Source organism: Dokdonia sp. Asnod1-B02 (genome assembly GCF_045063955.1).
Taxonomy (GTDB): domain Bacteria; phylum Bacteroidota; class Bacteroidia; order Flavobacteriales; family Flavobacteriaceae; genus Dokdonia.
Window position 1 is genome coordinate 346,029 of record NZ_JBEFNW010000002.1, and the last position, 57,671, is coordinate 403,699.

The 57,671-nt window shown below is 37.1% G+C and carries 51 protein-coding genes and 2 tRNA genes (2 of these 53 cut by a window edge); 27 read left to right on the top strand and 26 right to left on the bottom strand.

The annotated features are described in order from the left end of the window. Positions 1 to 189, top strand: partial view of a lipoprotein signal peptidase gene (locus tag ACJJVU_RS01520; protein WP_405221539.1) — the 3' end only. It extends 447 nt beyond the left edge of the window; the window shows 189 of its 636 coding nt (coding positions 448-636); its start codon lies off the left edge, out of view; it ends in the stop codon at positions 187 to 189. On the opposite strand, the gene ACJJVU_RS01525 is transcribed toward ACJJVU_RS01520, so the two are convergent. Genes ACJJVU_RS01525 through ACJJVU_RS01550 form a run of 6 tightly spaced genes read right to left on the bottom strand, consistent with a single transcriptional unit; the run spans position 186 to position 4,664 of the window. Further along, a complete protein-coding gene (locus tag ACJJVU_RS01525; RefSeq protein ID WP_035335035.1) occupies positions 186 to 602 on the bottom strand; it encodes a response regulator in 417 nt (138 codons plus the stop codon). The genes ACJJVU_RS01520 and ACJJVU_RS01525 overlap by 4 nt on opposite strands. A gap of 23 nt (positions 603 to 625) precedes the next feature. Beyond that, positions 626 to 1,774, bottom strand: a complete 1,149-nt coding sequence (locus tag ACJJVU_RS01530) for an ATP-binding protein (protein ID WP_405221542.1) — start codon at positions 1,772 to 1,774, stop codon at positions 626 to 628. Between the two features lie 47 nt (positions 1,775 to 1,821). Further along, positions 1,822 to 2,385, bottom strand: a complete 564-nt coding sequence (locus tag ACJJVU_RS01535) for a 5-formyltetrahydrofolate cyclo-ligase (protein WP_405227415.1) — start codon at positions 2,383 to 2,385, stop codon at positions 1,822 to 1,824. Then, positions 2,366 to 3,364, bottom strand: a complete 999-nt coding sequence (locus tag ACJJVU_RS01540; protein ID WP_405221545.1) for a succinylglutamate desuccinylase/aspartoacylase family protein — start codon at positions 3,362 to 3,364, stop codon at positions 2,366 to 2,368. The genes ACJJVU_RS01535 and ACJJVU_RS01540 overlap by 20 nt, the downstream gene beginning before the upstream one ends. Before the next feature lie 6 nt (positions 3,365 to 3,370). Continuing rightward, positions 3,371 to 4,243, bottom strand: a complete 873-nt coding sequence (gene rimK / locus ACJJVU_RS01545; protein WP_298323259.1) for a 30S ribosomal protein S6--L-glutamate ligase — start codon at positions 4,241 to 4,243, stop codon at positions 3,371 to 3,373. Continuing rightward, positions 4,218 to 4,664 (bottom strand): RimK/LysX family protein, encoded by a 447-nt coding sequence (locus tag ACJJVU_RS01550; RefSeq protein ID WP_339845992.1) that lies wholly within the window; start codon positions 4,662 to 4,664, stop codon positions 4,218 to 4,220. The genes rimK and ACJJVU_RS01550 overlap by 26 nt, the downstream gene beginning before the upstream one ends. Before the next feature lie 102 nt (positions 4,665 to 4,766). Between ACJJVU_RS01550 and uvrC the strand changes: the two genes are divergently transcribed. From uvrC to ACJJVU_RS01565, 3 genes are all read left to right on the top strand, one after another. Beyond that, the gene (gene uvrC / locus ACJJVU_RS01555; protein ID WP_405227418.1) at positions 4,767 to 6,563 is read left to right on the top strand and encodes an excinuclease ABC subunit UvrC; all 1,797 of its coding nucleotides are present in this window, start codon (positions 4,767 to 4,769) and stop codon (positions 6,561 to 6,563) included. Continuing rightward, complete coding sequence (locus ACJJVU_RS01560) at positions 6,560 to 8,791, top strand: patatin-like phospholipase family protein (protein WP_405221550.1); 2,232 nt, start codon at positions 6,560 to 6,562, stop codon at positions 8,789 to 8,791. Before uvrC ends, ACJJVU_RS01560 begins: the two co-directional genes overlap by 4 nt. A gap of 132 nt (positions 8,792 to 8,923) precedes the next feature. Continuing rightward, positions 8,924 to 9,694, top strand: a complete 771-nt coding sequence (locus tag ACJJVU_RS01565) for a hypothetical protein (RefSeq protein WP_405221553.1) — start codon at positions 8,924 to 8,926, stop codon at positions 9,692 to 9,694. 62 nt (positions 9,695 to 9,756) lie between these two features. Here ACJJVU_RS01565 and pyk read toward each other — a convergent pair whose 3' ends face one another. The 6 genes from pyk to ACJJVU_RS01595 form a co-directional block, all read right to left on the bottom strand. Next, positions 9,757 to 11,184 (bottom strand): pyruvate kinase, encoded by a 1,428-nt coding sequence (gene pyk / locus ACJJVU_RS01570; RefSeq protein WP_298323267.1) that lies wholly within the window; start codon positions 11,182 to 11,184, stop codon positions 9,757 to 9,759. Continuing rightward, positions 11,184 to 11,660 (bottom strand): IPExxxVDY family protein, encoded by a 477-nt coding sequence (locus ACJJVU_RS01575; RefSeq protein ID WP_013750591.1) that lies wholly within the window; start codon positions 11,658 to 11,660, stop codon positions 11,184 to 11,186. Before ACJJVU_RS01575 ends, pyk begins: the two co-directional genes overlap by 1 nt. 105 nt (positions 11,661 to 11,765) lie before the next feature. Then, positions 11,766 to 13,400, bottom strand: coding sequence for a sensor histidine kinase (locus ACJJVU_RS01580; protein ID WP_405221558.1), 1,635 nt, complete (start codon positions 13,398 to 13,400; stop codon positions 11,766 to 11,768). Between the two features lie 93 nt (positions 13,401 to 13,493). After that, the gene (gene rnc / locus ACJJVU_RS01585) at positions 13,494 to 14,231 is read right to left on the bottom strand and encodes a ribonuclease III (protein ID WP_405221561.1); all 738 of its coding nucleotides are present in this window, start codon (positions 14,229 to 14,231) and stop codon (positions 13,494 to 13,496) included. A 6-nt stretch (positions 14,232 to 14,237) separates the two neighbouring features. Further along, the gene (gene fabF / locus ACJJVU_RS01590) at positions 14,238 to 15,491 is read right to left on the bottom strand and encodes a beta-ketoacyl-ACP synthase II (protein WP_108877517.1); all 1,254 of its coding nucleotides are present in this window, start codon (positions 15,489 to 15,491) and stop codon (positions 14,238 to 14,240) included. A 10-nt stretch (positions 15,492 to 15,501) separates the two neighbouring features. Continuing rightward, the gene (locus ACJJVU_RS01595; protein ID WP_013750595.1) at positions 15,502 to 15,735 is read right to left on the bottom strand and encodes an acyl carrier protein; all 234 of its coding nucleotides are present in this window, start codon (positions 15,733 to 15,735) and stop codon (positions 15,502 to 15,504) included. Between the two features lie 177 nt (positions 15,736 to 15,912). On the opposite strand from ACJJVU_RS01595, the gene ACJJVU_RS01600 reads away from it, so the two are divergent. From ACJJVU_RS01600 to ACJJVU_RS01620, 5 genes are all read left to right on the top strand, one after another. Continuing rightward, positions 15,913 to 16,506: a phosphoribosylglycinamide formyltransferase gene (locus tag ACJJVU_RS01600; protein WP_405221564.1), complete on the top strand. Its 594-nt coding sequence runs from the start codon at positions 15,913 to 15,915 to the stop codon at positions 16,504 to 16,506. After that, positions 16,503 to 16,898 (top strand): hypothetical protein, encoded by a 396-nt coding sequence (locus ACJJVU_RS01605; RefSeq protein WP_298323278.1) that lies wholly within the window; start codon positions 16,503 to 16,505, stop codon positions 16,896 to 16,898. Before ACJJVU_RS01600 ends, ACJJVU_RS01605 begins: the two co-directional genes overlap by 4 nt. 160 nt (positions 16,899 to 17,058) lie before the next feature. Next, a complete protein-coding gene (locus ACJJVU_RS01610) occupies positions 17,059 to 17,694 on the top strand; it encodes a viroplasmin family protein (protein ID WP_405221568.1) in 636 nt (211 codons plus the stop codon). A gap of 208 nt (positions 17,695 to 17,902) precedes the next feature. Further along, on the top strand, positions 17,903 to 18,835 hold the full coding sequence (locus ACJJVU_RS01615; protein ID WP_405221571.1) for a PfkB family carbohydrate kinase: 933 nt from the start codon (positions 17,903 to 17,905) through the stop codon (positions 18,833 to 18,835). A gap of 42 nt (positions 18,836 to 18,877) precedes the next feature. Continuing rightward, a complete protein-coding gene (locus tag ACJJVU_RS01620; RefSeq protein WP_405221574.1) occupies positions 18,878 to 20,776 on the top strand; it encodes an amidophosphoribosyltransferase in 1,899 nt (632 codons plus the stop codon). Between the two features lie 524 nt (positions 20,777 to 21,300). Here the strand turns inward: ACJJVU_RS01620 and ACJJVU_RS01625 are convergent. Further along, positions 21,301 to 21,909, bottom strand: a complete 609-nt coding sequence (locus ACJJVU_RS01625) for a superoxide dismutase (protein WP_405221577.1) — start codon at positions 21,907 to 21,909, stop codon at positions 21,301 to 21,303. 266 nt (positions 21,910 to 22,175) lie between these two features. Between ACJJVU_RS01625 and ACJJVU_RS01630 the strand changes: the two genes are divergently transcribed. From ACJJVU_RS01630 to ACJJVU_RS01645, 4 genes are all read left to right on the top strand, one after another. Further along, positions 22,176 to 25,316, top strand: coding sequence for a UvrD-helicase domain-containing protein (locus tag ACJJVU_RS01630; RefSeq protein WP_405221580.1), 3,141 nt, complete (start codon positions 22,176 to 22,178; stop codon positions 25,314 to 25,316). A gap of 23 nt (positions 25,317 to 25,339) precedes the next feature. Next, positions 25,340 to 26,533 carry a glycine C-acetyltransferase gene (gene kbl / locus ACJJVU_RS01635; protein WP_405221583.1) on the top strand — a complete coding sequence of 398 codons (1,194 nt, stop codon included), beginning with the start codon at positions 25,340 to 25,342 and terminating at the stop codon, positions 26,531 to 26,533. A gap of 119 nt (positions 26,534 to 26,652) precedes the next feature. Next, positions 26,653 to 28,065, top strand: coding sequence for an OmpA family protein (locus tag ACJJVU_RS01640; protein ID WP_405221586.1), 1,413 nt, complete (start codon positions 26,653 to 26,655; stop codon positions 28,063 to 28,065). Positions 28,066 to 28,128: 63 nt separating this feature from the next. After that, on the top strand, positions 28,129 to 30,825 hold the full coding sequence (locus ACJJVU_RS01645) for a PD-(D/E)XK nuclease family protein (protein ID WP_405221589.1): 2,697 nt from the start codon (positions 28,129 to 28,131) through the stop codon (positions 30,823 to 30,825). A 77-nt stretch (positions 30,826 to 30,902) separates the two neighbouring features. Here ACJJVU_RS01645 and ACJJVU_RS01650 read toward each other — a convergent pair. Both ACJJVU_RS01650 and ACJJVU_RS01655 read right to left on the bottom strand, forming a co-directional pair. Next, positions 30,903 to 30,979 (bottom strand) — tRNA-Ala (locus tag ACJJVU_RS01650). 13 nt (positions 30,980 to 30,992) lie between these two features. Next, entirely contained in the window at positions 30,993 to 31,784 is a 792-nt protein-coding gene (locus ACJJVU_RS01655) for a universal stress protein (protein WP_035335057.1), read from the bottom strand. A gap of 48 nt (positions 31,785 to 31,832) precedes the next feature. Here ACJJVU_RS01655 and ACJJVU_RS01660 point away from each other — a divergent pair, with 48 nt between their 5' ends. Next, on the top strand, positions 31,833 to 32,333 hold the full coding sequence (locus ACJJVU_RS01660) for a GNAT family N-acetyltransferase (protein WP_405221592.1): 501 nt from the start codon (positions 31,833 to 31,835) through the stop codon (positions 32,331 to 32,333). A 69-nt stretch (positions 32,334 to 32,402) separates the two neighbouring features. Beyond that, positions 32,403 to 33,746, top strand: coding sequence for an MATE family efflux transporter (locus ACJJVU_RS01665; protein WP_405227421.1), 1,344 nt, complete (start codon positions 32,403 to 32,405; stop codon positions 33,744 to 33,746). A gap of 8 nt (positions 33,747 to 33,754) precedes the next feature. Here ACJJVU_RS01665 and ACJJVU_RS01670 read toward each other — a convergent pair whose 3' ends face one another. Further along, complete coding sequence (locus tag ACJJVU_RS01670; protein ID WP_298323336.1) at positions 33,755 to 35,659, bottom strand: sodium:proton antiporter; 1,905 nt, start codon at positions 35,657 to 35,659, stop codon at positions 33,755 to 33,757. Between the two features lie 218 nt (positions 35,660 to 35,877). On the opposite strand from ACJJVU_RS01670, the gene ACJJVU_RS01675 reads away from it, so the two are divergent. The 3 genes from ACJJVU_RS01675 to ACJJVU_RS01685 all read left to right on the top strand — a co-directional run bounded on the left by ACJJVU_RS01675 (position 35,878) and on the right by ACJJVU_RS01685 (position 40,336). Then, positions 35,878 to 36,738 (top strand): MBL fold metallo-hydrolase, encoded by an 861-nt coding sequence (locus ACJJVU_RS01675; RefSeq protein WP_405221596.1) that lies wholly within the window; start codon positions 35,878 to 35,880, stop codon positions 36,736 to 36,738. 4 nt (positions 36,739 to 36,742) lie between these two features. Beyond that, positions 36,743 to 38,416: a S8 family peptidase gene (locus ACJJVU_RS01680; protein ID WP_405227424.1), complete on the top strand. Its 1,674-nt coding sequence runs from the start codon at positions 36,743 to 36,745 to the stop codon at positions 38,414 to 38,416. Between the two features lie 72 nt (positions 38,417 to 38,488). Continuing rightward, positions 38,489 to 40,336, top strand: a complete 1,848-nt coding sequence (locus ACJJVU_RS01685; RefSeq protein ID WP_405221599.1) for a M1 family metallopeptidase — start codon at positions 38,489 to 38,491, stop codon at positions 40,334 to 40,336. Positions 40,337 to 40,390: 54 nt separating this feature from the next. Here the strand turns inward: ACJJVU_RS01685 and ACJJVU_RS01690 are convergent, their stop codons facing one another. From ACJJVU_RS01690 to ACJJVU_RS01700, 3 genes are all read right to left on the bottom strand, one after another. Then, on the bottom strand, positions 40,391 to 41,662 hold the full coding sequence (locus ACJJVU_RS01690; RefSeq protein WP_405221602.1) for a Y-family DNA polymerase: 1,272 nt from the start codon (positions 41,660 to 41,662) through the stop codon (positions 40,391 to 40,393). Next, complete coding sequence (locus tag ACJJVU_RS01695; protein ID WP_405221605.1) at positions 41,659 to 42,018, bottom strand: S24 family peptidase; 360 nt, start codon at positions 42,016 to 42,018, stop codon at positions 41,659 to 41,661. The genes ACJJVU_RS01690 and ACJJVU_RS01695 overlap by 4 nt, the downstream gene beginning before the upstream one ends. A gap of 93 nt (positions 42,019 to 42,111) precedes the next feature. Continuing rightward, complete coding sequence (locus ACJJVU_RS01700) at positions 42,112 to 43,782, bottom strand: tail fiber domain-containing protein (RefSeq protein WP_405221608.1); 1,671 nt, start codon at positions 43,780 to 43,782, stop codon at positions 42,112 to 42,114. Positions 43,783 to 43,949: 167 nt separating this feature from the next. Between ACJJVU_RS01700 and rnpA the strand changes: the two genes are divergently transcribed. From rnpA to ACJJVU_RS01720, 4 genes are all read left to right on the top strand, one after another. Beyond that, positions 43,950 to 44,333 carry a ribonuclease P protein component gene (gene rnpA, locus ACJJVU_RS01705; protein ID WP_013750643.1) on the top strand — a complete coding sequence of 128 codons (384 nt, stop codon included), beginning with the start codon at positions 43,950 to 43,952 and terminating at the stop codon, positions 44,331 to 44,333. Continuing rightward, positions 44,308 to 45,129 carry a DUF4349 domain-containing protein gene (locus ACJJVU_RS01710; RefSeq protein ID WP_405221611.1) on the top strand — a complete coding sequence of 274 codons (822 nt, stop codon included), beginning with the start codon at positions 44,308 to 44,310 and terminating at the stop codon, positions 45,127 to 45,129. The genes rnpA and ACJJVU_RS01710 overlap by 26 nt, the downstream gene beginning before the upstream one ends. 64 nt (positions 45,130 to 45,193) lie before the next feature. Further along, positions 45,194 to 46,819 (top strand): S41 family peptidase, encoded by a 1,626-nt coding sequence (locus ACJJVU_RS01715; protein WP_405221614.1) that lies wholly within the window; start codon positions 45,194 to 45,196, stop codon positions 46,817 to 46,819. A gap of 16 nt (positions 46,820 to 46,835) precedes the next feature. Further along, positions 46,836 to 47,690, top strand: coding sequence for an OmpA family protein (locus tag ACJJVU_RS01720; RefSeq protein ID WP_405227426.1), 855 nt, complete (start codon positions 46,836 to 46,838; stop codon positions 47,688 to 47,690). Between the two features lie 3 nt (positions 47,691 to 47,693). On the opposite strand, the gene ACJJVU_RS01725 is transcribed toward ACJJVU_RS01720, so the two are convergent. From ACJJVU_RS01725 to ACJJVU_RS01740, 4 genes are all read right to left on the bottom strand, one after another. Next, complete coding sequence (locus tag ACJJVU_RS01725) at positions 47,694 to 48,215, bottom strand: GNAT family N-acetyltransferase (RefSeq protein WP_405221617.1); 522 nt, start codon at positions 48,213 to 48,215, stop codon at positions 47,694 to 47,696. 81 nt (positions 48,216 to 48,296) lie between these two features. Beyond that, positions 48,297 to 48,752 carry a GNAT family N-acetyltransferase gene (locus ACJJVU_RS01730; RefSeq protein WP_405221620.1) on the bottom strand — a complete coding sequence of 152 codons (456 nt, stop codon included), beginning with the start codon at positions 48,750 to 48,752 and terminating at the stop codon, positions 48,297 to 48,299. Positions 48,753 to 48,782: 30 nt separating this feature from the next. After that, the gene (rpiB, locus tag ACJJVU_RS01735) at positions 48,783 to 49,214 is read right to left on the bottom strand and encodes a ribose 5-phosphate isomerase B (RefSeq protein ID WP_298323356.1); all 432 of its coding nucleotides are present in this window, start codon (positions 49,212 to 49,214) and stop codon (positions 48,783 to 48,785) included. 907 nt (positions 49,215 to 50,121) lie between these two features. Beyond that, the gene (locus ACJJVU_RS01740) at positions 50,122 to 50,289 is read right to left on the bottom strand and encodes a hypothetical protein (protein ID WP_298323358.1); all 168 of its coding nucleotides are present in this window, start codon (positions 50,287 to 50,289) and stop codon (positions 50,122 to 50,124) included. 305 nt (positions 50,290 to 50,594) lie between these two features. Here ACJJVU_RS01740 and rnr point away from each other — a divergent pair, with 305 nt between their 5' ends. The 4 genes from rnr to ACJJVU_RS01760 all read left to right on the top strand — a co-directional run bounded on the left by rnr (position 50,595) and on the right by ACJJVU_RS01760 (position 56,311). Beyond that, a complete protein-coding gene (gene rnr / locus ACJJVU_RS01745; protein WP_405221623.1) occupies positions 50,595 to 52,799 on the top strand; it encodes a ribonuclease R in 2,205 nt (734 codons plus the stop codon). Positions 52,800 to 52,966: 167 nt separating this feature from the next. After that, entirely contained in the window at positions 52,967 to 54,490 is a 1,524-nt protein-coding gene (locus tag ACJJVU_RS01750) for a GNAT family N-acetyltransferase (RefSeq protein WP_405221626.1), read from the top strand. A 295-nt stretch (positions 54,491 to 54,785) separates the two neighbouring features. Continuing rightward, on the top strand, positions 54,786 to 55,457 hold the full coding sequence (locus ACJJVU_RS01755; protein WP_041295636.1) for a head GIN domain-containing protein: 672 nt from the start codon (positions 54,786 to 54,788) through the stop codon (positions 55,455 to 55,457). A gap of 152 nt (positions 55,458 to 55,609) precedes the next feature. Beyond that, entirely contained in the window at positions 55,610 to 56,311 is a 702-nt protein-coding gene (locus ACJJVU_RS01760) for a LysE family translocator (RefSeq protein WP_298323368.1), read from the top strand. A 57-nt stretch (positions 56,312 to 56,368) separates the two neighbouring features. Here the strand turns inward: ACJJVU_RS01760 and ACJJVU_RS01765 are convergent. The 3 genes from ACJJVU_RS01765 to ACJJVU_RS01775 all read right to left on the bottom strand — a co-directional run bounded on the left by ACJJVU_RS01765 (position 56,369) and on the right by ACJJVU_RS01775 (position 57,215). Beyond that, positions 56,369 to 56,439, bottom strand: a tRNA-Cys gene (locus ACJJVU_RS01765). Positions 56,440 to 56,566: 127 nt separating this feature from the next. Then, a complete protein-coding gene (gene folB / locus ACJJVU_RS01770) occupies positions 56,567 to 56,923 on the bottom strand; it encodes a dihydroneopterin aldolase (protein ID WP_108877472.1) in 357 nt (118 codons plus the stop codon). Between the two features lie 82 nt (positions 56,924 to 57,005). Beyond that, positions 57,006 to 57,215, bottom strand: a complete 210-nt coding sequence (locus tag ACJJVU_RS01775; protein ID WP_013750656.1) for a zinc ribbon domain-containing protein — start codon at positions 57,213 to 57,215, stop codon at positions 57,006 to 57,008. 254 nt (positions 57,216 to 57,469) lie between these two features. Between ACJJVU_RS01775 and ACJJVU_RS01780 the strand changes: the two genes are divergently transcribed. Beyond that, positions 57,470 to 57,671, top strand: the 5' portion of a protein-coding gene (locus ACJJVU_RS01780) for a glutamine--tRNA ligase/YqeY domain fusion protein (protein ID WP_405221630.1). It continues 1,835 nt past the right edge of the window; the window shows 202 of its 2,037 coding nt (coding positions 1-202); it begins with the start codon at positions 57,470 to 57,472; the stop codon falls past the right edge of the window.

The following is a 57,671-nucleotide window of genomic DNA, read 5'->3' on the forward strand; positions in this document are numbered from 1 at the left end:
TATTTCCCGTTTATTCAAGATGCAATGTGGCCAGAATGGGTTCCATTTTTAGGTGGTAAAACATTTACTTTCTTTAATGCTATCTTCAACATAGCAGATATGGCAATAAGCACTGGAGTAGGAATACTGCTTGTATTTAATAAAAGAGTATTTCCTCAGGACGAGAAAGATAATAAGATTGAAGCTTAGGCCACTTCCTTTTTAAAGACCGCTGCTAGGTCGTCAAGGCCAATAGGTTTTACTAAGAAGTCTTTTACTAGATTAAATTCTTGAGATCGCTTTATATCAACCGGATTTATAGAGGAGCTTACAATATATAGCGTGCTATTTTTAAGTGCTGGAAAGTTGTACTTGCTGAGCTCTTCTAGAAACTTCCAACCATCCATTACCGGCATGTTGAGATCCAGCAGGATTATTTGCGGGATAGCTTGTTCCTCCTTATGTAAGAATGTTTTGACGAAGTAATCAAGAGCTTGTTCGCCATTTTTAAAAACGATAAGATTTTTTGCAAGTTTACGTATGTCTATCACCTTTGTGATTAAACTAACGTACATCTCATCGTCGTCAATTATACATGCTATTTCTATCGGATATTCCGCCATTGTTAATGGTGTGTGCTGGTTTATTATAACGTTACTATAAATTTTGATCCCTTACCTACTTTACTCTCTACGTTGATTTCTCCGCCCATTGCCTCTACTTCATTACGAGTGAGAAACAAGCCTAGACCCAAGGCATCATCATTACCGTGAAAAGTTTTATAGATTTTAAAAAGCTCTTCTCCATGCTTCTCTAAGTCTATGCCTAATCCGTTGTCTTTTACAAGAAGGTGTACTTTTCCATTTTCTTCATAGGTATATAAAGAGATTTCTGGATCACGCTCTGGATGCTTATATCGTATTGCGTTTGTAATTAAGTTTTGCAAAATACTTTCTAGATACGCTTCGATGTATGGGATCTCCTCTACTTCTGAGAAATCTGTATACATTACGACCTTATTTTCTCTTATTGTTTGCGATAATCCGGCGACTACGCGCTTGTATACCTCATCAATTACAACGCTATCTCTAGTTTTACTAGCTACGCTATGTACGCTTACTATCTTATTGAGATGTTTTAAGGTGATATCTAGACTCTTTCCAATTTTTGTAAAATTCTGAAGTAATTCGTTTTGGTCTGCACTTAGGTTTGAGGTGTCAAATAGCGCCGCAGACATTTGTAAGTTTCCAACTTGGGATCTCAAATTATGAGAAATAATATGAGCAAAATCGTATAGCCTTGAGTTGTGTCCTTGTATTAACCTAAAAGACTGCTCTAACTGTTCTTCACGAAGCTTCTCCTCATGAATATTTTGAAAAACCCCACGTATACCTATAATCTCCCTATCATTATCCCTAAGAGGACGTCCACTTGCTTTTGCCCAGAATATTTCTCCATCATAGGTTCTCATCTTTACATGAGTAGAAAAAGATTTTCCTTGAGCACAATCAAAAAAGAGTGCTGTGGCTTTATCCATATGCTCCTCTGCATAAAAATTAAAACCAGTATTTAATGTGGGCTTATAGTCTTTAGGTACGTTAAGAATATTTCTTGCTTGCTCATCAAAGAAGCTCTTTTTATTCTTAAAATCGACACTCCATCCTCCTGCTCCCGTAAGTTCAGAAATCTGTCTATAGTAGAAATTATCCATCGAAAAATAATCGGAAGTGCTCGCTATATTTTTTTCTACGGCAGCATTCTTTTTTCCCTTTAAAGACAATCTAGATAAATTCATCACTATAAGTTATATAGTGATGAATATACCATAATATTCATAATTTTTTAAAAACTATATATCTTTTTCGGTGAAATACAGCGATTTATGCCGATGTCTTGTGTGTTTATGTCGATTAAATGCTCTTCTGGCTCAAAATAGCTAAGACCAATTTTTATAACATCTGGCTTGCATTGAGCAAGAAAACGGTCATAAAAACCTTTACCGTATCCTATACGATTGCCCTGCTCATCATAAGCAAGAAGTGGGATAAATACAACGTCAAGTTTAGATGCAGATATTTCTATTCCATCTTCGGGTTCTGGTATTCCATACTCGTTAACTACTATTTTAGTATTGTCTGTGAGTAAATAATGAGATAGCGTGTTTTCTTGAAAATTTGACTTTGAGATTATAACATTCTTATCTTTCCCTCCTAGAATGGAGAGAAGATACTGAGTGTCTATTTCGCGCAATCGGTCTATTGGTAGGAAAATATGATAGTAATCATGATTCCATATATTCATAGAGAGCGCTTGATTTGCGATTTCTAAACTTCGCTCGTCGCGCTCATCTTGTGTAAGTGCAGCTCTTAAGTCTTTATACTTTTTTCTAAGCTCCTGCTTGGTCATCATTAGGTATGCGGTCTATAGATATATTGAAAATTGCGTCTCCTTGATAGACTAGCGATGCCTCGTTTACATTAATCACGTATCCTTCGTTTTTTGCCTTAACAACATGACGAAACTTACCGTACGGATCTGTGATTGTAGCTATATGCTGGCCTACAGATAGCCGCTCACCACAACTCACTTTAGTATGTAATAGTCCAGAATATTGTGCTCTAAGCCACGTAGTAGCATCTACCGTTACCGATTCTTTTAGAACTTCTGGCACTTCAAAATTAGCACCAAGCATTTCTAGATGGTCTAATATTCTCATGGTTCCAAAAACTCCTAGTCGTGCAATTTCCTTGTCACTTACTTTAGACTTCCCACCTTCAAAAAGAATCACTGGTTTTCCCATTCTCGCACAAGTGGCTCTATATGATTTTGGTATCATTTTAGAATGAAGCGTAAATGGTGCGTTAAAGATAGAACCATACTTCAAGGACGTCTCATCTGAGGGTTCTATGCGTACTTGAGCAACATTAAATCTAGATGCTCCACCAGTGTGAAAATCCAAACATATATCGGCTACTGGTAATATTTTCTTTACAAATTGGTAAGCAAATCTACTCGCAAGAGATCCTCGTGGATTACCTGGGAATACACGATTGAGATCTCTTCCATCTGGAAACGTGCGTTTCATATCTAAAAATCCAAAGATATTTACCACCGGCACACAGATGATGGTTCCTAGCTTAGGCTTATTTATCTTTTTTGCGATGAGCTGGCGTACGATTTCAACTCCATTAATTTCATCCCCGTGAATTCCAGAAGTAATTAAAATTACTGGACCCGGCTTTTTTGCTCGCTCTATAATAATGGGAACCTCTACAGAGGTGGCCGTATAAAGCTTTGCAATATTAAAATTTATAGTAGCGCTCTCACCAGGTAATACTTGCTCGCCTAGTAATGTGAGGATGTTATTGTCGTCTATTTTTGGCACAATCTCTTATATATTACGTTCAATATAGCGAATAATCGTTTTGGCGATATCTTTTCCAGTAGCCTTTTCGATCCCTTCTAAACCTGGAGATGAGTTCACTTCTAGAATAAGTGGGCCGCGATCACTTTGCAGCATATCTACACCCGCTACACCTAGACCCATGGCTTTTGCTGCTTTTATAGCTGCATTTTCCTCTTCGTCTGTTAAGGTTATAATTTCTGCAGTTCCTCCTCTATGCAAATTAGAACGAAACTCTCCTTCTTTACCTTGGCGCTTCATAGCTCCTACAATCTGACCATCTACTACAAATGCTCTAATGTCTGCTCCTTTTGCTTCCTTGATATATTCTTGTACGATCACTCGGGCTTCTAGTCCATTAAAAGCTTCAATTACAGATTCTGCTGCATTTTTGGTCTCTGCGAGTACTACACCTAACCCTTGAGTTCCCTCAAGAAGTTTTATAATAAGAGGTGCCCCTCCTACATGAGCAATCATCTCCTCCACATCTCTCGAGTAGTTTGTAAAAATAGTCTTAGGCAGCCCTAGTTTTGATCTAGATAACACTTGTAAACTACGCAGTTTATCTCTACTTCTCACAAGTGCCTGAGACGTAGTGGTCGTAAAAGCATCCATCATCTCAAACTGTCTTACCACAGCAGTACCATAAAAAGTAATAGAAGCACCTATACGAGGTATAATTGCATCTGCTGTTTCTAGCGTGCGTCCTTTATAAAAGACCGTAGGCTTTTTCTTTTCTATGATAAGGTCACATTTAAGGGGATCAATCACCTCAACGCTATGCCCTCTCTTTAATCCTACTTCTACAAGTCTAGATGTACTGTATAAATGTGGGTTACGAGATAATATCTTTAGATTCATTGTTTTTAAGATTATAGGATACGTCTGTAAACTCTGTATCCACGATGAATTTTTTTGTTAGAAATTTCCTTCCTATGAGAACAGGAAACCTCATATCTTCTCTTGACGAGAGCGTTAATGATATCTTGTAAGTCTTACTAAAGATAGTAATACTACTCTGAACTTGATATCTATATTGAGTTTCTCCATTGCTGCTGCGCACAACGGCAATATCATACTCCTCAAAAATCATTTCTTGACCATTATAGAGTGGATGCTCTTCATCAAAGAATGTGCACACTAGTTTGTTTTCCTTTTCAACAATACTGTGACAATGTATTGAGGAGGTGTAAGCACCCGTATCGATCTTAATATCAATATCGTAAAATCCTAAAACTGGAAAATCTGCTTTGTCAGTGCGACCTATAGTGCGTTTTGGCATAGTATGGCAAGGTATAAAATATGTACTTTCTTTATAAAGATTTTAATGCGATTTTTTATGCTTTCGCGAAAGCGTAATCGGCCTCATATATTATCTTTGAGTATGCCTGCTGCTCCAATAGAACTTCAACTCAAAACACTTCCTACAAGTCCGGGAATATATCAATACTACGATAAAAACGGAAAACTGCTTTACGTAGGAAAAGCAAAGAACTTAAAAAAACGAGTACTTTCCTATTTTAATAAAACCCTAGATAACGGTCGTATTAGGACGATGGTTAAAAAGATTCACGAGATGAAGCATATCGTGGTCGAGACCGAGACAGATGCGCTTCTTCTCGAGAACAGTCTTATAAAAGAATATCAGCCACGCTACAACGTCTTACTTAAGGACGATAAAAGCTACCCGTGGATTTGTATAAAAAATGAACGCTTCCCTAGGATTTTCCCTACTCGCAGGCTCATAAAAGATGGTAGCGAGTATTATGGTCCATACACCAGCATGAAAACAGTGCGCACGCTTCTAGACTTAATTAAAAGCCTTTATAAGCTACGCACCTGTAATTACGATCTTTCTAAAGATAAGATAGATGCTGGAAAGTATAAAGTATGCCTTGAATATCATTTAGGTAACTGTGAAGGCCCTTGTGAAGACAAGCAATCAGAAAAAGAATATCACGAGCACATAGAGCATATACGGCAGATTGTAAAAGGAGATTTTAAAGACTCTCTAGCTCGCTTTCGCGAAAAAATGAAGGAGCACGCTGCTGCCATGGAGTTTGAAGATGCGCAACGCATTAAAGAAAAACTTGACATACTCGAGGGGTATCAATCTAAAAGTACGGTTGTAAATCCTAAGATAAGCGATGTAGATGTGTTCTCTATTATAAGTGACGAGGGTTATGGGTATGTAAACTTCTTACAGATATCGCACGGCGCTATTATTAAATCACATACCCTAGAACTCAAAAAGCAACTAGACGAAACCGATAAAGAATTACTAGAGCTAGGTATTATTGAGATACAGCAACGTTTTGACCATAACTCCAAGGAAATTTATGTTCCCTTTGACGTGGAGCTAGGTAATCAATACAAAATCACGGTGCCTAAACTGGGTGACAAAAAGCGCATACTAGAACTCTCTGAACGTAATGCTAAGTATTACAGGATGGAGCGTTTTAAACAAACTAAAATTGTAGATCCAGACCGCCATACTAACCGTATCATGGCACAAATGAAGGTAGATTTACGACTAAGTGAGGAGCCTAGGCATATAGAATGCTTTGATAACTCAAACATTCAAGGTTCAAACCCTGTAGCCGCCTGCGTCGTTTTTAAGAATGGAAAGGCTAGTAAAGGTGATTATCGTAAATTTAATATCAAAACAGTTGAAGGTCCAGATGATTTTGCGAGTATGGAAGAAGTAGTTTATAGACGCTATAAACGACTCCTAGCCGAAGATCAACCATTACCTCAGCTCATAATTGTAGATGGTGGTAAAGGGCAATTGTCCAGTGGTGTAAAGGCACTCGATGATCTAGGCTTGCGTGGCAAAATAGCAATCATAGGGATTGCAAAACGACTAGAAGAATTATTTTATCCTGGTGATAGTATTCCATTATATCTCGACAAAAAGAGTGAGACCCTTAAAATCATACAGCAGTTACGTAATGAGGCACACCGCTTTGGTATTACCTTTCACCGTAATCAACGTAGTAATGCAGCCCTAGGAACAGAACTAGACACAATACGTGGTATAGGTGAAAAAACAATTGTAGATTTATTAAAACATTACCGCTCTGTTTCAAAAGTAAAAGTGGCAAGTAAAAAGAGTCTCACAGAGGTAATAGGACCATCAAAAGCAGCTATCATATATAATCACTACCACATTAAAGAATGAAGTACTTCATACTGATTACAGCCTTTATATTAAGCTTCTCTGCATTTGCGCAAGAAGTGCAAAAAGAGGATGTAAAAGTAGGTCTTGTACTTAGTGGTGGTGGCGCAAAAGGCTTTGCGCACATAGGGGTTCTTAAGGTTATAGAGGAAGCTGGTGTGCGCATAGATTATATTGCAGGTACAAGTATGGGCGCTATTGTAGGAGGACTATATGCCTCTGGATATAATGCCGCAGAGATAGATTCTATTTTTACCTCTGTAAATTTTAATAATATTATTCAAGATAATTTACCCCGTAAGGCAAAGACCTCCTACGAGCGTGATGATGCAGAGCGATATGTAATCTCTCTACCGTTTGATCATCTCAAGTTATCCCTACCTAGTTCTTTAAGTAAAGGTCAAAATACCTATAATTTACTGGCTAAAAATCTCGATCACATTTCGAACATCAATGATTTTAGCAAACTCCCTATTCCTTTTTTCTGCATCGCTACAGATGTAGAAAAAGGAGAGCAAGTCATCTTAGACAAAGGTTATCTCCCTGAAGCGCTTGGCGCTAGTGGTGCATTACCTTCATTATTTAGTCCAGTACTCATAAACGGAAAACTCCTTATAGATGGAGGTGTTACAAATAACTATCCTGTAGAAGAACTGCGAGCAAAAGGGATGGACATTATTATTGGTGTGGATGTACAAGATACACTGCGCGGTAGGTCCAATCTCAAATCTGCATCTGAGGTATTATTGCAAATCAATAACTATCGCACCGCCAAGGCGATGGAGGAAAAACGCACACAAACAGATATTTACATACGACCTTCTATTGATGCCTATTCTGTGGTTTCTTTCAATGATGGCAAAGTCATTATGGGCACAGGTCGCACTAAGGCAATGGAACAGTATGATGCACTTAAACAAGTTGCAATGAGGCAAAAACCGCTTTCGCGAAAGCGTATAAAACCCACTCCACAAGATTCATTACAGATTGCCGCCGTGAGTATCACAGGAAATGAGCAATATACGAGAGCCTACATTCTCGGAAAATTAAAGCTTACCCCTCCTGTAACGGTATCTTATGATGATTTTTATAATGGCATCAATAACCTCACAGCCACCGAAAACTTTAATAGAATAGGACATAGACTTCAGAAGGTAAATGATGAGTTTGTACTCCATGTTGAGTTAAAAGAGTCTAGTAGCACGCAATCATTGCGCCTAGCATTACATTATGATGACCTTTTTCGCACTGCTGCACTTATTAATTTTACAAAAAAAGGTGTGCTTTTTAAAAATGATATTGCTTCTTTAGACTTTATTCTAGGAGACAATATTAGATACGATTTTGATTACTACATTGATAAAGGTTTTTACTGGAGTGTGGGAGTAAACTCTTCTTATACCTCTTTTGAACAAGGCGTAAGCGCTCGTCTTATTGAAGATTTACGCGACATATCTCTAGATGGCATTAACAGAGTGAGCCTTAATTATCAAGACTTAACAAACAGAATTTATATACAAACGCTACTAGCGAAACAATTTACATTTGACATAGGTATACAGCATAAGTTTTTAGATATAGAAACAGAAACTGTTGTGTCCACTAATGAGGAAGAAACAGCTGTTATTTTTGAACGAAGTAACCTAGGAGGATTATACTCTCAATTAAAATATGACTCTCTAGATAATAAGTACTTTCCTAACTCAGGAGTTCTTTTTGATGCAGACTTTGATTTATTTCTAGCCTCATCAGATTACAATAATGATTTTACAGAGTTTGGGGTTGCAAATGCACGTATTAAATATGCTGGTAGTATAGGTAGTGTATTTACCGCTACTGTTGAGGCGGCAGGAGGCTTTAAAGTAGGTGGAGCAGATAATAATTCTCTCGACTTTTTCTTAGGAGGTTATGGTGCAAAGAAAGTAAATAACATTGTTCCATTTTTAGGGTATGATTACCTCAGTATTGCTGGAGATGGCTATGTAAAAGCACTTTTTGAGGTTGACTTTGAGATTTTTCCAAAAAATCACCTCAACCTCTCGGCAAACTTTGCAAATGTAGGTTATGATATTTTTGACAATCCAGATAACTGGTTGCCACCAGCTACATTTTCTGGTTATTCTCTAGGTTATGGCTCTGAAACGTTACTTGGTCCTTTGCGACTTAAATATACCTATAGCCCAGAAGTTAAACGTAGTGAGTGGTTTATAAGTCTAGGTTACGAATTTTAAACAATTCTCAAGCAATAATTAAATAGACCGCACGTTGTTGCGATTTTATCGTTTTTTTAACCTTTTCCATTTAATATTTGGCACATATCGTGGTTTCTATTGATAAATGTTTAATCTAAAAACTCATTCATCATGAAAATCAACACCATCATCCTCTCCGTAACCTGCTTCACTATCTTTTTAAGCTGTGATTCTTCAACAGAAAATAAGAATGAACATGCTACTCAAGAAACCCTTGCCATCGCAACTCCAAAAATCCTCGCGACTCCAACTCACTTTTATGTGAATTCCTCCTCTGGTTTATCACTAAGATCTGGAACAAATCTCACCTCAAAAAAAATTCTCACACTCCCATATGGTGCACAAGTATCTCTATTGAGTAATCCTGAGTACACAGAAATGACCGTAGATGGAATTACTGGTGAGATGATAGAAGTGAACTATCAAGGTGCAACAGGCTTTGCTTTTAATGGCTATTTAACGTCGCTTGCTCCACCGCAACCAAATGAAGGTCTAGAAGCATACACAAACCGCATAAGCACTCCAGAACACCCTATTAAAGTAATTAAGAAAGCTAATAAAAAGGGCGAGGATTATGGAATGACTACAACGCTAGAGCTTCCTGCAAAAAACTGGAATGAAGCATACCGAATTTCTCAGCGTCTCTTTAATCTTCCTAAAGGGATAAATCCTGAACTATCAAATAGAAAAGAACCAGTGACTATCATAAATGGAGATAAAAGAGATCGTACACAAACTGATCAACTTACTATCAATATTACTCCTAAGGGTGATATAGCAAATGTTACTTACTCCTATGCGCTAAGAGATTATAAACGCACTGTCGTGATTAAAAAATCTGATAATGCCTTTGTAATCATAGAGGAAGAAATATCTCTGTAAATCTCATTAACAAAAAAAAGGGTAGCCGCTGGCTACCCTTTTTTTATGCACTATACAGATAATTACGCCTCAGAAACTCGAAGTGTATTAACCATTCCTTTATCTAGTAATGGCATTGCTACTAGGTTGATAAGCATATCTCCTTTATCTACTAATTCTGTATTTAAAGCCATTTGTCTTATATCTTCTACCGTCTCATCTGTACTTACAAATTTGTCATAAAACAATGCTTTTACACCCCATAATAGATTAAGCTGTGTAAGTATGCGCTTGTTTGATGTAAATACAAGAATATGAGATGACGGTCTCCATGCAGAGATTTGAAAAGCTGTGTAACCACTATTTGTTAAAGTAGTAATTGCTTTTGCATCTATCTCATCTGCCATGTGAGCCGCGTGATAACATATTGCCTTAGTAATGTAACGTTTAGTCTTAATGTGTGGTGGTGCCTGCGGAACTTTAATAAGATCTGAATCTTCTACATTACGACATATAGAAGCCATCTTTTCAATCACCTGTACCGGATATTGACCTACAGAAGTTTCTCCAGAAAGCATTACTGCATCTGCTCCGTCCATTACGGAGTTTGCAACGTCATTTACCTCAGCACGTGTAGGCGTAAGGCTAGAAATCATTGTTTCCATCATCTGTGTAGCAATGATTACTGGTATTCTTGCTTTTTTTGCGCGCAATACTAATTGCTTTTGCACTAACGGCACCTCATGTGCTGGAATTTCTACACCTAGATCTCCACGCGCCACCATTAAAGCATCACAATAAGCGACAATCTTATCAATATTTGCTACAGCCTCTGGCTTTTCAATTTTGGCAATAATTGGTACTTTATGATCAGAGTGTTTCTTAATCAACTCTTGTAATTGCTGCAAGTCTTCTGCATGTCTTACAAAAGAAAGTGCCATCCAGTCCACCTTAAGTCCTAAAGCGAAAATTGCATCTTTTACATCTTTTTTAGTAAGTGCTGGAAGTGATATGTCTGTATTAGGTAAGTTTACCCCTTTTTTAGAACGTAACGGTCCTCCTTGAATTACTGTAGCCTCAACTTCTGTTTTACCATCTGTTTTATCAACTTGAAACATCAATTTACCATCATCTAGTAAAATGCGCTCACCTGCTTTTACGTCACGAGGAAACTGCTTATAATTCATATAAACACGATCCTTTGTTCCTTCAAATTCGCTTTCTGTTGAGAAGGTAATTTTATCTCCAGGATTTACAACTACCTCTTCCTTCATTTTTCCTATACGAAGTTTTGGCCCTTGTAAATCTGCTAGTATTGACGTGTTGTATCCAGTCTCTTCGCTTAGCTCACGAATCATAGCTACGCGCTCCTTAACATCCTCATAGTCTGCATGTGAAAAGTTAATGCGGAATACATCTACTCCTGCATTCATCATGTCTAGCAATACTTGTCGCTTACTAGTTGCTGGCCCTAGCGTTGCAACTATCTTGGTTTTTTTTCTTTTCTGCATTATTCAAAAATTAAGTGTTCTTTATTTTTTAACGAGCTTACGTCTACTTCATAAGCGGTAACAATATGTGATATTTGATTGAGAATTTTTAGTGCTTTAGCTTTCGCGAAAGCGTTACCATCCTCAACCACTTTTATAAAATAATCTACTTGTGGCATCTCAGGAATAAAGTAGGTAGTCTTAAGTGTTTTCTCTGATTCAAAAAGACCTACAACAGCCTTAGCTTCTACTTCTATCTTTGTCTTATTTGATAATACATAGTAATCTACGTACTGATGCTCATCATTAAATTCAAAAAAGGGATAGCTTGCCTCTTCTTCTCGATTGCCAATAATGAGGTCTTCACGAGAACGAGATAGTCTTAATCCAAGATTCTTATTAAGTAAGTATGCCAAGTAATAAGGCTCTAATGAACCATGTATAGCTATGAGCGTAAAGTCATAACCAATGGAGTCTTCCAAAAGAATTTTATACATTCCCATAACGTTTAAGCAAGTTAGAAAGATACAAAGAAGCATCCGAAGGAATACGTGAGAGGTATTAAAGTTACGTAAACGTTTTCGCTAGAAATTGTAAAATATTTAATCTAAAGGCAATGTGAATGTAACGAGAGTTCCTTTACCATCTTCACTTTCTATATGTAATTCTCCTTTATGAGCATTGAGATACTCATTACTTAAAACTAGTCCTAAACCTGAACCTTTCTCGTTTCTAGTACCCACCCGACTTGTGATTTCAGTTAAGTCAAAGAGACGTTGCTTGTCATGTTCTGGAATCCCTATTCCGTTATCTTCAATACTAAAAACAAACTTATTATCTAGCCTTGTAAGCTCAATAACTATGATATCATTATCGTGTGAAAACTTAATTGCATTAGATAGTACATTTCTAATTATGGTCGCCACCATATTTTTATCTCCTACTACTTCACCTTTAAAGCTTGACTCTAGACGTATATTGAGCCCTTTATTTTGAAGAGCATGATTTTGTATTTTAATTTGATCTTTTGTAATAGACATGATATCTAATGCAACAGGAGTAAATTCAACTTGATCTGTTTGAAGTTTTGACCATTTCAGAAGGTTGTCAAGTAATGAAATACTATTTCGGCTAGAGTCTTCAAGAGAGTTTATTATAGTGGTGGTTTGATTGTTATTTGCGTGTTCTACTTTTAACACATCTAAAAAGTTTATTACGGATGATAGAGGACCTCTAAGATCGTTTGCTAAAATTGAAAAAAACTTATTTTTAGTAGCTACTAACTCTGACAATCGGACTTTTTGTGAGGCAATAATTTTGTTCTTACGCTCATACAAATAATACTGACTTATCAAAAAGAACATAAATCCTAATATGGCGAGATACCACAAACATGATGTAACGCCTAGCGCTAAGAAACCTTCATGAGACTTCTTATAGGCGGTGCTTAACATAAATTCCTTATTGTAAAAAGGGACTACACTAGAGATATAGGTTTCTTCTTTGACATCAAAGTTTTTAAAAAACTCTGGATCCTCATTTACAGAATATATTTTTTGTCCATTATGGGCTCTACTACGATCAAAGTAATTACCGTTACTACTCTTAAACTTAAAGACAAAATCATCTTTATTAGTATGAACATATGCTTTATCTAAAATAGGGGCAAACTCTGCAATACTAGTTATATAACCCATAGAATTACCAAGGCTGTCCAAAACACCAAATCCTAATGGAAGCCCTACTCTACCTTCTAATAAATTTGTGGGGTCTGAGGCATAAAAATCACTCTTACGCATTAAAGAGTCCATTCTTGACATTCCTTCCTTACCTATAATTTTACCTATAGAAGTACCTACTAATTGTGCATTAGGTACAGGCTGCATGGTAAAGTCAAAAATAAAAATATGGCTCGTATCAATATATGAAACACTAAAGGGACGTTCCATGATAAGTCCACCTAGCTGCCGTTCTATAAAGGAAGATATATCGTTCTCAGTAAAGCTCCCATTAGATATTTCAATATAGCTTTTTACTCCAGAAATTAGAGTTGCATAATTATTAAGAGCTTCTTGAAATTCCTTTGCAGCTTCTCTATTTGCTCTTTCTAAGTTAAGTGTACGAGCAGCTTCCTCTTGTTGTATTATGCGAGATGTACCCCAATAAACAGCAATTGCCGTTATGAGTGCAAGGAATGCAAAAACGAGATAGTATCTCTTTGGAAATTTTACTAACATAAGGGGTGGAGCCCTAAGACTCTAATCTTTAATCTTCTAGGGGAAAAAGATGATTAAAAAGCTAATGTAGTAAAATCAATTAATAAACTTACGTTATTGAGTTTCAATTTCTCGTTGAAAAGCATAGAAGGTGCGTTTGGAGGCTATTTCTTCTGCCTTTTTCTTACTTGTAGCACGAGCTTTTGCAACAACCTTACCATCTATAAAAAGTTTTACTCCAAAATGCTTTACAGTGTCTTGACCAGTATCTTCAAAAGTTTCAAATTTAAATGTGCGCTTTTCCTTCTGGCACCATTCTATTAATACACTCTTGTAACTAATGATACGGCCCTCAAGCTTCTCTATATCTACATAGGGCTCTATAACACGTTTAGCTATAAACTTCTCGCAATATTTATAACCTCGATCAAGGTATATAGCGCCTACTAAAGCTTCAAAAAGATTACCGTGAATATTAACCCCAAAGTTATCTAGGGGTATACTTGCTCTCACATATCTCACAAGATTGAGGTCTCTGCCTAGCTCATTGAGGTGCTTGCGGCTTACAACCTTAGATCTCATTTTAGTTAAATATCCTTCATTACCACCTTGTACAGCATTAAAGAGATGTGCTGCGATAACTGACCCGAGCATTGCGTCTCCTAAAAACTCTAATCGCTCATAATTAAGAGGGTTTCCATCCTCCTTTTTAAGACCTAGAGAACGATGGGTAAAAGCTTTCTCATAGTACTTTATCTCTTTCGGTTTAAAGCCTATGATGGCATGCATTCGCATAAAAAAACTCCCGTCCTTTTCAGCACGAGAGTTAAATATTTTTTTAAATGCGCTCATTATAATCTAAGCGTCAAGTTTTTTAAATAATACGCAAGCATTGTGACCTCCAAAACCGAAAGTGTTACTCATTGCTACGTTTACTTCTCTCTTTTGTGCTTTATTAAGCGTTAAATTAAAAGAGGGATCTATATTCTCATCTACTGTAGTATGATTGATTGTAGGAGGAACAAGACTATGTTGCATCGCAAGGATAGCAGCAATAGACTCTATAGCCCCAGCAGCACCTAGAAGGTGTCCAGTCATAGACTTAGTAGAATTAATATTTATTTCTTTTGCATGATCACCAAATACTTTTTTGATAGCCTTAAGCTCTGCTACATCACCTAGTGGAGTAGATGTACCGTGTGTATTAATATGATCTACATCTTCAGGTGTTAGACCTGCGTCACGTAAACAGTTAAGCATTACTCGCTCTACACCTATACCGTCTGGATGAGGTGCCGTCATGTGATAAGCATCACTAGACATACCGCCACCTAGAACCTCAGCATAAATTTTGGCACCACGTGCCTTAGCGTGTTCATACTCTTCTAAGATTAATGCACCACTACCTTCTCCTAATACAAAACCATCTCTAGTTGCGTCAAAGGGTCTTGAAGCCGTTTCAAAATCATCATTTCTAGTTGACAACGCATGCATTGCATTAAAACCACCCATACCAGCCTGCGTTACCGCAGCCTCAGATCCTCCTGTAACAATAATATCACATTGCCCTAAACGTAAATAGTTAAAGGCATCTATCATTGCATTTGCAGAAGAAGCACAAGCAGAAACCGTCGTATAGTTAGGTCCCATAAAGCCATGCTTGATAGAGATATTACCGGGAGCAATATCTGCAATCATCTTAGGTATAAAGAAAGGGTTAAATCTAGGGGTGCCATCTCCAGCACCAAAGTTGAGGACTTCATTCTGGAATGTCTCCAGACCACCTATACCGGCTCCCCAAATAACCCCAACCCTAAATTTATCAACAGAGTCAAGATCAATGCCCGCATCACTGATAGCTTCATCTGAGGCTACCAGTGCATACTGAGCAAATCTATCGAGCTTTCGAGCTTCTTTCCTATCAAAGAAGTCGAGAGCGTCAAAGTTTTTAAGTTCACAAGCAAACTTCGTTTTAAACTTTTCTGCATCAAAATAGGTGATGGGCGCGCACCCGCTTTTCCCTGTAGAAAGTCCTTCCCAGTATTCCTGAATATTATTTCCTATCGGGGTAAGTGCACCAAGTCCGGTAACTACTACTCGCTTTAACTCCATAAATAAAGACTTATTTTGCCTCTTCTATATAAGATACTGCTTGACCTACTGTCGCAATATTTTCTGCTTGATCGTCTGGAATTTGGATATCAAATTCTTTTTCAAACTCCATAATGAGTTCCACTGTGTCTAGTGAATCAGCGCCTAGGTCGTTTGTGAAGCTCGCTTCCGTTACAACTTCGTTTTCGTCTACTCCTAATTTGTCTACGATAATCGCTTTTACTCTTGATGCAATGTCTGACATAATTTTCTAATTTAAATTTTTATTTAAGTCGCAAAAATAACAAACTTTACCGTTAAACAAGTTTGCAACTCAAAAATGTGAAGGTAATTTACGGAAATATAAAATAAGTTCCTTTCCATAACCTTCAAATAGTTACTAATATTTCTTTATTTCGCACCCACAACAGCAACAAGAAAAATGAAACGAATTGTGATTTTTGCCTCGGGTAACGGTACAAATGCCCAGCGTATTATAGAGTTTTTCCAGGATCGTACGGATGCACAAGTCGTGCAAGTTCTTAGTAACAATCCGCGTGCCAAAGTACTACAAAGGGCCTCAGCCCTTGATGTTGCTGCGTTTAGTTTTAACAGAAAAGCTTTCTATAAAGGTGATGATGTACTCCATCTTCTTAAAGCTACACAACCAGATGTCATCATTTTGGCAGGTTTTTTATGGCTATTTCCAGAAAAAATAATTTCGGCGTTTCCAGAAAAGGTCATAAATATACATCCAGCATTGCTCCCAGATTTTGGAGGAAAAGGGATGTACGGCATGAATGTGCATGAGGCTGTTTACGCTTTCGCGAAAGCGCAACACAACAAAAATCCTTCTCAAAAAGTATATACAGGCATCACCATACATAAAGTAACGCCAGAATATGACAAAGGAGATTTCTTATTTCAAGCCAAGGTCGAAGTAAGCCAAGAAGACACTCCAGAAGCAATTGCCGAAAAAATACACCAACTAGAACACGCTCATTTTCCAGAGGTGATTGCGGAATTTTTGAAATGAAGAATAAAGTAGCCAAGCTTTATGTTTATCAACTTGCATTTAGTTTTATCGCAGTAGTTGTAATCACTAATACGCGTACTTTATTAGTAGATGTGGATACGTATTCTGGGGCAAGGATTGGGCTGATGTCCCTAGTATATGCATTCTTATTTACATTACTAAATGCTTTTCTCAATGCATTTAATTTTTTCTATACCAACGACAAGCGACCTCAGTATGCATTTTTAATACCTGCCGCTCTTTGGATTATTATTTTGCTTTACGTTTTACACCAAAAATCGTTTGCAAATTCTAAATTTTGGAGTCGTAATTTGGATCTTATTATTTGGGTTCTGCCTATTCTCTATAATCTTTCCGCACGATATTTTCTCAAAAAAACCAAAATCGTCTAACTATTTTACTTTTACCCTTGATTTTATATTGGTATCCGAGGACCTAGATAGACGGATTAGTATCTTCAATTTCAAAGCAAATCATCAATTTCGTTTACTTTTGATTCTACACAACGCTTTCGGGATGAATTTCCCGCCTTCGCAGGAATGATATTAAACTATGGCAAAAACAAAAAAATTCTATGTAGTCTGGGAAGGTAAAAAACCTGGAATCTATGAGTCTTGGAAGGAATGCAAGAAGATGATAGATGGTTATGCCGGCGCAAAATACAAGAGTTTTGAAACCTTTGCCAAAGCAAAAAACGCATATAATGGAAACTATAACGACTTTAAAGGCTCCTCAAAAAAGAAAAAAGTACTCACCGCCGAAGAAAAAGCCAAATATGGCTTCCCCAACCTCTACTCTATTGCTGTAGATGCCGCAAGTTCTGGTAATCCAGGCATCATGGAATATCGCGGGGTAGATACTCAAACGGTAAAACAACTCTTTCACCAAGGGCCTTTTAAGCAAGGAACTAACAATATAGGAGAGTTTCTCGCACTTGTGCATGGTCTAGCTTATTTAAAAAAGATAGGTAGTGACCGTCTTATATATAGTGACTCCCGCATAGCAATAGGCTGGGTAAAAAAGAAACATTGCAAGACCAACCTCAAGCAAAGCCCAAAAAACAAAGATGTATTTGAACTAATCGCGCGCGCAGAGCAATGGCTTAAAACAAATACCTACATTACTACGATTGTGAAGTGGGAAACCAAGGCCTGGGGAGAAATTCCAGCAGATTTTGGGAGGAAATAAGTGTCAGTATGAAAAGAGAAAAAAAGAGAATTTACACAATAGCAATTTCGGCTTTCCTTACAATGCTTGTCATCAAAAACTGGGATACTATAAAAAGTTTTATTGCTAATTTATTTACGTAGTTGAAATTACATTTTTTCGCGAAAGCGGTCTCCTTAAAGTTGAGTTGTCAAACATTCAAAACCGTATATTTGCACAAAAATTATAGATGAGTAAATTGGTTATTGTTGGTTCTTGTGCATTTGATGCAATAGAGACACCTTTTGGAAAAACAGATAAAATTATTGGAGGAGCTTCTCCTTATATAGGACTTGCTGCGGCACAGTTTGATAATGTTGATCCAGCCATTGTTGCCGTTGTAGGTGATGACTTCCCTCAAGAATATCTTGATTTTCTTGCAGAGAGAGGAATTAACACAGACGGAATAGAAGTAGTAAAAGGTGGTAAAACATTTTTCTGGAGTGGTAAGTATCACAATGATATGAACTCTAGAGATACACTAGCTACAGAACTTAATGTACTAGCAGATTTTTCTCCTAAGGTTCCTGCATCACATAAGGAAGCACCTATTGTAATGCTAGGTAACTTACAACCACAAGTACAGCTTAGTGTTATTGAGCAAATGGAAGTAAAGCCTAAGCTTGTAATACTAGACACGATGAATTTCTGGATGGATATCGCACTTGATGAGCTTAAGACTACGCTCAAAAAAGTAGATGTTATCACTATAAATGATGAGGAAGCTCGCCAGTTAAGTGGAGAGTACTCACTTGTAACTGCTGCAAAGAAAATCCACGAGATGGGACCTAAGTATGTAGTTATAAAGAAAGGAGAACATGGAGCTCTTATTTTTGAGGGAGAAAATATGTTTTTTGCCCCTGCATTACCACTTGCAGATGTTTTTGATCCTACGGGAGCTGGAGACACCTTTGCTGGAGGATTTGCTGGCTATATAGCTCAAGCAGGAGACACCTCTTTTGAAACTATGAAGACGGCTCTTATTTATGGCTCTTGCCTTGCCTCCTTTACGGTAGAAAAATTTGGAACAGAGCGTTTACAATCTGTGACGCCAGAAGAAATAAAAGAGAGACTGCATCAGTTTAAAAAACTTGTGCAATTTGACATAAACATAAACAACTAAACCCTGCGCTCCATTTTTGGAGCGCTTTTGTTTTTACAAGCTATGAGTGACGCTATCAAGCATGAATGTGGTATTGCAGTTATAAGACTAAAAAAACCACTTGAATTTTACAAAGAGAAATACGGTACTGCTTTTTACGGGGTAAACAAGATGTACTTAATGATGGAAAAGCAGCACAATCGTGGTCAAGATGGTGCAGGTTTTGCTAGTATAAAACTAGATGTCGCTCCAGGACAACGCTATATATCTAGACAGCGATCTACAGCACAACAGCCTATACAAGATATTTTTGCAGAGATTAATGGTCGTATAAACGAGCTTATGACTGCAAATCCTGATAAGAAGGATGATGTAGCCTGGCAGAAGAGTAATGTTCCTTACATAGGAGAATTGTTACTAGGTCACGTACGTTATGGAACCTTTGGAAAAAACAGCGTTGAGAGTGTACACCCATTTTTGCGTCAAAATAACTGGATGCACCGTAACCTCATCGTTGCAGGTAACTTTAATATGACTAATGTAAATCAGCTTTTTGATAAGTTGGTTTCTTTAGGACAGCACCCAAAAGAGCAGGCAGATACCATTACAGTAATGGAAAAAATAGGCCATTTTCTGGATGATGAAGTTGGAAAACTTTATAAGAAATTAAAAAAGGAAGGATTTAATAAACAACAAGCCTCTCCTCAAATAGCAGAAAGGCTTAAAGTAGGTAAAATACTTAGAAGGGCTTCAAAAGATTGGGATGGTGGTTATGCAATGGCTGGACTTTTAGGTCATGGTGATGCTTTTGTTTTAAGAGATCCTGCGGGAATAAGACCTGCATATTATTTTGAAAACGATGAAGTAGCTGTCGTAGCTAGTGAGCGCCCTGTGATTCAAACAGCGTTTAACGTGCCTTTTGATGAAGTAAAGGAATTAGATCCAGGGGCTGCCGTAATCATTAAAAAGAATGGCACACTTACCATACAGCAAATTATAGAGCCATTAGAACGTAAGGCATGTTCTTTTGAGCGCATTTACTTCTCTAGAGGTTCTGATGCAGAAATCTATAAGGAGCGCAAAATGCTTGGACGTTTATTAATGCCTCGTGTACTTGAAAGCATTAATCACGACACCAAGAACTCTGTGTTCTCCTTTATTCCTAATACCGCCGAGACCTCTTTTTACGGTCTTGTAGAGGCTGCACAAGACGAACTAAATAAGCAAAAAGGACAAAAGATTCTTGCTGCCAAGGGAAATCTAAATGAAAGTGAACTAACAGAGATTCTCTCACAGCGTTTACGCACAGAAAAGATTGCCATAAAAGATGCTAAGCTTCGTACGTTTATTACAGAAGATAGTAGTCGTGACGACCTAGTAGCGCACGTTTATGACGTTACCTACGGTGTTATTAAGCCAGAAGACAAACTCGTAATTATAGACGATAGCATTGTGCGCGGTACAACGCTTAAGAAGAGTATTATCAAAATGATGGCACGCTTAAACCCTGCCAAAATTATTGTTGTGTCCAGTGCTCCTCAAATACGATACCCAGATTGCTACGGTATTGACATGGCGCGACTAGAAGATTTTATAGCTTTTAGAGCCGCGATTGCTTTACTCAAAGAAAATGGCAAAGAAGATCTTATACAAGAAGTATATGAAAAATGTAAGGCTCAAGTAGATCTAGATGACAAAGAAGTAAAGAATCACGTTAAGGATATATATGCTCCTTTTGAACAGAGAGAAGTTTCTAAAAAGATTGCAGAATTACTTACGGATAGCTCAGTAAAAACAGAAGTAGATATCATCTATCAAACGGTAGAAAACTTGCATAAAGCGTGTCCTGATAATCTTGGAGATTGGTACTTTACTGGAGACTATCCTACAGCTGGAGGTAACCGCGTTGTAAACAAAGCATTCATTAATTATGTAGAAGGAAATAAAGAGAGAGCCTACTAAAAAATATGCATTTGGTCTTAAAGATATCACAATTTAAAAATTATTTGTGTATTTCGTCTAAAATTTATGCCTTTGGTCTAAAACATACTGCTACTGACTAAAACCCTCTTATATTAGCATTGCCATAGCATAAGTAGGTTAAGTTCATGGTAGATTTGGGGCAAAAAAAGGTGGATCTTTCCACCTTTTTTTATGCCCAATTTTTAAAGTTTTAAGACCTCATCATTAAGCTTCAAATACAATCTTTAAAGTAATTAAGTTTTGATTGAAAAATTACTCTTTTTAGCCAACTAAACATATCTAATTGATAATGAGCTATCATTGCCAAATATAGGATTCAAAACCACCTTTAAAATAAAACCATATCAGTCTATATTTTTATTCTAAACCTGCCGTTTTATGTAAGTAAAAAAGTTGAAATAGAATTTACGCAAGAAATTAAAGAAGGAATTTACCTACAAACTGACTGCATAAAAAAGCCCACTATAAAAGTGGGCTTTAAGAATTAAAATAAGAGTTGTTTCTTATTTGTTCTGAGCATATAGTGCAGACACTTTTTCCCAGTTAATCACATTAAAAAATGCGTTTACATAATCTGGACGTCTGTTTTGATAATTTAAGTAATATGCATGCTCCCATACATCAAGTCCTAAGATAGGAAAACCTCCACACCCTACTTTAGGCATTAGTGGGTTATCTTGATTAGGAGTTGAGCATACCTCAACTTTTCCACCTTCGTGTACACAAAGCCAAGCCCATCCTGAACCAAACTGTCCTCCAGCTGCAGATGAGAATTTATCTTTAAAAGATTCAAAGTTTCCGTAAGCAGCATTTATTGCCTCGGCAAGTTCTCCCGTAGGTTCGCCTCCGCCGTCTGGTGACATTATTTCCCAAAAAAGTCTGTGGTTGTAAAAACCTCCACCGTTGTTACGCACAGCGGTGTTAGACATATCTAGGTTGATAAGTATATTTTCTATTGTTTTTCCGTTAAGGTCAGTTCCTTCAATAGCAGCATTAAGCTTTGAAGTATAACCCGCATGATGCTTACCGTGGTGTATCTCCATTGTTTTAGCATCAATATTAGGCTCTAGTGCATCTTTAGCGTATGGTAATTCTGGTAACGTAAATGACATTTCTTTTTCGTTTTTGGTTAAACTTCTTTTCAAATTTTAACAAAGTTACATAAAGTAAGCTACTCTTTATGTTATAGATTTCTTATAAAAGTTAGGTTTTGCTTTCGCGAAAGCAAAAAAAACATTTCTTTCAACTGTGAAACAGTCACTAGGTAATAAACTTACCACGTCTGCTATATTTTCTATTAGTCTCTTACTGTGAATTAAATATTACTAAGATAATGACAATACTATCCCTTTTAAGTCGCTTTTGCTATCTTAGTACTATGACCGAAACAAATACGTTTATCGTACTTAATGCTTCTGCGGGATCTGGAAAAACATACAGTCTAGTAAAGCAATATATTACTACTCTTCTCAAGAGTAATGATGCCAATAAGTTTAGACATCTTCTTGCTATTACTTTTACAAATAAGGCGGTTGCAGAAATGAAAAATCGTGTGCTAGACACGCTCAAAAACTTAGGTCATTATGAGCCTGGCACTAAAAAACCAGACATGCTAGACGACCTAGTTTCATCTAGTGGGTTGCCTGAGGATGCTGTAATAAAAAAGGCTAAAGAAATACTCAATCGCATACTACATAACTATGCTGCCTTTGACATTGTAACGATAGATACTCTTACCCATAGAATCATACGCACTTTTGCAAAAGATCTAAATATCTCTGGCAGTTTTGAGGTTTCGTTAGATCAAAAAACACTCAATGCCCAGGCAGTAGATGCCCTTATAGCAAAGGTGGGCATAGATGATGAGATTACTAAAGTCCTAATAAATTTTGCTTTAGAAAAAGCAGATGATGATAAGAGCTGGGACATTGCCCGTGATTTGCTAGAAATAGCAAACTTACTGCATAATGAAAACGACCTCAAAGCGCTAGAGCTCATTAAGGATAAGTCTCTTGCAGATTTTGATACATTAACCAGCTATTTGCATACGCAGATTACGTCACTTTCCTCCGCACAAAAACAGCTAGGAGAAGATCTCATAGCATTGATACACGAACTAGGGTTAAATCAAAAAAGTTTTGCGAGTGGATATTTTTATAAATTCATGCTCCAAGTTGCAAATGGTGTACAAGGGCTTGCGTATACAGGATCGGCATATAAAGATAATATTACGTCTTACACCTTTTATACAAAGACTCAAAAAGACCATATCAAAGCTACTATTGATGGGCATAGAGATCATTTTATAGCCACCTTCCTAAAGCTTAAGGAACTTGCTTCTCAGCAAAGTATGTTACAATCTTTTAGATCTAAGATTATTCCACTCTCTGTATTGCACTTAATCAAGAAAGAGCTGGAACTTATAAAGGAAGATGAAAATGTGTTACTCATCTCAGATTTTAATGCACTTATTGCTCAGTCGCTCAAAGATCAACCAGCCGCTTTTTTATATGAAAGACTAGGCGAGCGGTATACAAACTACTTTATAGATGAGTTTCAAGATACTTCGGTAATGCAATGGGACAATTTAACCCCGCTTATAGACAACACTATAAGTAGCCAGGCAGAAGATACTGTGGCAAATTCATTATTACTCGTAGGAGATCCTAAACAAGCAATCTATAGATGGAGAGGAGGAGAAGCAGAGCAATTTATAGCGTTGAGTAATCAAACAAACCCCTTTTCTATTCCAGCAACCATAGACCGTCTAGAGACTAACTACAGAAGTAGCGCCGAAATTATAAACTTTAATAATCAGTTTTTTACACATCTCGCAACTCACTTTGATAACGAACTATATCGAGAAATTTATTATAAAGACAACTCACAACAAACTAATAGTAACACAAAGGGCTTTGTCTCTCTTGAGTTTTTAGAGTATGATAATAAAGAAGAAGCGAATGAGATATATCCTGCGCGCATTATTGAAATTATAAATGAAGCTACTAGCCAAGGCTACTTGCATAGTGACATTTGTATACTTACGAGAAATAATATAGATGGCTCATTAATAGCAACTGCCCTTCAAGAGGCAAATGTAGAAGTAGTGTCTTCTGAGAGCTTGCTTATCTCAAACTCTAGCACAGTACAGTTTATTCATGCATTTGCAACAATGCTCTCCTACCCTAGTCAAATAGAAAATAGACTGCCTGTACTCTACTTTTTGGCTACTTATTATAATGTGGAAGACACACACACATTTTATAGTAGCAATACCTCGTGTACATTTTTAGAGTTTATTGAGCATTTACAGCAATTTGATGTATTTGTTCACATTGACTACATGCAAACGCTACCGCTTTATGAATATTTAGAGTCAATCATTAGATCCTTTAATCTCACAGCAATCTCTGATGCATATGTGGTTGCTTACCTAGATCTAGCTTATAGTTATTCACAAAGTAAAACTGGCGGGATACTTGGATTTTTAGAATTTTGGGAGGAAAAGAAAGAGAAGTCGAGTATTGTTGCTCCAGAGCAGGATAGCGCTGTACAGACCATGACCATTCATAAATCTAAAGGATTAGAGTTTCCTATTGTCATCTACCCTTATGCAAGTTCAGATTTATATAGAGTGCGAGGAGAACATCAATGGTATCCTATAGACGACCCAGCATTTGGAGGATTTAAAACGTTGATGGTTCCCCATAATAGTGCTCTTAAAGATTTCGGTGAAGCTGGCACAACGCTATATGAAACGAGAAATAATGAACAGCAATTTGACACTATTAATGTCTTGTACGTTGCACTCACAAGAGCCGCAGAACGATTATATGTGTTGTCACGCTTTCGCGAAAGCAAAGAAAAAATAAATACCTACAGCGATTTGTTTATAGATTATCTTAAAACAAATAATCTATGGAATGAAGATCAGCGCACCTATACTTTTGGACGTGAGACACCTGCAAAAATAAAAGACAACAAAACAGATTACACCTCATTTGTTCCTTCCATCATCTCTACCTCAAAAGAAGAATTGGGCATTCAGATCATCACTCAGGCCACTTTTTTATGGGATGAACAAAAACAAAATGCTATTACCTATGGTAATCTCATCCATGAGCTAATGGCTCAGATTAATAGTTATACAGACGTCCAGCATGTACTAGAAGATGCCGTAAAGCAAGGTATTATCCCAGAGGAAGGATATGAAACCATTAATAATGTTCTTCACAACATTACTAGCAATAAGCAACTAACCGATTATTACCAAGATCAAAATACGGTTTACAACGAGCGAATGATTTTATCTAGTGACGGCTCATTTTACATACCTGATAGAGTTGTTGTATTACCTAATGGTGATACCACCATTATAGATTATAAAACAGGAATGCATAATCCATCACACAGTAAACAAATCGCTATGTATGGAGCACTTTATGAAGAAATGGGTTTTAAAGTAGCTAATAAATTTCTAGTATATATAGACGCCACTGTAGATGTGATAACTGTTTAATACCTTTGTAAAAAATCAAACACATGTACGGTAATATTCAACAATATTTACAAAAGGAACTTGCTGAAATTAAAGAGGCAGGACTATATAAGAAAGAACGCATCATTACATCTGCGCAAGATGCTGTGATTACTATTTCTACAGGAGAAAAGGTGATTAACTTTTGTGCAAATAATTACTTAGGACTTTCTTCACATCCAGAGGTAATACAAGCAGCCAAAGACACTATGGATACGCATGGTTTTGGTATGAGTTCTGTGCGCTTTATTTGCGGTACTCAAGATATTCACAAAGAACTAGAACATCGTATTGCTAAGTTTTATGGTACAGAAGATACCATTTTATACGCTGCAGCATTTGATGCAAATGGTGGAGTTTTTGAGCCACTATTAGGCGCAGAAGATGCTATAATATCTGACTCTCTAAACCATGCATCTATTATAGATGGTGTTAGATTGTGTAAAGCCGCAAGATATCGCTATGCAAATAATGATATGGCAGATCTAGAAGAGCAACTTAAAAAAGCAAATGAAAATGGTGCTCGTCATAAAATCATTGTAACAGATGGTGTATTCTCCATGGACGGACTTGTTGCACCATTAGACCAGATTTGTGATCTAGCTGATAAGTATGATGCACTAGTAATGATAGATGAATGTCACGCAACTGGATTTATAGGCGATCGCGGTATAGGTACTCTTGAAGAAAAGGGTGTGTTAGGGAGAGTAGATATTATCACTGGAACATTAGGAAAAGCACTGGGAGGTGCCATGGGTGGATATACTACAGCAAAGAAAGAAGTTATAGAGATACTGCGCCAGCGTAGTCGTCCTTATTTATTTTCAAACTCTCTTGCCCCGGCAATTGTAGGTGCTTCTATCAAGGTCTTTGACATGCTAGAAAAAGACACCTCGCTCAGAGATAAGCTTGCTCACAATACTGCATATTTCAAAAAAGGAATGAAAGATGCTGGTTTTGATATAATAGATGGTGAATCTGCTATTGTACCCGTTATGCTTTATGACGCGCAGCTTTCTCAAAACATGGCTGATGCATTATTAGAAGAGGGAATTTATGTAATAGGGTTTTTCTTCCCTGTTGTTCCTAAGGGAAAAGCTAGAATCAGAGTGCAATTAAGTGCTGCTCATACCATAGAACATTTAGATACGGCTATCAACGCATTTACTAAGGTTGGTAAAGCATTAAAGGTGGTTTAATGTCGCCTCAGCCCTTGTAAATAAGGGGCATTAGGAAAAATTTAGTACATTTACCTTTGTTGATTAATTTTAACAACTTACTTTTGACGATAATTAACACTTAAATTTAAGACTAAACAATGAAACATCTTAGCAGATTTTTAGTTGCAGCACTTATGATTCTTGCTATAGGATCATCAGTAAATGCACAAGACGCAAACAACCCTTGGGCTTTCTCTATCGGAGTTAATGCTGTTGACACATTTCCAGTTGGAGATGCCGCAAACACACCAGGTCCAGGAGGGTTACGAGGAAACCTTTTTGAAGAATTTTATAATGTAGAAGATCACTGGAATATTCTTCCATCTATTTCTTACATTAATGTATCGCGTTACTTAGGAGATGGATTCGCTTTTGGCGTTTCTGGTTCTATTAACAGAATTGAAAAATTAGGTGATGCAAGACCTAGAAATGAATTACAGTATTACGGTGCTGATGGAGATTTCTCTTATAGCTTAAGAGATCTTATCAACGGTGAAGGTGGATGGTTTGACCCTAGCCTTTCTGTAGGTGCTGGTTATACTTGGGTAGAAAGTACTCTTGATGGTAACCTTGATGGATTTGGAACGGCAAATGCTGCTGCTGGTGTAAAAATATGGTTAAGTGAAAACCTGAACCTTGGATTACAATCTAAATATAAGCATGCTTTTGAAGATGACGGTATTAAGCACTTCCAACACGTTGCTGCTATAGGTATTGTTTTCGGAGGAAAAGATACTGATGGTGATGGTATATATGATAAAGATGACGCTTGTCCAGAAGTAGCAGGTTTACCTGAATTTAACGGTTGTCCTGATTCTGACGGAGATGGTATCGAAGATTCTAAAGATGCTTGTCCTACTGTTGCTGGTTTAGCTGAGTTTGATGGTTGTCCTGATACTGACGGAGACGGAATTCCTGATCCTAAGGATGCTTGTCCTACTGTTGCTGGAATCGCTGCTTTAGGTGGTTGTCCTGATGCTGATGGAGACGGAATCAAAGATGCTGATGATGCTTGTCCTAATGAAGCTGGACCACGTTCAAACAACGGATGTCCTTTTGAAGATAAAGATGGTGACGGTGTACTTGACAAAGATGACGAATGTCCAGATGTTGCAGGAACTGTAGCAAATAACGGATGTCCTGAAGTATCTGTTGAAGTTCTTAACGAGCTAAACGTAGAAACTAAAAAAGTTCTTTTTGATTACAACAAAGCATCTATCAGATCTGAATCTTATGCAACTCTTGATAAAGTAGCATCTGTAATGATGGAGTACCCAACAACTCGTTTCCTTATCGAAGGTCACACTGATGATAGAGGACGTGATGCTTATAACCTAAACCTTTCTGATCAGAGAGCAGCTTCAGTAAGAAGCTACTTAACAGGAAAAGGAATCCCAGCGTCTCGTTTAGAGTCTAAAGGATTTGGTGAAGCTAGACCAGTTGCTTCAAATAAAACTGCTGCAGGACGTCAAGAAAATAGACGTGTTGAGCTTTCTATTCTTGAGCAATAGAAAATAAGATTTTTATAATCTTAAAAATGCCTCGCAATTGCGAGGCATTTTTTATTTTAGACTATGCAAACTTTTATTGACGTAGTACTTGATAAAGAACAAGGTTCTGAAAACGAGAATATCATTTATATCCTTCCTAGCCGTCGTGCAGGAAATACACTTACAAAAAAAATAGCTTCACGAGCAATCACCACTTCGTTTGCTCCTAAAGTTTTTTCAATAGAAGAATTTATTAGTCATGTTACCGGTTTAAAATCTGCTAGTAACATAGACTTAATATTTATCCTATTTGAAAGTTATAAAGAAGTTGTGGCCAAGGAAAAGCTTGCCGATTTCCAGACGTTCTGTGGATGGGCTCAATCCATTTTGAGTGACTTCAACGAGATAGACAGATTTCTCTTAAATCAGTCAGAAGTATTTAATCATCTAAAGGATATTAAAGAACTCTCTGATCACTGGTCTTCCTCAAAGAATGAATTAGTACTCAACTATATTGATTTTTGGAATAGCTTATTTGACATCTATACGGTCTTTTGTTCAAAATCACTGGATAAAGGTGCAGTACATCAAGGATATGTCTACAGACAAGCTGTAGAGACTATAGAGCACTATATACATTCGTCACCTAATGTTAGACATGTGTTTATAGGATTCAACGCTTTAAATACTGCTGAACAACAACTCATTCAAGCTTTGCTTTCAGAAGGCAACGCAGAAATATACTGGGATACCGAAAAATCTTTTTTGAATAATCCTTTTCACGAGACTAACTCGTTTGTAAAAAACTATAAATCTAAGTGGTCGTACTATAGCTCAAATCCTTTTAACTGGACCTTTGATAATTATAGTGCTCAAAAAAATATTGCTACATACGCATGCTCTCAAGATATTTTACAGGCTAAAACATTAGGAACAATCCTTTCTAAAATATCAAGTCAAGAGTTATCTAATACTGCGATTGTATTAGGAGAGGAATCTCTTCTATTACCAGTTCTTAATGCCTTACCTCGTTCTATACAAAAGGTGAATATTACTATGGGATTACCTTTGAGTAAGACGCCCACAGCCTCCTTTTTTGACCAGCTCATTACCTTAAAAAAGAACCCTCATAAAAACGGTTATTATTTTAAAGATGCTTTAAATATTCTTCGCAATCCATTATCTGCTGCACTACTAGGGTCACAGACAGAGCATTTAGAACAAGAGATTATTACTAATAATCTTATATTCATTAGTGTTCCACAACTTGCTGAGCTTAGTAGTGATAGTACAGATCCTGTTTTTAATTTGCTATTTAAAACCTGGAATGAAAGCCCTAAAGATGCAGTGGCAAACTGTATACATATCATAGAAGCACTGAGAGCATTATTTGATACTGGTGACAACACATTACAACTAGAATACATTTATGGATTTTACGTAGCATTTAATATGCTCAAGCAGCTTATGGATGCGCAGGATCATATTAAAGATATACCAACGTTTATTCATTTTTATAGAGAAATATTATCTTCAGAAACCATAGACTTGCGTGGTGATCCTGAGCAAGGTCTTCAAATTATGGGTGTATTAGAGTCTAGAGTACTTGACTATAAACATGTCATTATAACTTCTGTAAATGAGGGAATATTACCGTCTGGGAAAAGTCAGAATTCATATATCCCGTATGACTTAAAAAAGCTCTATAATTTACCCACCTACTCAGAGAAGGATGCGGTTTATGCATATCACTTCTATCATTTATTACACAGGGCTAACACTGTAGATTTATTATACACCACACATAGTACTGGTTTAGGAAGCAGCGAGAAGAGCAGGTTTATAAGACAAATAGAAGAGGAAGGTATACACAGTATAAAAAAACACGTCGTTACTCCAACTACAATAAAGATTGAAGAGCGATTACCTTATATTTCTAAGAACACAACAATTATTGATTCTCTTAAGAACTTATTTAAAAAAGGTATTTCGCCCTCTGCTCTCACGACTTACTTGAGAGATCCTATCGTATTTTATGAACGATATGTTCTCGGCATCAATTCTAGCAATGAAGTAGAAGAAACTGTGGCAGCAAATACCATGGGTACTATAGTTCATAATACACTTGAAGAATTATATAAACCACATGTAGGACAACAATTAACTGTTACTATCATTGAAGAATTACTTACAATGATAGAAGTTGAAGTTCGTAACCAATTTAAACAGGTATATGGACTTAATCATATCAGTGAGGGTAAAAATAAGATTGTCTACGCAATAGTTTCCCGTTATGTAGAGAATTACCTCAAAAGAGAAAAAGGACTCCTTAAAAAGGGTGATACCGTAATCATTATGTCTGTAGAAGATGATTTAAGGAACATACAGCTTACAGAAGATATATTTTTGAGAGGAAAAGTAGACTTAGTAGAACAACGCAATAACAATGTCAACATCGTAGATTATAAAACCGGAAAAGTAGCGCAGAAGGATTTGAACCTCTCTGCATTTGATGATTTACTATTACCAGAAGGGAAGTTTGAAAAAGCTTTTCAGGTCTTGATGTATGCTTATATGCTTAACAAGAAAAAACCGCTTGATTTCCCAGTAAGCGTTGGTATCATATCTTTCAAAAATTTACAATCGGGGTATCTTCCATTTAGATATAATAAAAATGAGCAGGTCACAGAAGATACACTTTTGGAGTTTGAAGGAGTTTTAAAATCACTCATAGCAGAGATACTCAATCCAGAAATTCCTTTTACACAAAGGGAGGTTTAAGGGTTGTTACGCTTTCGCGAAAGCGTAACAACCAACAAAAAGGCATTTACAGAAACTCTGTAAATGCCTTTATATCTTGGTGGAGAATACCAGATTCGAACTGGTCACCTCTTGCCTGCCAGGCAAGCGCTCTAGCCAAATGAGCTAATCCCCCATCATAATCAATATTATTGTACTCTTAAAATAAGAAGAGGTTTTGTCGTAAAGAATTCTTTCTTTAGTACAACATTTTTCTCCCATAGTTTCTTAAAGAAACCACGTTTTCTACGCACAACACATAACATATCTGGCTCTACAGACTGGAAGTGCTCTAGCACTCCTTGATAGGTAGTTGCATTTGTTGTGTTTTTATAAGACGCGCTCATTTTTTTAAGATCATCAGAGACTTCTTTCATAGCTTCGTCAGATTCTGGAGTTTCCACATGCAGTAAGTGAAGTTCTGTCCCAAAATGTTTTTGAAGCTTTCTCAATGGTTCTAAATGACGTTTTTTATCAAACTTTCCATTTTTAAAAGCCATTAAAATATTTGAAGGCTCCTTAAATTTTTCATTCTCTGGTACTACCAGTACAGCAATATCAGTTCCCTTTACAAGCTTCCCTGTCATGTTACCTAGATACACCTCATCACGCACAGAGTTACTACGTGGTGACAACACCATAAGATCTACAGGAACGTGCTTATTAAAGCGCTCTACGCCCTCTATCACACCTCCTTTAATAGGGTGAGCAACTACAGATACTCCTTTGTGGTCTACTCCATTTACAACTTTCTCGAGCCTACTTTCTGACTCTTCTTTAATAACGGTATTGAGCTTTGAAGCACTACCTGCTTTAGAAAACTCTTGAAAGACTGATATCGCATACACATTTGCATCAATCTCTTGTGCAAGATCTATTGCATATTGAAGCGTATTAAAAGCGCTATCTGAAGAACCTATGGGAACGAGAATATTTTTCATACTGTAACTTGTATTTTTACCTATTAACACAAAAATACTTTTTAATCTGTGATTGTACCTGCAAAAAATTCAGAAATCCCTGAAATCCTTTCACTTACTCGTGCCTGTGCACAAGAAATGATCTCAAGAAATATCTTTCAGTGGAATGAGCACTACCCTACTGCCACTGCTTTTGAGCAAGATATTGCTCGTGATGAGCTCTTTCTTCTCAAGGAGAATGATAGCATTATAGGTGCCATTGTGTTGTCAACATTAATGGATGATGAGTATCTAGACATTGACTGGCTCACCCCTTCAAAAAATAATTTGTACATCCATAGACTAGCCGTACATCCCGATTATCAAGGACAAGGAAACGCTCGCAAACTAATGGATTATGCATACGCTTTCGCGAAAGCGCAATCGGCACCGTCCATACGTCTCGATACTTTTTCTCAAAATAAACGTAATCAAAAGTTCTATGAAGCTCGAGGTTATGAGAAACTAGGGAGTATCTATTTTCCAAAACAAAGTGAGCACCCATTTTACTGCTACGAAAGAGTTCTCTAGAGGTGGGTTATCATTTTATTAGTCTGTAATTTTACATTTTATTGATCTTTCTATTTAAAAAACTATCCTATCAATACCTCCACAAGTAATATAGATATTTCATTCAAGCGTATACAACAGCTTGCCATTCCAGCACTTATTGCTGGTATTGCAGAGCCTATACTGTCTAGTACAGATGCCGCCGTAGTAGGTAACATGGCAGAAAATAGCGTTGAGTCACTTGCTGCCGTAGGGATTGTGGGTTCTTTCTTATCTATGCTCATATGGATTTTAGGTCAAACACGTAGTGCGATATCTACCATTATCTCTCAAAATCTAGGTGCTGGAAAACTAGAGGATATTAAGGTTCTTCCTGCTCAAGCAATTTACTTTAATATCATCTTAAGTATCGTGGTACTTGCCAGTACCTATTTCTTTGTTGCCGAAATTTTCACGCTACTCAATGCAAAAGGTTTAGTCCTCTCATTAAGTATTGATTACTATAATATTAGAGTCTGGGGGTTCCCTCTCACCTTATTTACGTTTGCTGTTTTTGGGATTTTTAGAGGATTGCAAAACACTTTTTGGCCTATGATTGTTGCCATCATTGGTGCTTCTTTAAACATAGGTCTAGACATTGCATTAGTGTACGGTATAGAAGGAATTATCGAACCGCTTGGTGTAAAAGGAGCTGCGTGGGCTAGCTTGATTGCTCAAGGAGTTATGGCCATTATGGCGCTCATACTTTTACTAGTGAAAACAGAGGTTTCTCTTAAACTTACATTGCCCTTACATCCAGAAATAAAAAGGCTTATCTCCATGAGTCTTAACTTATTTGTACGCTCATTTTCTCTTAACGTGGCGCTTGTGCTTGCTGTGAGAGAAGCAACTGCAATAAGTGATGAAACCGTGGCGGCACATACTATTGCTGCCAATATATGGCTATTTACAGCCTTTTTTATCGATGGTTATGGTGCTGCAGGAAACCTGCTAAGCGGCCGTCTACTTGGCGCAAAGGACTATCCTAATCTATGGCAATTAACCAAGAAAGTTGTTCATTACAATCTCGTTGTTTCGGCTGTATTAATTATTGTTTGTACCTTTTTATACAAACCTCTAGGTCTTCTTTTTAGCAATGAAGAAACGGTACTCTCTGTCTTTTACGGAGTGTTTTTTATGGTAATTATCATGCAGCCTATTAATGCTGTAGCATTCACACTAGATGCCATTTTTAAAGGGCTTGGTGAGATGGCGTGGCTACGCAACACGCTATTACTAGCTACTTTTGTAGGTTTTGTACCTGTGCTCTATATAAGTAAATATTTAGGCTGGGGTGTGATAGGCATCTGGCTCTCCTTTATCGTATGGATGCTTTTTAGAGCAGGCATGCTCGTCTTCTTTTACAAGAAAAAGTATTACAACAGGCTGTCTTAAGGTATATCTTAATCACCTATTGGGACAATAACATCTCCATCATCACTCGATAGTGTCTGGCTAGCTTCGGTTACTTTGGCTAGATCTTCATCGGTAATCGGTTTTCCCAGGTAAATTAAGTGGCTTCCCTCAAAAGATTTTACATCCACGTCTTGTATAAATGAGCTAATGATTTCTAAGGTATTATCCTTCTTCTTTACAAACAGCGGAATCATATTTTTATCATCTGCCACAAGTTTTCCTATAGCCATGTACTCCTCCTTTGAGGATACAGCAACCTCATTAATCGTAGGATACTGTCTCGTAACATCTGTCATATTAAAGAAGTCATCTGTTGCCGAAAATAATCCTTCCTTAGGTAGTTGTGCGATGTTATCCATCTCTCTCTTAGAGATAAGACGGTAAGCTCCATTTTCTCCAAACTGCTTTCTAAAACGGTTAATCGCATATTTATTAATATCGCTGTTTCCTGTTAATGACATTAAATATCCTATGTCACTAAGCTCAACATCATCTGTAAGATCATCTGCATAGACATTTGCTTCTAGCGCCATGAGCCCAGCTTCTTTTGCGGTACGTATATGATTAGAATTACTATCAAGAAGTACAACGTGACGACCATTTTTTTGAAGATATTTGGCTATTAATCGTGGCATTTCTGACGCTCCTACAATAAGAATACCCTCAGATTTAGTAAGAAATACGCCCACCATCTTTGCAAATAATCGTGCAGTAGTTGCATTCAATAATACGGTACCCAGTACAATCATAAATACCAATGGTGTGATGTACTCTGCTCCTGGTTCTCCTTTTATTAACAACTTAGACCCAAAAAGTGAAGCAATACCTGCTGCTACAATTCCTCGTGGTCCTACCCATGAAATAAACAGCTTGGCATTCGTCTGTAAGTCTGATCCCCAAGTACTCAAGAAGACGCCTATAGGTCGTATCACAAATACCACGACAAGGAATAGCGCTAGTGTCTCCCAGCGATATAATAACTCAAGATCCACAAGATTCATATTTGCCGACAGCAAGATGAACAGCACAGAAATAAGTAAGACACTTAACGACTCTTTAAAGTATAGTAGTTCCTTAATATTAGGAAGGTTTATGTTTCCTAGTACCATTCCCATTACAACTACTGCAAGTAGTCCAGACTCGTGAGCAAACTGGTCTGACATTACAAATACACCTAGCACTGCGGCTAGTGTAAATACATTCATCAAGTAGTGTGGTACAAGCTTCTTTTTGATAATAAAAGCCAGCGCATGAGCAAACGTAAACCCAAACGTACTTCCAAAAAGTACAATTTTACCAAACTCCACTAAGGCCGTCTTTGTAAAAGCTGCTCCTTCTCCTACAGAGATAAATTCATACATTAATACTGCCACAAGTGCTCCTATAGGATCTATAAGAATCCCCTCCCATTTAAGTACTGTAGAGATATCTCGCTTTACAGGTACGTTTCTTAAAATTGGCGATATAACTGTTGGTCCTGTTACAATGATAAGTCCTGAGAATAATAAAGAGATCTGAAGACTAAGTCCAAATATCCAGTAGGCAGCAAATCCTGCTCCTAAAAATGTTACAAGGCTTCCTATAGAAATAAGCTTTGTAATTACTGGACCTACATTCTTAATTTCATCACGTTTTAGTGTAAGTCCGCCTTCAAAAAGGATAATAGATATGGCAAGCGATACAAACCAATACAAACTCTCTCCTGGAAAAAGTCCTTCTTCCCCATTCCATATAGGTTCTATCCATTTTGTACCATCTTCAGAGATTAAAGTAGATACAGGTCCTACAAAGAGACCTATGAGTAGTAATGGTAAAATTGCTGGTAATTTTAAACGCCATGCGGCCCATTGTGCAATGATTCCTAAAATAATGATTCCAGCGAGTTCTAACATGGTAATTCTGTTTTGATGCGATATTAGTGTTTTTCCGTTTTTGGCGGTCGTTGTGAAGTTACAATTCTTTGTTAAAAACTAGGGGTGCCAACCGTTTAAAAAGCGCCTTTTTGGTATTTTGCAGAGATTTTGTTTTTGGGAATAGTACTCTTTTTTACATTTTTCACGCTTTCGCGAAAGCGTAACTGTAGTAATCCCACTTAGATGCAACCTTATTTATGAAAATATATCCCATTGAAGCCGGAAATTTTAAGTTAGATGGTGGTGCCATGTTTGGCGTTGTTCCAAAGACTATCTGGAGCCGAACAAACCCTGCAGATGCTAATAACCTTATAGATATCGCCGCTAGATGTATGCTTATAGAGGATGGCAACAGACTTATCCTCATTGATAATGGAATGGGTGATAAGCAATCTGAAAAGTTTTTTGGCTATTACCACCAGTGGGGAGACCACTCTATAGATGCATCACTTGCTCAATATGGTTTTCACCGTGATGACATTACAGATGTATTTATGACGCACCTACATTTTGATCACGTAGGTGGAGCCATCCAGTGGAATAAAGACCGAACAGGTTATAAACCTGCATTTAAAAATGCAAAATTCTGGACCAATGAAAATCACTGGCAATGGGCCGTTGAGCCTAACAATAGAGAGAAGGCTAGTTTTTTAAAGGAAAACCTCATCCCTATGCAAGAAAGTGGACAGCTTCACTTTATAGAACGAGGAAAACAGGCTTTTCAAAAAAATAGCGAACTCAACTTTGGTATTCTCTTTGCAGATGGTCATACAGAAAAGCAAATGCTTCCACATATTGAGTATCAAGGTAAGACCATTGTTTTCATGGCAGATCTGCTCCCTACGCTAGGGCATTTACCTATTCCTTATGTGACAGGTTATGATACAAGACCGCTACTTTCTATAAGCGAGAAAGAACATTTCTTAAATATCGCTGCAGATAATAATTACTATCTATGGCTAGAGCACGATGCTCACAATGAAATTATTACCGTACAGCACACCGAGAAAGGCGTGCGTGCAAATGAAATTTATACCTTTAAAGACTTATTTAACTAATATGATGAATTTACAACACACAAAATCTCTTGTGATTGCAGCAATGGCTGCCACTTTTTTAGCCTCTTGTGAGACTCCATCTGCACTGGTAACTGTACCCGTAGAAAATGTAGATAGCAACCCTCTCAAAGTTTCTGCACTTACAGAAAGTGAGAAACAAGCATGGAGCTCAAGAGATCTTAGAACTGATACCATCCCAGGCATGAGCGTAGATCGTACGTATGCCGAAATTCTTCCTGGTAAGTCTGGACAGCAAGTAATTGTTGCTGTGATAGATTCTGGTATTGATATCAACCATGAAGATCTTAAAGGTCGTATCTGGACGAATCCAAAAGAGATTGCTGGTAACGGTAAGGATGACGATAACAATGGATATATAGATGACATACATGGCTGGAATTTTCTAGGTGATGTAGGTGCAGAGCAACTTGAATTTGTACGTATCATCAAACGTTTTGAAAGTGAGTTTGCTGGTAAAACACTAGCAACTATTCCTGCGTCTCAAAAAGATATCTTCTTACAATATCAAAAAGCAAAAGCTGAGTATGACGAGAAAGTTGCAGGTGCACAGCGTCAAAAAACACAATACGAGCAAATTGCTAGCCAGCTTAAATCTTCACATCCTGCGATAGTTAAAGCATTAGGAAAAGAAGATTACACGCAAGCAGATCTTGCAACTATTAAAAACCCTTCTGCCGAGATGCAGAACCACATTGGGTTTATTACTCAAATGTTTCAGTACACAGAGAGTATTCCTGACTTTATGAAAAACATAGATGAAGGTGTTGAATACTTTACTGGTCAGCTAGAAGCAAACTATAATAAAACAGCCGATTTTAGAAAAGTACTAGGTGATGATCCTTACGATATTACAGATACTAAGTACGGTAATAACAATGTATATGGTCCTGAGCCAGACGGTGCAAAACACGGTACGCACGTAGCGGGAATCATTGCTGCAACTCGTAACAATGGTAAAGGAATGAATGGTGTTGCAAATAGCAACATTAAGATAATGGCAGTGCGCGCAGTGCCAGATGGAGATGAGTATGATAAAGATATCGCACTTGCAATACGCTACGCTGTAGATAATGGTGCAAAGGTGATTAATACCTCTTTTGGAAAGTATTATGCACAAAACCCGGAGTGGGTATACGATGCAATAAAGTATGCTGCCAAAAATGATGTGCTTATCGTAAATGCTGCAGGTAATGAAGGATTATCTCTTGATGATCCAGCAAACCGTGTATATCCTAATGATCAATTAGATAACGTAACCGAAATGGCAGATACCTTCTTAACAATAGGCGCTCTAGCACCTAAGTATGGAAGCCAGTTGCTTGCAAACTTCTCAAACTATGGGAAATCTAATGTAGATGTATTTGCTCCTGGAGTAGATATTTACTCTACTACACCAGAAGATACGTATGAGTATCTAGGCGGTACGTCTATGGCTGCGCCTAACACAGCTGGAGTTGCTGCAATGTTACGTAGCTACTACCCTAAGCTTTCTGCAAACGAGGTTAAAAACATTATCATGAAGAGTGGTCTTACTACTAATACTTCGGTAATTCTAGGTGGAGATACAGAGAAGCAAGCACGCTTCAATGAAGTATCAAAATCTGGCGAAATGGTAAATATGTACAACGCTTTTAAACTAGCAGAACTACAAAAATAATTTTAGTAATTTCTCAAAATCCCAAACTCCTCAATAACGGAGTTTGGGATTTTAACTTTAAATCAATCTATAATGAAAAACGCTTACAAATTACTGGTGATGGTATCGTTGTTCGCTTTCGCGAAAGCGTATGCACAAAACAACACCTCTTACTGGCAACAGCACGTCGATTACGAAATGGAAATCGACATGAATGTAAAAAACTATCAATATGATGGTACACAAAAGCTAGAGTATACAAACAACTCTCCAGAGACGCTAGACCGTGTATTTTATCACCTATACTTTAACGCGTTCCAACCTGGAAGTGAGATGGATGTACGCTCACGCAACATTGCAGATCCAGATGGTCGTGTAAAAGATCGTATCAGTAAGCTAGCTCCAGATGAGATTGGGTTTATTAAAGTAAATAGCCTTACTCAAGATGGTAAGAAGTTGACTTACGAAGTAGCGGGAACGGTACTTGAAGTACAACTTGCAACTCCTATTGCACCAGGAGCAACTACTACTTTTGAGATGGATTTTAAAGGTCAAGTACCTACTCAAATACGCCGTAGTGGTCGTAACAACAAAGAAGGTGTTGCACTATCTATGACACAATGGTACCCAAAAATGGCCGAATATGATTTTGAAGGATGGCACGCAGATCCTTATATCGCCCGTGAGTTTCACGGAGTATGGGGGGATTTTGATGTAAAAATCAATATTGATGAGAACTATACAGTAGGTGGTACAGGATATTTACAAGATCCAGAAGATATGGGTCATGGGTATGCAGGAACTTCTATGAAGCCAGGTAAAAATGCAAAGCGTGGTAAATTACAATGGCACTTTAAAGCACCTAACGTACATGACTTTACTTGGGCTGCAGATCCTGATTATGTGCACGACATCATCATGGGAGAAAATGACACAGAGCTTCACTTCTTCTATAAAAACAAAGCATCACTTAAAGAAAACTGGAAGAAACTCCAGCCTATGACGGCAGACTTACTTGCCTTTTATAATAAGCACGTAGGTACCTATCCATACAAGCAGTACTCTGTGATACAAGGTGGTGATGGTGGTATGGAGTATGCGATGAGCACACTTATTACTGGTGAGCGTAAATTTGGAAGCCTTTTTGGTGTGACTGCACACGAGATGGCACACACTTGGTTCCAGTTCTTACTAGCAAGTAACGAAGCAAAGCACGAGTGGATGGATGAAGGATTTACGTCATACATCTCTTCTCTTGCCGAAAATGAACTTACAGGAGGTGATAATCCTAATCCACTTTCTGGATCGTACAGAGGGTACTATTACCTTGTTAAAAGCGGTAAAGAGCAACCACAAACTACGCACGCAGATCGTTATAACGAGAATATGCCTTACAGCATCGCAGCATACAGTAAAGGAGCTGTATTTCTTGCACAGTTAGGATACGTTATTGGTGAAGACAACCTTAAGAAAACACTTAGAAAGTATTTTGATGATTTTTCTTTTAAACACCCTACACCTAATGACATCAAACGAACTGCAGAAAAAGTTTCTGGAATGGAGCTAGACTGGTACTTAATGGACTGGGCACAGACTACAAACACTATTGATTATGGAATCACAAGTGTAGAAGCAGATGGTAATAAAACAAAGGTTACGCTTACGCGAAAAGGACTCATGCCTATGCCTATAGACCTTTATGTTGATATGGCAGATGGTTCTCAAAAATCATACTACATGCCTTTACGTATGATGCGCGCCGAAAAGCCAAACCCAACACCAAACATCACTCGTGAGCAACTAGCAGACTGGCCTTGGACAAACCCTACATATACATTCACCATTGATGCACCACTAAGTGAGGTAAAAATGATGAAAATTGATCCTACATCAATGATGGCAGACATTGATCAAACAGATAACGTTTGGGAGAAAGAGTAAGGAACTCTTTTAAGAATATAATATTATAAACCAACCCGCAATGGGTTGGTTTTTTTATTTCCCTATCTCCAGCAAACTATCCCATTGCGTGGTATATCTTGGGCTGCGCTCTTCTTTGATGAGTTCCCATTCCTTGTTACTTTTTGTGGTACCGGATAATCCTGCAGAAACGGTGGACTTCCCGTAGCGGTTATTAATAGCATCAAAGGCTTTTATAAGGCGTTTATCTCCGGTCGCTTCTGGCATAAAGAGATTACCTTGTACTTGCTCCTCTGGGATGAGGCCTAAGAGGTCTACTCCTACTTTTTTATACTTAAAGCCTGGCTTGTAGATTCGCTTTAAAGCTTTCTTAGCTTCTACTATGAGTATGAATGTATCATTTGTGGGCACCGACAAGGTTATAATGGTCTTGTCTGCGTGTTGCACATCATTTGTGCTGTGGTAGTTTGTGGTAAGATAGATACGCAGTTGTGTGCAACAACATTTCTGGAAACGTAACACCTCGCTTACTTCACTTATGTAGTAAGCACAAGCCTCCTCAATTTGAGGCAGATTATCCAGCTTTTTACCAAAGGACTTTGCGGTACCTATTGCTTTTTTCTTTCGCGGAAGCGTATCAAAAGGAATACATGATTCTCCATTAAGTTCGCGCCAGAGTCGCTCCCCTATTACCGTCATTTCTTTACGTACCCACGCTAGCGGCAATTGTGTAAAATCATAAGCTGTAAAAACACCCACATTTGCCAGGCGTTCTACATGCTTTTTACCAAGTCCCCAGACATCTTTTGTTTCGGCCCATTTGAGGCATTCTATACGGCGTTCTTCGGTGTCCATGACAAAGACATAATTAAAGCGTGCTATCTTCTTTGAGATTCTATTGGCAAGTTTTGCTAGGACTTTAGTAGGTGCGATCCCTACACCTACTGGCACTCCTGTGCGTCGCACAACGGCATCTTTAATTTGGTGACCGTACGTTTCGAGGTTTACGTGGGTAATACCAGATAGGTCTACAAATGACTCATCTATACTATACACCTCAACGGCTGGTGAGAAGTCCCTGAGCACATTCATCACGCGATCAGACATATCGCCATAGAGCGTATAATTAGAAGAAAATAAGGTTACATCATTTTGAGCCAGCAATCCCTTGATTTTAAATAGCGGATCGCGATAAGGAATGTGTGTGAGCGCTTTTGCTTCTTTATTTTTTGCGATAATACAACCATCATTATTGCTCAGTACAGCCACTGGTCTACCTCGCAAATCTGGACGAAATACTTGCTCACACGAGGCGTAGAAGCTATTACAATCTACCATCGCAATCATAGTGCCTTGTGGATTATATAGCTTATCATTCCCCAGAGTTCTACCGTTTTATTGGTGTCTATCCTCTGTACATCAAAACCGTCAGGAGTCACTACTAATGCAAGTTTGCCCTGACTAGGATGCAAAGCTCTATCTATAATTAAAACATCTTGATCTAGAATATTGTAGTCCTTCCATATATCCCCTTTTACGCGTACAAAGAAAGTTGCATCTCGAGAAGAACTGAGCTCTTTATTGAGGTCAATCATAGGCTCGCGATAGTGCGTTGCAGGACTAGGAAAACCCGTTTGCACAGACCGATTACCTGCATAATCTTCCTTGGCTCTTTTTACTTTATGAGGTTGTAGTTCGTTCACGCTACAAATTTATGGATATATTCCTTAAATATGGATTTTATACATAAAAATGAGTGCTGTATTCCTCTTTGAGATTGATTAGAATGGTAACATCTACTTTTTCAGCATGTTCTCTATTGCTAAAATTCTGTCCTCAAGTTCTTTGATTTTAGCGTCTTTTTCGTTGAGCTTATCTGTAAGTTCTTGGATAGCCTGCACAAAGAAAGCATCGTAGTCTCCATAAGCTGTTTGATAGAAACCTTTTGCATCTTTTGTAACTTTAGATGGGAATACCTCCATAAGCTCTTGAGCAACAAAACCGTATTGTAAACCCTTAGGGCGAATTATTCCTGTCTGTGTATCATTCCATTCATAAGATACGCCTCTCATTTTTTGCAGTTTGCTCAAGGCGCTTTCTCCAGAAATAGTTTTAATATTCTTTTTTAATCTTCTATCTGAATTTGCTAACCAGCTTCCTGCAGTAGTTTTTGAGGCAGTCCCTCCTACTTCAAAAGTATTTGAAAGGACATTAACTGGTCTATTAATTCCCACTCTATTAGAAATGAAATTACCTCCAATAAGTGGCGTTAAGGAATTTGAATTTTCGATGTATAGTAAATCGCTTCCTAGTTCTTCACGTCCAGCTTTTGTTCCTAAGAAGACATTTCCTTTTCCTGTGAGTGATTCAAAACCAGATTCAAAACCAAGCATTACATTATCATCTCCATTAAGTTTTAATGCTGCACTTCTACCCATAACCACATTACGTTTTCCTGTCGTACTTGAATAAAGGGCTGTGAGACCCACCACAGCATTATTACTACCAGAAATATTTCCTTGCATTGCTCTAGCTCCTATGGCAACATTTTCCTTTCCAGAGTCGTTATTGGTCATTGCTTCATAACCCAAGGCAGCATTAAAAGTTCCTGTTTGGTTAGTTTTCATAGAAGCATATCCTACGGTAACATTTTGATTTCCGTTAGTATTAGAATTGAGAGACTGAAAACCGATAGCAACGTTATGAAAACCATCTAGATTGCCTTCCATCGCCCCTCTTCCCAGGGCTATATTATTACTTCCGCTAATATTACTTTTAAGGGCAGCTACCCCTATAGCAACATTATCATTCCCTATTTCATTTAATGTAGAGGCCTCAAATCCTATTGCTACATTATTTTTACCAGTGATATTTTTAAATAGTGCACTATTACCAATGGCAGTGTTTTGAAATCCAAAATCATTAGAGTACAGTGATCTAGATCCAATAGCTACATTATTAGAACCATCTATATTTTCAAAAAGTGATTCAAAACCTATACCCACATTATTTTCTCCTTCTGTAGTAGAAATTAGTGCATTATAGCCTAAACCTATATTTCTGTTATCTGTAGCGGTATCTACTTTTCCAGCATCGATGCCTAAAAATATTGAAGATCCATTATCTGAACCATCCATATCAGATTTTCCATCTATAAGATCATCTATCTGACGTACAAATGGTATCCATCTAGATGAAGCATTATCCCAATAGTAAAAACCTCTCTGTACTGCCGCATTATTTCCATTTACAAAAACAAGCATTCTGTCTTGATCTGTTGTTGGGTTAACTGCAGAGAACTGATCTACAACAGGAATCAAGATACCGTCATCAGCAAGAGGTAAATTTTGGCTTGAAGCACGGATATCTAAAGTTGCTTTTGGCTCCACTGTATTAATGCCTACTTGTGACCATGATTTACTTATGGAAACACCTAAAACGAAGAAAACTAGTAAAGTACGAATCATAATTTGGGGATTTGATTGCCACAAAGATACTATTTTTCTTACTCGAATATAAAATTAGCTCCCTCACCTATAGCATGTTGTATTTCATCGATTAAAGATGCACTTGTTATTATTTTAGACATTGAAGTTTATAAACTCTGTAAATCTATTTCCTACCTTTACCCACAATGCCACACACTTATCCAAAAGCCGAAAAATTAAAGTCTAAAAAATTGATAGACACCCTTTTTATAGAGGGAAGGTCTGTAAAGTCTTTTCCGCTTAGGATGGTTTATATAGAGACCCCACTATCTACTGATGCTTACATGGTCCAAGCTGGAGTCTCTGTATCTAAGCGTAATTTTAAGTTGGCTGTTTCTCGTAATCGCATAAAACGTTTAATGCGAGAGTCCTATCGTTTACATAAAGACCTTATAGATACAAAAGGCACGACATTTGCGATGCTTATTTTATATACAGGCCAAGAGGAAGTCCCGCAAGCAGTTCTTCATAAGGCAATGGTCAAACTTATAAAACGTTTTAACGATGCGACAGCTCCTACTACTTCTTAGTTTTTTACTCATTCTTTCATGTGAGAATGCTAATAACGGTACTTCTAGCACTAGCGAACCAGGACTAGCATACGAGTCTTATGACGATATGGAGGTTGATGAAATAGTACTTGAGGAAACTGCTCCAGATACTCAAGCCACTACACAAAAAATTATCAAAACAGGAAATCTACGTTTTGAAACTCAGGATATGGCGGCAACGCACGCACATATTCTTACAGTTATAAAAAAGACTGAAGGATATATACAGAATGATAATTCTGGTAAAGAAAGCTATGGTGGCGTTTTTCAAAATCTTACGATACGTGTTCCTACTCGTAATTTCCAGATGGCACTTGATGAGATTTCAAAAGGTGTAGCATATTTTGACGAGAAGACTATCTCTCAAAAAGACGTTACAGAAGAATTTGTAGACCTCAACGCCCGCCTTAAAGCAAAGCGAGCGCTAGAAGATCGTTACATCAACTTACTTTCTAAGGCAAAAAATGTCAAGGAAATCCTGGAGATAGAACGCGAACTCGCAGAAATAAGAGAAGAAATAGAAGCAAAACAAGGAAGACTTAAATATCTACAAAGCCAAGTCTCGCTCAGTACACTACACATACATTTTTATAAGAACGAGGTGGCGACTAAGGTCACAAACTCCTATGGTTCAAAAATGATGAATGCCCTTAAAAGTGGCTGGAACGGTGTTTCAGTATTCTTTTTAGGTTTGTTGCATCTTTGGCCATTTCTTATCTTGTTAAGTGTAAGCACGTTTTTTGTGCGTCGCTGGATAAAAAAGAAAAGTAAATAATATACGTACGCTTTCGCGAAAGCGTTATACTCACAGTTACGGTCTACTACAGATATAAAAGATTATGAAAAAGAAAATATTCATCCCCATCATTGCGGTTGCGATTGGTATAGGAACGGTAAGTTTTAAAAGTGACTTTTTTGAAATTGCAAAGCAAATCGAAATTTTTACAGAGCTTTTTAAGGAGCTTAACATGAATTATGTAGATGAGACTAACCCTGCAGAATTGATGGATAGTGCAATAGAAGGGATGCTGGCAGATCTTGATCCTTATACTAAATACTGGACTGAGCAAGAGGTAGAAGATGCCAAAATTAATCGCTCTGGAGATTACTCTGGTATAGGAGCAACGGTAAGAAACGTAGCTAATAAAATGACCATTGTTGAACCTCGGAAAGGATATCCAGCAGATAAAGCAGGATTAAAAGCGGGTGACAATATCCTTAAAATAGGAGATATCACCGTTGCAGATATGGACGGAGATGCTGGAGATTTATTAAAAGGAGCGCCTAACAGTGAGGTCGTTATCACTTATGAACGTCAAGGAAAAACGAATACCACTACGATAAAACGCTCTTCTGTTGAGATTGATGCGGTTCCGTTTTCAAAATTAATTGATGGAGATACTGGGTATATCGTACTTACTACTTTTAGTAAAAAAGCATCAAGCCAAGTGAAGGATGCGCTCGTAAGTTTAAAGACGGATGGGGCAAAAAAAATCATTCTAGATCTACGTGGTAATGGTGGTGGATTACTAAGTGAAGCTATCAATATCTGTAATCTATTTTTACCTAAAGGATCGCTTATTACTACGACAAAGTCTGTTGTAAAAAAGTATAATAAAACCTATGTAACCCAGCAAGAACCGGTGGATATTGAAATACCACTCGTAGTTCTTGTAAACGGTAGATCTGCCTCTGCATCTGAGATTGTATCTGGTGGTTTACAAGATTATGATCGCGCGGTAGTTGTGGGAGCTAGAACCTTTGGGAAAGGCCTTGTACAGCGTCCTAAGCCTCTTACTTATGGAACTTCTGTAAAGATTACGATATCGCGATATTACACGCCTTCTGGACGTTGTATCCAAGCGTTAGATTACTGGAATCGTGATAATGATGGTAATGCCGTGCGTACGAATTCTGAAGATTATAACGAGTTTAAAACTAAGAACGGTCGTAAGGTTTTTGATGGTGGTGGTGTACTACCAGACATTCAAGTATCATCTGCAAAGCTTAGTCCTGTGACTACGGCATTACTTAAGGATAATGCTATTTTTGAATATGCTACAGATTATTATTATAAGCATCAATACAGCGATATGAGCGAATTCTCATGGTCTCAGGCTGATTTTAGTGATTTTAAAAGCTTCTTGACACGTACAGGTTTTAACTATGAGACCGAGACTGAAAAAGCATTTGCAAAAGCGCTTCTTCAAGCAGAAAAAGATGATCTTAAAAAAGAAGTACAATCTGCATACTCACAACTAGACAATGCTATTGCACAAGCCAAAAATAAAGCGATAGATGAACGTCAAGAAGAGATTCAAAATTTACTGATTGATGAGATTGTAAAACGATACTTCTATCGTGACGGACTGTATGAATACCAGCTTATTAACAATACAGAAATTAAAGAAGCGACTACTGTGCTCAATGATAGTAAACGCTATAGTAAGATTCTAAATTATTAAGTTTCCTGCCTTACATATTGCATGTTACCTCTGTGTACTTTCTGCAAGTGCGCAAGTAGATCGCACTCATGAAACCTTTTTTGACACAGATAAATCGGCGCTTATTAAAACGGAGTTAGCGTCTTTAAATCGCTTTATCGCATCGCTGCCTAAGGATAAAATAGAAGATATATCTATTTATGGCTATTGTGATGATCGTGGCACAGATGCCTATAATAAACGTCTCTCGCAAGATCGCGCAAATACCATTAAGGACATTTTTATGTTGCAAGGTGTTGCAGACACAATTATCAAAAATTCTGATGGAAAGGGAGAGCTTTTACTCACCAGATTAGATGATGCGGGAAGCGAGATACAACGTAAACTTAATCGAAAAGTAGAAATTATCGTTTCTCTAAAACAAGCCCGTAAGGCTACTCCAGAAGAAGTAGAAGTGGCTGAAGAAATCACGACCAAAATAGATCGCTATAAAAACTACGAAGAAGACACTATAGCCAAAGGAGATCGTATTTTGCTTAAAAACATCCTCTTTAAAACCAACTATAGCTACATACACGGGAAGTCATACAATGATTTAAAAAAACTAGCCAAATACTTAAAAGAACATCCAGAAATCATATTTAAGATTCAAGGTCATGTGTGTTGTGTAGATCACGGTCGGGATGGTATCAATCTTAAAACTGGCAAGCGCAATCTCTCTGAAGCAAGAGCAAAGTTCATTTATGATTATCTCGCAGATCAAGGAGTTGCCAAAAAACGCATGCGTTATCAAGGTTTCGGGAGTAGGTTTCCACTAGGTGGTGACCCGGCAGATGATAAGCGTGTGGAAATTTATGTAACTTATATCAAGAAGGTAAAGGCTAAGAAGTAGTTGTTACAGTCCTTCATTTTCAAGCTCATAATACATCAGTTCTTCGTTTTCTAGCTCTATATTTTTTGTGAAGCTAAGGCCTAGTTTTTCTAGTAATTTTCGGGAGGCGATGTTACTTTCCATGGTAATGGCCCCTAGTGTAGGTATCTTAAATATATTGAAGGCGGCGTTTTTTAAGCAAGTTGCAGCTTCATATGCATAGCCGTTTCCTTCAAATTTTCCTAAAAAAGAAAAACCTATATCTACACCATCTAGACCTTCTCTGTCATAGAGACCACAGCAGCCTAATTTTTCATTATCAGCCTTTCTAATTACCGTATAATTGCCATAACTAAGACGTTCGTACTGCGGAAGCACTTTTGTTTTGATATAGGTTTGAGCCTCTATAAGATTGTGTACATTTCTATCGCCTATAAACTCAAGCCATTTAGGCATATTGAGTAATTCAAGAAATAATGGAGCGTCATCTACTGTAGTAGGTATAAGTAATAATCGCTCTGTTTCAAAAGTTTTGAGAGTCATCATTATAGCTTTTTATTAAACGTCTTACGCTTTCGCGAAAGCGTAACTCAACCATATAATTATCTCAATAATTATACGTTGTTTTTATGTTCTGATCATCACAATGTGAGGAATCCCATCTTCTAGATATTCTGCTCCTTGTTCTTTAAAACCTAGGTTGTTGTAAAAGCTTTTTAAGTACTTCTGTGCAGATATTTTTATAATGCGCTCATCGTAGTATTTATGCACGGCTTCTATAGATGCGTTCATAAGATCATAACCGTACTTAAAGTTTCGCTGGTTTTCTTTTACAAGAACGCGACCTATACTGGCTTGATTAAAGTATGCACCTGGTTTGAAAATACGTGTGTAAGCAATGAGTTGGTCGTCTTTATAACCTAGAACGTGTACCGCTTTGTCATCCTTACCATCTATATCTTGGTACACACAATCTTGTTCTACAACAAAAACCTCAGATCTGAGCTGTAGTATGGCGTATAACTCGTCTCTACTTATAAACTCGTACTTCTTTATAATAAAATGAATGGCAGCTTCTTCCATATGTATATCGCGCAGCGAATTTTTTTTGAGTTATTTACAAGCTATCTTATCTACGCGTCTTTGGTGGCGTCCGCCTTCAAAATCTGTTGCGAGAAAAGCTTTAACCATGTCTAGTGCTTGATTTTCTGAAGTATATCTGGCAGGAATTGCTATTACATTTGCGTTGTTATGCTCACGTGCAAGCACTGCAATTTCTTTAATCCAACATAATGCTGCTCTTACACCTTGATGTTTATTAACAGTCATGGCAATACCGTTACCACTACCACAAATTACAATCCCAAAATCTGCCTCACCCTTTTCTACATCGCTAGCGACAGGGTGTCCAAAGTCTGGATAATCAACACTTCCATCATCGTTTGTACCGTAGTTATTAACGGTATGTCCAGCTTCTTTTAAAAAATTTACAATAAGATTCTTATAACTGGTTCCTGCGTGATCGTTACCTATAGAGATTTTCATAGTACGTTTGTTTTACACATCAAAGTTAAGGAATAGCATTCTCGTTTTATAAATAAGTGGTAACGTGATATCCTTCTTATATGAACAATAAGGTGAGTGATAGCTCTTAACTACATTATGGTATAAAGCACGACAATTGTTAATAACGTTAAGTAACTAACATATAGTTATTTAACTTAGTATTTACATAGTGAATTGTCATAATTAGGGATCAAATATTCCAATTCTAGACTATTGTTAATAACCCTTGAATACCTGTTGATAGCGTTTGTCAATAACTTTTGACGGTAAATGATAACTCTACTTGCAGATTAAGATTAAAAAAACAATACTAGACTTAGTGTACACGAACCAAATTTTTCTTTGCTTAATAGTGATCAATTTTATGAGCACAAAAAGAGCCGATTTTTAATAAGTTGATAACTCGACTTATGAGCAATTTGTAATAATCTATGGTTATCAACATTTGTTAATAGTGATTCATAAACCTCATGTTTTCAGTAGAAAAACAATATCATAACTGTATGATAAGGTGTGAACAACTATCAAAAAGTGATATTTACAATATTCCTTCTTAAAAGTTATACCGCTATTCACAGTATATAATAAGCATCATTATTTTTTAAAATTTTAAAAGAAAACAAATGATATATATATATATGTGAATAACATCTAAAATTTAAAAAATTGAATTCTGTAAAATGAAAGCTCTCTTTAGTCAATTGAATGAAAAAATGGGAGTGACTACTTTTGATTATCCTGAAGTGATTTATTTTTAAAAGCGTAGTACTTGACTTTCTGTATACTTGAAAAGGAAAATACTAGAAAGATGAAGGCATGAGTATATTCTTCTATCTTTTGTAAAAAAGAAGAAGGAATCGTTTTAAAAGAAAAGCTTAAATGAAATTTATGAGTGGTAAGAAACTCCTTTCGTTGTAGCAGGTGCTGTAGTATGACGGCTATTTGTTTCCTCTTCAAAAGCTGCATTGATATATACCACAGCAACGATTACCCCTACTAAGAATATAGCAAGGAGCAGAATCGTGTTTTTATGTATTAATTTGGAGGTATTCATAGTTGTCATCTACTTAAAGACGTAATAAAAATCAAAACGTTACAGCAAAATTAAGATTTTATTAAGATAATACTAATATTTTGTTAAAATTAGAGTGTTAAACTTTAGTATAGATCTTGTTAGGGTTGTGAGACTGTGTAAAAACGGTATAAGAGTTGCATTAGATATTATATCTTTAAAGTACGCTTTCGCGAAAGCGTATAAAAACAAATTAAAGTATACAAAACGTTACTAAACCTTAAATTTTTAACATAAAAGCTATAGTTGAGCTTTTTAGGACTAATTTTGTGACAGAAATAAAATAGATGAATAGCAAGAAGAGAAGGAGAGGACCAGGAAAAATATCAAACCTCTCAGAAAGAATCGTTAGAATATTAAAAGACGATCACCAAAAAACCTACAATTACAAACAAATAGCGGCCAAACTTGATGTAGACGATCCATCCAGCCGCAACCAAATTATCAAACACTTACAGCAACTTAAGGCCAAAGAGCAGATTATAGAAGAAGAACGCGGCCAGTTTAAGATTGCTTCAAATAAAAATTACCACACCGGAATTCTAGATGTATCTGGAAAAGGTGGAGGTTATGTGATGGTAGATGATCTCGAACAAGACATTTATGTACCACCGCATCACTTAAATAAAGCTTTAAATGGTGACGAAGTAGAGGTATATATTTACCGCCAGCGCCGTAGTAAGAAGCATGAAGGAGAGATTACAAAAATAATTAAGCGCAAAACTGAAGAGTTTGTTGGTGTGGTAAAACTTCAAAAGAAGTTTGCTTTTGTACTTACTTCTGAGTCAAACAAGATGTACACCGATGTTTTTGTACCGCTTAAAAAGCTGGGCAAGGCAGAAGATGGTGATAAGGTGGTGGTAACTATAGAAGACTGGCCAGATAAGGCAGATTCTCCCTTTGGAAGAATTACAAAGGTCTTAGGAAAACCAGGAGAACACAATACAGAAATACATTCTATCCTTGCTCAATATGGACTTCCATATGAGTTTCCAGAAGAGGTAGAAGAGTTTGCAAATAAGATAGATACGTCTATAAAAGCAGACGAAATTGCAAAACGTCGCGACATGCGTGATGTGCTCACTTATACCATAGATCCTAAGGATGCAAAAGATTTTGATGATGCATTAAGTTTTCAAAAACTTGAGAATGGTAATTATGAGATAGGAATTCACATTGCAGATGTAAGTCATTATCTCGTACCGGGAACGATACTAGATGATGAAGCTTATGAGCGTGCAACATCAGTATATCTTGTAGATAGGGTAGTACCTATGTTACCAGAAATATTGAGTAATGGTGCGTGTTCATTAAGACCTCATGAAGAGAAGTATACATTCTCTGCAGTGTTTGAAATGAAAGCAGACTCTGGAAAAATAGTAGATTCTTGGTATGGACGTACTGTAACTTATAGTGATGCCCGCTTTGCATATGAAGAAGCACAAGCAATCATAGAAAGCAGATCAAACCTCATCCCAGCCGAAGTATCTCTTACCGGAGAAGCTTATAAAGTATCTGATGAGCTTGTAGAAGCAACATTAGAAATGGACAGAATTGCAAAAATCATGCGTCGCCAGCGCATGAAGGATGGAGCTATTTCTTTTGATAAAGTAGAAGTGAAATTCAAGCTGGATGATGATATGAATCCAGAAGGCGTTTATTTTAAAACCTCTAAGGATGCAAATAAACTTATTGAAGAGTTTATGCTACTTGCAAACAGAAAAGTATCTGAATTTATAGGAAAGCAAGCTCCTAAAAAGACATTTGTATACAGAATACACGACGAGCCTAATGATGAAAAACTAGCATCTCTTGAAAAAGTGATAGGGAAGTTTGGTTATAAATTAGACTTAAAAGATCGTAAGACTACGACCTCTTCTTTAAACCAACTTCTTACAGATGTACAAGGGAAGAAGGAGCAAAACATGGTAGATACACTTGCTATACGCACCATGAGTAAGGCAGTATACTCTACAGAAAATATAGGTCATTACGGTCTTGCTTTTGATTATTATAGTCACTTTACATCTCCTATACGTCGTTATCCAGATGTAATGGTGCATAGATTATTGCAGCATTATCTTGATGGTGGTAAATCTGCTAGTGAAGAAGAGTATGAGCAAAAATGTAAGCACTCTTCACAAATGGAGCAGCTAGCTACAAGTTCAGAACGAGACAGCATCAAGTATATGCAAGTTAAGTTCATGCAAGATCATAAGGATGAAGAGTTTGTAGGTGTTATTTCTGGAGTTACAGAATGGGGAATTTATGTAGAGATAATCTCAAACAAGTGTGAAGGAATGGTGCGCTTAAGAGATATTAAAGGTGATCACTATGAATTTGATCAAGATAGCTACTCTGTAATAGGGCAGAAATCTGGTAACCAGATTACTCTAGGAGATGAAGTAATAGTAAAAGTAAAAGAAGCAGATCTAGTGAAGAAGCATCTTGATTTTACACTTGTGGGTGTAAAGGAAGGGTTGCATCAGTAGGTAACTTATTACTTATATTAAAGTTTAAACCATCACACTATCATAAGTGTGATGGTTTTTTTTATGCTATTAATTATTCTTAAAAGTTTAGCAAATTATTAAGAAAAAGCGCACTAATTTTGTGATCTTATAGAAGAATTAAAAATCGATCTTCTTAACCATACTACATGTCAACATCCATAGAAAATATCGAGCTTAAATATCTTACGCTCAACGATTACGAAGAACTTAAAAGTGCAATGATACAGGCGTATTCTAATATGCCAGACATGTACTGGAATGAGAAGCAAATCACTGCACTCATCAATAAGTTTCCAGAAGGTCAAGTAGTAATTAAAATTGATGGAAAACTCGCAGGTTGCGCGCTTTCTATAAAACTCAATGAATCTACTTTTGACAGTGTTCATACTTATGAACAAATCACAGGTAACTATACATTCAATACGCATAAGCCTGATGGAGATATTCTATACGGTATCGATGTTTTTATTAAGACAGAATACAGAGGTTTACGTTTAGGAAGAAGATTATACGATTATCGTAAAGAACTTTGTGAGGAGCAAAACTTAAAAGGAATTCTCTTTGGAGGACGTATTCCTAACTACCACAAACACGCAGATTCTGTAACTCCTAAGGAATATATTGAGAAGGTAAAACGCAAAGAAATCCACGATCCGGTATTAAACTTCCAGATTAATAATGATTTTCACCCTGCTAAGATTTTAAAAGGATATCTACCTGGTGATGAAGACTCAGGTGAGTTTGCCGTACTTCTAGAGTGGAATAACATCTACTACGAGAAAAAATCTGTTGTTGCAGCTACACAAAAAAAGGTAGTAAGACTTGGCTTAATACAGTGGCAAATGCGTTTGTATAAAGATCTTGAAGAGCTCATGCAGCAAGCAGAGTACTTTGTAGATGCAGTATCTGGTTACCGATCAGATTTTGCACTCTTTCCAGAGTTCTTTAATGCTCCGCTTATGGCAGAAAATAATCACCTACCAGTTTCAGAAGCAATACGTGAGCTCGCAAAACATACTGAGGAGATTAAAAATCGTTTTTCACAGTTAGCAATATCTTATAACATCAATATCATTACAGGTAGTATGCCAGAAGTGGTAGATGATTTACTATACAACGTAGGTTATTTATGCCGTAGAGATGGAAGTACAGAACGTTATGAAAAACTTCACGTAACTCCAGATGAGGCAAAAGTATGGGGAATGCAAGGAGGTAATAAACTGCACTCTTTTGATACAGACTGTGGTAAAATAGGAATTCTAATTTGCTATGATTCTGAGTTTCCAGAACTAAGTAGGATTCTTGCAGACGACGGTATGGATATTCTTTTTGTTCCTTTCCTTACAGATACTCAAAACGGATACTCTCGAGTACGTAACTGCGCACAAGCAAGAGCTATTGAAAATGAATGTTACGTTGCCATTGCAGGTAGTGTAGGTAACTTACCTAAGGTGCATAACATGGATATCCAGTATGCACAGTCTATGGTGTTTACTCCTTGTGACTTTTCATTTCCAGCAAACGGGATTAAGGCAGAGGCTACACCTAACACAGAGATGATTCTTATTGCAGATTGTGATATAGACTTATTACGTAACCTCAACCAGTTTGGAGCTGTTAAGAACCTAAGAGATCGTCGTAAAGATTTATTTGAGTTAAGAAGAAGATAGATTTTTAAATACGCTTTCGCGAAAGCGTAACACATCTCACAAAGAACTGTTTCATAAAGAATTTGATATTAAAACAAAGAACTGCCATACTTGCAATGAAGAAATAACTGTAGCTTTTAGAGCAAGGTTAAATCACGCCAAAGAGTGGGTTTTTATATGTGAAACATGTTGCGATAAACATCGTTATAAAGAAAGTTACACCTATGGTGGAACATGGAAAGGGAAGAGGCATTAAGCTGTAAACTGTAACAATCTATTAATAGCTGTGTCTCTATATCAAACAAAAACAATGAATATGAAATTTATATATACGATAGTAGCGCTAGTTATTACAGCAACAGCATTTGCTCAAAATCCAGTTACAAAAGACGTAGGAGATTTTACAGAAGTAAAAGTGTACGATCGCATTGTAGTAAATCTTGTAAAGTCTACCGAGAATAAAGTAATTATTACGGGTGAAGATGTAAGCCAGGTACAAGTAGTAAACAAGGATGGAACATTAAAAATCAAAATGGATCTCGATCTTATTTTTGATGGAAACAAAACCTTTGTACATGTGCATTACAATAACCTGCAAGTAATAGATGGAAATGAAGGAGCTGTAATTACCTCAAATGAACTCATAGAACAAGACAAGATTGAGATTAAAATGCAAGAAGGTGCTCGTGTAAAAGTAGGCTTACTTGTAAAAGAAGCGCATTTAAGAGCCGTTACAGGAGGTATTATAGAAGCAAGTGGTCAAGCAACCCTACAAAAGGTTAAAGTGAACACAGGAGGCATCTATGAGGGTAGAGATCTAGAAACAGAAACAGCCGAGATATTTGTACAAGCAGGAGGAGAAGTAGAAGCCTATGCGAGTAAACTAGCAGATCTAACAATAAGAGCAGGTGGAGATATAGTAATTTATGGTAACCCAGCAGAGGTGAAGCGTCGTCGTACTTTTGGAGGGCGTATCAAAATAATGTAAGCTATTATGATCATAGTGCAATCTTCTATAACAGGTTTGAAAGCACTTTAAATTATTAATCAATAGATATATACAAAGGATGTTTACATACGTAGGCATCCTTTTCTTTTTACTGTATGCTTTTGTCTAACTTTGTGTAAAGCACTTTCTATATGTTTCAAGATTTACACACGGCTATACCTCTAGGATTTTTCTTAGCGTTCTTGATAGGCCCTGTATTTTTTGTGTTACTAGAAACGGCGGCTACCAAAGGTTTTAGAGCTGCACTTACCTTTGATATAGGTGTTATCATTGCAGATATCGTGTTTATAGTAGTTGCATATTTAAGTAGTTATCAACTACTGGAAAATTTAAGCAACCAGCCGGGTCTCTATGTTTTTGGAGGAGCGATATTAATTGTGTACGGACTTACCATTTATCTTAAAAAACCTACCCGAGATGCACTTGATCCTAACAGAGCCAAAGTGAAGAAAGGTGGTTATTTACAGCTATTTATAAAAGGATTTTTACTCAACTTTATCAATATAGGAGTACTTGTTTTCTGGTTGGGAATCTTAATAATTGTAGGTCCTACGGTAGAGAATGATGGTGACCGTTTACTAGGTTTCTTTATAGGGATGATAGGTGCTTATCTCGTTACGGATTTAGGTAAAATAATACTCGCAAAGCAACTTAAGCGTTACCTCACACCACGCAGAATTTTTAAAGTAAAAAAGGTTTTAGGTCTTATTCTTATTTTTTGTGGTCTTGTACTGGTAACAAAAGGTTTTGTTCCTTCAGATGAGTTTAATATCCAGCAAGAGATGGAACGTTTTCAAGAGATTCCAGAAATCAAGCCAGACACCATCCATTAATTAAGTCTTTACAATAGAGAACAAAAAAAAAGGAACTCCGTTAGAAGTTCCTTTTTGAGGTGTCGAGCGGATTCGAACCGCTGTAGATGGTGTTGCAGACCATTGCCTAGCCACTCGGCCACGACACCTTATGTGGGTGCAAATATAGGAATAGTACTGACAAATATCGAAATGAGATATTCTTTTTTTTCTTTATAAATAATACAAATTCTTTTTACGAATTTTTAACTCGTTTTACCTCTGAGAATAAAGGTATTAACGTACTCGAGTACGCTCTACAGTAACCATCTCTACATCTCCACCTATAGGAGGATTTACTTTTGATACTGCAACCGTAGCTAGCTGTATAAGAGCTTCTTCCTTAAAAAATCGGACTAAAATACGCTCGCACACTACTTCTAGTAATGCAGAAGGAATTGCCATTTCTTCTTTTACAATACGGTTAAGCAATACATAGTCTACCGTGTCTGCAAGTTTATCTGTTTGTGCACTTTTTGATAAATCTGCTTCAATCTCTACGTCTACTCTGTAGTCTGATCCTATGGCAGTTTCCTCAGAAAGACAGCCGTGGTAGGCGTATGCACGTATGTTTGTTACTCTTATTTTTCCCATGATATGGTATTGTTTATAAGTGTCCAAAGTTACAACTCAAAACATGATTTTGCATTTTTAAAACACGAGGTTTAATCTTGTCTTATCCTCCAAACAAATCAAAAATGTTACTAAGTGCTCCAGTTTTGGCCTTGTAAAACTCCGTGTATGAGCAATTTTTACATGTTACTGTGCTGTACTTTTCTGTTTGCATATTGAGCAATTTTGTTAGAAAACTACCAGTAGCACGCATTTCGCCTATTTTGTAAGTATGGTTTTGGCATTTTACGCAAGTATAATTAAGTGGTTTCATAGTGTATTGTTGTTATAATAGATGAGTGTCTATTTTTTTAAAATGTTACACAACGACAGTTTAAACCTCATAAGCCAGTTATAAACAACAGCTTTTGATACTATGCTTGGTAAGAGAGTTACCTAGTACAATGGTTTGTATGAATGCTTATACATAATGATTTCAAGTTTTCGCGTAAGCAATAAAAACATCAGTTAAAACACTTATTAAATCCAACTACAAATTGATTAATTTTACCCTTACAATCATACATCATGACAGAGGATAATAAATCATTGAATTTTCTAGAACAAATTGTTGAAGAAGACCTTAAAGGGAGCTATTCTAAAGAGGATTTGCGTTTTCGCTTTCCACCAGAACCTAATGGGTATTTACATATAGGTCACTGTAAGGCAATCTGTATAAGTTTTGGGCTAGGGGAGAAGTACGGGGCACCGGTTAACTTACGTTTTGACG

What these genes read in the sequence shown, in the direction of transcription:
- ACJJVU_RS01760 (WP_298323368.1), top strand. Translation starts at nt 55,610, where the DNA reads ATGTTTCAAGATTTACACACGGCTATACCTCTAGGATTTTTCTTAGCG.
- ACJJVU_RS01730 (WP_405221620.1), bottom strand. Translation starts at nt 48,752, where the DNA reads ATGGAAGAAGCTGCCATTCATTTTATTATAAAGAAGTACGAGTTTATA.
- ACJJVU_RS01700 (WP_405221608.1), bottom strand. Translation starts at nt 43,782, where the DNA reads ATGATTCGTACTTTACTAGTTTTCTTCGTTTTAGGTGTTTCCATAAGT.
- uvrC (WP_405227418.1), top strand. Translation starts at nt 4,767, where the DNA reads ATGCCTGCTGCTCCAATAGAACTTCAACTCAAAACACTTCCTACAAGT.
- fabF (WP_108877517.1), bottom strand. Translation starts at nt 15,491, where the DNA reads ATGGAGTTAAAGCGAGTAGTAGTTACCGGACTTGGTGCACTTACCCCG.
- ACJJVU_RS01620 (WP_405221574.1), top strand. Translation starts at nt 18,878, where the DNA reads ATGAGTGACGCTATCAAGCATGAATGTGGTATTGCAGTTATAAGACTA.
- ACJJVU_RS01615 (WP_405221571.1), top strand. Translation starts at nt 17,903, where the DNA reads ATGAGTAAATTGGTTATTGTTGGTTCTTGTGCATTTGATGCAATAGAG.
- kbl (WP_405221583.1), top strand. Translation starts at nt 25,340, where the DNA reads ATGTACGGTAATATTCAACAATATTTACAAAAGGAACTTGCTGAAATT.
- ACJJVU_RS01595 (WP_013750595.1), bottom strand. Translation starts at nt 15,735, where the DNA reads ATGTCAGACATTGCATCAAGAGTAAAAGCGATTATCGTAGACAAATTA.
- ACJJVU_RS01530 (WP_405221542.1), bottom strand. Translation starts at nt 1,774, where the DNA reads ATGAATTTATCTAGATTGTCTTTAAAGGGAAAAAAGAATGCTGCCGTA.
- ACJJVU_RS01575 (WP_013750591.1), bottom strand. Translation starts at nt 11,660, where the DNA reads ATGTATAAAATTCTTTTGGAAGACTCCATTGGTTATGACTTTACGCTC.
- ACJJVU_RS01535 (WP_405227415.1), bottom strand. Translation starts at nt 2,385, where the DNA reads ATGACCAAGCAGGAGCTTAGAAAAAAGTATAAAGACTTAAGAGCTGCA.
- ACJJVU_RS01610 (WP_405221568.1), top strand. Translation starts at nt 17,059, where the DNA reads ATGGCAAAAACAAAAAAATTCTATGTAGTCTGGGAAGGTAAAAAACCT.
- ACJJVU_RS01640 (WP_405221586.1), top strand. Translation starts at nt 26,653, where the DNA reads ATGAAACATCTTAGCAGATTTTTAGTTGCAGCACTTATGATTCTTGCT.
- rnr (WP_405221623.1), top strand. Translation starts at nt 50,595, where the DNA reads ATGAATAGCAAGAAGAGAAGGAGAGGACCAGGAAAAATATCAAACCTC.
- ACJJVU_RS01630 (WP_405221580.1), top strand. Translation starts at nt 22,176, where the DNA reads ATGACCGAAACAAATACGTTTATCGTACTTAATGCTTCTGCGGGATCT.
- rnc (WP_405221561.1), bottom strand. Translation starts at nt 14,231, where the DNA reads ATGAGCGCATTTAAAAAAATATTTAACTCTCGTGCTGAAAAGGACGGG.
- ACJJVU_RS01690 (WP_405221602.1), bottom strand. Translation starts at nt 41,662, where the DNA reads ATGATTGCGATGGTAGATTGTAATAGCTTCTACGCCTCGTGTGAGCAA.
- ACJJVU_RS01750 (WP_405221626.1), top strand. Translation starts at nt 52,967, where the DNA reads ATGTCAACATCCATAGAAAATATCGAGCTTAAATATCTTACGCTCAAC.
- pyk (WP_298323267.1), bottom strand. Translation starts at nt 11,184, where the DNA reads ATGCAGAAAAGAAAAAAAACCAAGATAGTTGCAACGCTAGGGCCAGCA.
- ACJJVU_RS01560 (WP_405221550.1), top strand. Translation starts at nt 6,560, where the DNA reads ATGAAGTACTTCATACTGATTACAGCCTTTATATTAAGCTTCTCTGCA.
- ACJJVU_RS01550 (WP_339845992.1), bottom strand. Translation starts at nt 4,664, where the DNA reads ATGCCAAAACGCACTATAGGTCGCACTGACAAAGCAGATTTTCCAGTT.
- folB (WP_108877472.1), bottom strand. Translation starts at nt 56,923, where the DNA reads ATGGGAAAAATAAGAGTAACAAACATACGTGCATACGCCTACCACGGC.
- ACJJVU_RS01725 (WP_405221617.1), bottom strand. Translation starts at nt 48,215, where the DNA reads ATGATGACTCTCAAAACTTTTGAAACAGAGCGATTATTACTTATACCT.
- ACJJVU_RS01625 (WP_405221577.1), bottom strand. Translation starts at nt 21,909, where the DNA reads ATGTCATTTACGTTACCAGAATTACCATACGCTAAAGATGCACTAGAG.
- ACJJVU_RS01600 (WP_405221564.1), top strand. Translation starts at nt 15,913, where the DNA reads ATGAAACGAATTGTGATTTTTGCCTCGGGTAACGGTACAAATGCCCAG.
- ACJJVU_RS01605 (WP_298323278.1), top strand. Translation starts at nt 16,503, where the DNA reads ATGAAGAATAAAGTAGCCAAGCTTTATGTTTATCAACTTGCATTTAGT.
- rpiB (WP_298323356.1), bottom strand. Translation starts at nt 49,214, where the DNA reads ATGAAAATCTCTATAGGTAACGATCACGCAGGAACCAGTTATAAGAAT.
- ACJJVU_RS01775 (WP_013750656.1), bottom strand. Translation starts at nt 57,215, where the DNA reads ATGAAACCACTTAATTATACTTGCGTAAAATGCCAAAACCATACTTAC.
- ACJJVU_RS01580 (WP_405221558.1), bottom strand. Translation starts at nt 13,400, where the DNA reads ATGTTAGTAAAATTTCCAAAGAGATACTATCTCGTTTTTGCATTCCTT.
- ACJJVU_RS01710 (WP_405221611.1), top strand. Translation starts at nt 44,308, where the DNA reads ATGCGACAGCTCCTACTACTTCTTAGTTTTTTACTCATTCTTTCATGT.
- ACJJVU_RS01655 (WP_035335057.1), bottom strand. Translation starts at nt 31,784, where the DNA reads ATGAAAAATATTCTCGTTCCCATAGGTTCTTCAGATAGCGCTTTTAAT.
- ACJJVU_RS01685 (WP_405221599.1), top strand. Translation starts at nt 38,489, where the DNA reads ATGAAAAACGCTTACAAATTACTGGTGATGGTATCGTTGTTCGCTTTC.
- ACJJVU_RS01645 (WP_405221589.1), top strand. Translation starts at nt 28,129, where the DNA reads ATGCAAACTTTTATTGACGTAGTACTTGATAAAGAACAAGGTTCTGAA.
- ACJJVU_RS01680 (WP_405227424.1), top strand. Translation starts at nt 36,743, where the DNA reads ATGAATTTACAACACACAAAATCTCTTGTGATTGCAGCAATGGCTGCC.
- rnpA (WP_013750643.1), top strand. Translation starts at nt 43,950, where the DNA reads ATGCCACACACTTATCCAAAAGCCGAAAAATTAAAGTCTAAAAAATTG.
- ACJJVU_RS01670 (WP_298323336.1), bottom strand. Translation starts at nt 35,659, where the DNA reads ATGTTAGAACTCGCTGGAATCATTATTTTAGGAATCATTGCACAATGG.
- ACJJVU_RS01565 (WP_405221553.1), top strand. Translation starts at nt 8,924, where the DNA reads ATGAAAATCAACACCATCATCCTCTCCGTAACCTGCTTCACTATCTTT.
- ACJJVU_RS01525 (WP_035335035.1), bottom strand. Translation starts at nt 602, where the DNA reads ATGGCGGAATATCCGATAGAAATAGCATGTATAATTGACGACGATGAG.
- ACJJVU_RS01755 (WP_041295636.1), top strand. Translation starts at nt 54,786, where the DNA reads ATGAAATTTATATATACGATAGTAGCGCTAGTTATTACAGCAACAGCA.
- ACJJVU_RS01675 (WP_405221596.1), top strand. Translation starts at nt 35,878, where the DNA reads ATGAAAATATATCCCATTGAAGCCGGAAATTTTAAGTTAGATGGTGGT.
- ACJJVU_RS01715 (WP_405221614.1), top strand. Translation starts at nt 45,194, where the DNA reads ATGAAAAAGAAAATATTCATCCCCATCATTGCGGTTGCGATTGGTATA.
- rimK (WP_298323259.1), bottom strand. Translation starts at nt 4,243, where the DNA reads ATGAATCTAAAGATATTATCTCGTAACCCACATTTATACAGTACATCT.
- ACJJVU_RS01740 (WP_298323358.1), bottom strand. Translation starts at nt 50,289, where the DNA reads ATGAATACCTCCAAATTAATACATAAAAACACGATTCTGCTCCTTGCT.